Below are 57184 nucleotides of genomic sequence, written 5' to 3' on the forward strand. Positions count from 1 at the left end.
TGACCAGCAGCGAAATCGTCTCTCGGCCAAAGAATTTTGTCCGTGAAACAGCAGCGGCGCACAGCGTGCCGAGTACCAGCGCAATCGCGGTCGAGATGGCGGCGACGCGCACCGACAGCGACAGCGCTTCCCAGACATCCGGCCGGTTCCAGGTGACGGCGAACCATTGCGTGGTCAGCCCGGGCGGCGGCCAGACGAAGCTCTTTTCCTCGGTGGTGAAGGCGTAGACGAAGATCAGCAGGATCGGCAGATGCAAGAACAGCAAGCCGCAGGCGGCGGCAATCTTCAGGCCGAGCGGAGCCGATTGACCACGGTCAGAGCGCATCGAAGGCCCCCATGCGCTTGGCGCCCCAGAGGTAGAAGCCCATAATGACGATGGGCACCACGGTGAAGGCGGCTGCGAGCGGGATATTGCCGGCGGTGCCCTGCTGCGAATAGACGGCCTGGCCGATGAACAGCCGCGAGGTGCCGATGATCTGCGGGATGATGTAGTCGCCCAATGTCAGCGAGAAAGTGAAGATCGAGCCGGCGACAATGCCGGGCAGTGCCAGCGGGAACAGCACGTTGCGGAACGTCTGGCCGGGCGACGCGCCAAGGTCGGACGAAGCTTCCACCAGATTGCCGGGCACTCGCTCGAGTGCTGCCTGGACCGGCAGGATCATGAAGGGCAGCCAGACATAGACGAAGACGATGAAGGTGCCGGTGAACGACACCGACAGCGAATTGCCGCCGACAACCGGCAGCGACAGCCAGGCGTCGAGCAGCCATTGCAGATACAGCTTGCCGAACAGCCAGGTGAGGATGCCTTCCTTGGCGAGGATCAGCTTCCAGGCATAGATCTTGACCAGGTAGCTCGACCACAGCGGCAGCATGACGCCGAGATAGAACAACGCCTTCCAGCGACCGCGCGCATAACGCGCGGCATAGTAGGCGATCGGGAAGGCGACGACGGCCGAGGCCAGCGTGACCAGCGCCGCCATCGTCACCGTGCGCAGGATGATGTCGAGATTGGCGGCCTGCAACAGGTCGCCATAGGTCTTCAGCGTGAGCTCACGGTTGATGAGGCCGGAGAACTCGTCGATGGAGAAAAAGCTCTGCGCCAGGAGCGCGAAGAGCGAGCCGATATAGACGATGCCGAGCCACAGAACCGGCGGCAAAAGCATCAGCAGGAGCAGGAGTTGCGGTCGACGCCAGAACAGGTCTGACAGCGCACCCCGCATGCCGCCGCTGCCGGGCAGGATGGCGGGCGCCGTGGCTCGCGGCATGGTGGCGTCGACGCTCATGCCGGCTCGTCCATCAGATGCAGATGCTCGCGGTTGAAGGTGAGCACGACCGCCTCGCCTTCGACCGGCAAAGCCGTGCCGGCCGGCACAACGGCATGCAGCTTCAATCCGTCGGCATCGAGCGCCAGCCTGGTGGTAGCGCCGAGATAATTCGTCGAGACGAGGCGCGCGGCGACGCCTTCGCCACTTGTGGCGCGGCCGACGCGAATTGATTCCGGCCTGAGACTCCCCCAGCGGTGCTGGCCGGAATAGCGCTGGACGAAGTCCGGCGGCAGCACGTTGGAGGAGCCGACGAAATCGGCGACGAAGCGCGTCTTCGGTCGCTGATAGATGTCCTCGGGCGTGCCGATCTGCATGATCCTGCCGTCGTTGAAGACGGCGACGCGATCCGCCATCGACAGCGCCTCACCCTGGTCGTGGGTAACGAAGACGAAGGTGATGCCGAGCGCTTTCTGCAGCGATTTCAGCTCTTCCTGCATGTTCTCGCGCAGCTTGAGGTCGAGGGCGCCGAGCGGCTCGTCGAGCAGCAGCACCTTGGGCTGGTTGACCAGCGCACGGGCGAGTGCGACGCGCTGGCGCTGGCCGCCGGAGAGCTGGCCGGGGCGGCGGGCGCCATAGCCGGGCAGCCGCACCAGCGACAGCGCCTCCTCGGCCGCCTTGTGCCGTTCGGCCTTGCCGACCCCTTTGACCATCAGCCCGTAGGCGACGTTGTCCAACACATTGAGGTGCGGGAACAGCGCGTAGTCCTGGAAGACGGTGTTGACGTTGCGGCGATAGGGCGGCACGCCCTCGGCGCGCTCGCCGAAGATCGAGATCGAGCCGGCCGTCGGCTGCTCGAAGCCGGCAATCAACCTAAGACACGTCGTCTTGCCAGAACCCGACGGCCCGAGCATGGCGAAGAACTCGCCCGGCGCAATGTCGAGATCGACCGCGTCGACAGCGCGAACGCTGCCGAAATGGCGCGAGACTTGTTTGAAGGAAACGGCTGATGTCATGGGGTTGTCCTGATCTGTCAGGCTCTTCAAAAATTCAGGCGCAAGTGCTGCCCCTCATCCGCCTGCCGGCACCTTCTTTCCGCATAGTGACGGGGAGAAGGGAAGCGCACCGACGCTGGCGATCCCCCTCTCCCCGTTTTTCACGGGGAGAGGGTAAGGGTGAGCGGCAGCGCCAACCTTTGGAGTTTAGCGTCCGCCGATGACGCCGATATAGTCCGACACCCAGCGGTAATAGGGCACGCACTGGTTGTTCTGGCTGGCGCATTTGGTCACCGGCGTCTTCCAGAACTTGATCTTGTCGAAATTGTCGTAACCGTTGGTCTTACAGCCTTCGTCGGTCAAGAGCTCGTTGCCCTTGCAGGCTGCGGGCACCACGGGGAGCGATCCGAACCAGGCCGAGACATCGCCCTGCACCTTCGGCGACAGCGAATGTTCAAGCCACATATAGGCGCAGTTCGGGTTGGCGGCGTCGGCTTCCATCATGGTGGTGTCGGCCCAGCCGGTGACGCCTTCTTCGGGCACCGTCGAGGCGACCGGCTTTTTGGCGGCAACCAGTGTGTTGACCTGATACGGCCACGAACCCGACGCGACGACGCCTTCATTCTGGAAATCGTCGACCTGGATAGCGGCGTCATGCCAGTAGCGACCGACCAGCGTGCGCTGGACGCGCAGCAGGTCGAGCGCGGCCTTGTACTGGGCCTCGTTGAGCTCGTAGGGGTCCTTGATGCCGAGTTCCGGCTTGTGGAACATCAGGTAGTTGGCAGCGTCGGCAATGTGGATCGGGCCGTCATAGGCCTGGACGCGGCCCTTGTTGGACTTACCGTCGGGCAGCTTCATCTCCTCGAAGACGACGTTCCAGCTCTTGGGCGCTTCCTTGAACACCTCGGTGTTGTACATCAGGATGTTAGGCCCCCACTGGTAGGGAACGCCGTAATGCACCTTGTCGACGGTGAACCAGGGCGCGTCCTTGAGCCGGTCGTCGACCGTCTTCCAGCTCGGGATGAGATCGGTGTTGATCGGCTGCACCCGCTTGCCCGCGACCAGGCGCAGCGAGGCGTCGCCCGAAGCCGTGACGAGGTCGAAGCCGCCCTCGTTCATCAGCGAGACCATCTCGTCGGACGTGTTGGCGGTCTTGACGTTGACCTTGCAGCCGCTCTCCTTCTCGAAGGCCGTGACCCAGTCATAGCCCTTGTCGGTCTCGCCGCGCTCGATATAGCCGGGCCAGGCAACGATGTTGACCTGGCCTTCGCCCTTGCCCAGCTCCTTGACCTGGGCGATGGCCTGACCAGAGAAGGTCAGCGCGACCGTTAGCGCAGTGCATGACTTCAGGAATGAATTCATCGTCGATCTCCCATTTTGGCGCCTAGCCCCCGAAAGCCGGTTCCGGTTTTCGCTTGAGGTCACGCGCGGACTGAAAAGCTGTCAGTTCGTCCTATGGACTTGATACCGCTCTGATGGCGAGTTTGGTCCTTGGAACGGAAGGTGCGTGGAAAAATCCGGTTTCGCAAATTCATTTATCAGAAAGTCGATATCGGTTTTTCCGATAGATTTGCACTCTTCAATCAGGGACGCTGGCGGACGGTCCGCTGCGACTGGGCAAGGCCGATGAAATCGCGCGCCGCCTGCGGCAGGCCGGAGCCCCGCCGCCAGACCACGCCGACCTGAACCACCGGCAAGGAACCGGAGACATCGCGCGATTCGATGCGGTCGCCTTCCAGCGACCACGGCCGGTAGACGAGGTCGGGCAGCAACGCCACGCCAGCGCCGGTGGCGACCAGGCTGCGCACCGCTTCCACGGAGCGGGTGCGAAAGGCGACATGCGGCTTGGCGCCGATCGCCGTCAGCAGTTTTCCGGTATTCTCCTCGATCTCGTCGACAGTCAGCATGATCAGCGGCTCGCCGGCAATGTCGCCAATGCCGATGATGTCGGCGCCGGCGAGCGAATGGCCGAGCGGCAACCACAGGCGATAGGCCGAGACTTCGAGGATTTCCGATTGCAGCGCCGTGCGGTCGCGTAAATTGGAGGTGACCATGACGGCAATGTCGAGCTTGCCGCCGATCAGGAGATGTTCGAGGTAGTCGCCATTGTCCTCGATGGCCGAGACCTCGACGCCCGGATAGGCACGGCGATAGCGGGACAGAAGATCCGACAGCACATAGCCGGCGACCAGCGAGGTGACGCCGAGTTGCAGCCGGCCACCCGCCACGGCCTGTTCGCCGGAAAAAGAGCGGCGGGCGTCGGAGACGTCGGCGAGGATCTTCGTCGCGTGGCGCAGGAACTGGTGGCCCTTATGGGTGATGTTGAGGCCACGCGGATGCCGCTCGAACAGTTCGACGCCGAGATCACTTTCGAGCTCCTTGATCGCTTCGGTGACCGACGATTGCGAGATGGAGAGGTTCTGCGCCGCGCCCGACACCGTGCCTTGCTCGGCAACGGCGATGAAGAACTGCAACTGGCGGATGGTGAAAGCCATGGCCGGACTAAACACCGGCGGCCAAGCGAAGGAAAGCCAGCGGAGGAGCTTATCCCATGACTGGCGACTGTTGCCGCACTCAGCCGCGCTCCAGCCTGATGCGGCGCCGCCATGCGGGGCCATAGCGCAACGCCAGCATGAAGGTCGTCTCCAGTGCCACGACGATGATGATGATGCGCAAGCCCACGGTGAAGGAATCCTGGCCGCTGCCATGCAAGAGATAGCCGGTCAGGAGAAAGCCCGCATTCCAGATGGTCGCACCGAGCAGCGTCGCGATCGCGAAGGGCAGAGCCGGCAGACAAAGCGCGCCTGCCGCGATCGGCAGGTAATTGCGCACGGTCGGGATGAACTGCGCCAGCAGGGACACCCGCACATGCTTGCGGCGATAGGCCTGACCAAGTTTGCGATAGGTGGCGGGACGCAGGAAGACATATCTGCCGGCACGTTCGATCAGCCTGTCGGCTCGGTCAAATCCGATCCGACGGCCAACCCCGTACCAGACAAGGCAGCCGGAGAAAGAGGCAAGCGTCGTCACCACCAGCAGGATCGCCAGCGTGAAACCGTCCGGCGCCGCCGTCATGCCGAGAAACAGCAGCAGCACATGCGAGGGCGGAACCGGAAGGATCTTCTCGGTGAAAGCGAGGCAGAAAACGCCGAACAGACCAAAGCCGAGAATGGCCGACAACGGACCGGTCATGCGATGCGCCAGTCATAGGTCCCTGACGTCTTGATCCTGGCGATGCGATAGACCGTGGCAGGTGGTAAGTTGCGAAAGGTATGGCCGACCCGGGTGGCATCAAGATCGAGCCGATCGAGCAGCGACTGGTCGAACGGGCAGCGCCGGCCGAGCGTGAACTGATAGAGCGCTCCGCCCGGCCGAAGGTTCGCGAAAACGCCTTCAAGAATGGCAAGCGTCTTGCGTGGCGAAATCAGCCGGAAGGGCAGCCCGCTGACGGCGGCACCGACCACGGGCCCGGGAAACAGCGACAGATGGCGCAGACCGGCTGCATCCATTTCAAAGATCCGGGCGGAGGGAAAGCGCCGCATGAGCAGAGCCGCAAAATCCGGATCGGACTCGATCAGCGTCAAATCCTCCTCCCGCACTCCGCGCGACAGCAGCGCGCGTGTGAAAGGGCCGGTGCCTGGACCGAGTTCCAGAACAGGGCCTGTCTCGGAACCGATATCGCGCGTCATCAATGCCGCGAGGCTCGAACTGGACGGCGTGACCGAGCCAATCTTGAACGGCGCAACGGTCCACGCCATCAGAAAAGACAGAGCATCATTTGCAGACATAATATCCTCGATCCCGGACAAGAACACGCCACCAGTTGGCGCGGCCACCTGATTTCGTTTCAGCGTCGGACCCGAAGCTGTTGCGTATCCGGGCCCGACGCCTTGACGCCGGCATGGCGATTCGTGCCGACCGGCGCTGTTTGCCGCGACTGGATTGCATAGACATTGCGCAATATAGCGGATGCAAAGAAAGCGTCTGTCGTCCTCGGGTTGTTCGGCTTGCCATGTTTACGCAATGTTGGCGCGGTAGCGCCCGATGAGTGTTCTTTGCCCGGGGATTGTCGATGCGTATCTTGCTGATCGAAGACGAGCCCGAGATGGTCTCGGCGCTGCGTGCCGCGCTCAAGCGCCACGACATGGTGGTCGATCACGCCGGCTCGATCGTCGAGGCAGAAGGCTTCGTTGCCGCCGACAGCTACGACGCCATCCTGCTTGACCGCCAGTTGCCGGATGGCGACGGGCTGTCACTGGTGCCGCAATTGCGTTCGGCGAAGAACACCACGCCGGTGCTGATGCTGACGGCGAAGGGCGACACGTTGGACAAGGTCGACGGGCTGGACATGGGCGCGGACGACTATCTGGCAAAGCCGTTCGCTTTCGAGGAATTGCTGGCCCGCTTGCGCGCGCTGCTCAGGCGCCCGGCACCGTTGCAGTCGCAGTTCATCCGCGCCGGCGATCTGGTGCTTGATGTCGGACATCGCGAGGCCGCGATCCGCGGCGAGCCGCTCAGCCTGCCGCGGCGCGAGCTGCTGGTGCTGGAGGCGCTGATGCGGCGCACCGGCCGCATGGTGCAGCGCGAAGCCTTGATGGAGGCGGTGTTCGGCCTCGACGACGAGATCCAGTCCAACGCGCTCGACACCCATGTCTCGCGCCTGCGCCGCAAGCTTGCGGAAGCGGCAAGTGGCGTGACGATCAACGGCATTCGCGGCGTCGGCTATCTCCTGCGCGAAACGCCATGAGCACCAAGCGATGAGCCTCAAGCGCCCGCGTTCGCTGAAATGGAGCCTGGTGCTGCGCATCGCCTTGCTGCAATGCGCGATGCTGACGCTGATCATCGTCGGCATCATTGGCGGCATGCTTGCCACCGGCCTCATCCCACACGACTACGAGGACGGAACGATGGACGTGCTGGCCGATGCGGTGGCGCGCGATGCAGGCGGCAGGCTCGTCGTCAACGCGACGCCGGACATGGCAATGCTGCGATCGAACGTTCCCGACCTTTGGTTCGTCATCCGTGACAAGCAGGGGCAACGGCTGCAGGAGGGCACGGTACCGGCAGTGTTCCAGCCCTTTGTCAGACTGCTGGACACCATCAGCGACGCCCGTATCGACCATGCAATCGGCGAGGCCGCGCCGCCGGAGGGAAAGATCCGCTGGACCGACACTGCCGCCGGCAATGTCCAGATTTTCACCGGCACCAAGGGCGGGCTTTCGCTAACGCGCCTGCTCGGGCAGGCGCCGCAATTCTTCCTGCAAGGCATCTTGCCGCTCGCCGGGTTGATGGCGCTGGCGACGCTGGTCGCCACGCCTTGGGTGGTGCGCGGTGCTCTCTCCGGTCTTGGCCATGCGGCGGCCGAAGCCGAGCGTATCGACATCGACCAGCGCGGCGTGCAGCTGCCACTGAAGGACGTACCAAGGGAAGTCACGCCGCTGGTGAAGGCGGTGAACGCTGCCCTTGCGCGTCTCGACAAAGGCTACGAGCGTCACAAGCGCTTCCTGACCGATGCCGCCCATGAACTCAGGACACCGGTCGCCATCCTCAACACGCGCCTTGCCTCGCTGCCGGCGACGCCGGAGCGGGCACGGCTGCTGCAGGACGCGGCACGACTTTCAACGCTGACCGACCAGTTGCTCGACCTGCAACGCCTCGACCGGCAAGCTACATCCTTCGCGAAGCTCGACCTGGTGGCGATCGCGCGCGGCGTCATCGTCGATCTCGCGCCGATGGCATTCGCGGCCGGGTACGAGATGTCGTTCGAGCCGGAACGGGAGACGGTCCTCGCCAGCGGCGACCGCACCGCGATCGAACGTGCCGTGACCAATATCGTCCAGAACGCCATCGAGCATGGCGGCCGCGCCGGCAAGATCACCATCAGCGTTGCGGCTCCGGCCGTCATCGAGGTGCGGGACGAAGGCGACGGGGTGCCGCCGGGCGAGCGGGAGCGCATCTTCGAGCCGTTCTACAGGTTGCGCCCGCAAGATCACGGCGCCGGGCTCGGCCTCAACCTCGTGCAGGAAATCATGCGACTGCATGGCGGCCGCATCGAGATCCTCGACGGCAAGCCCAGCGGTGCATGCTTCAGGATGAGTTTTCGCGCCTTGCCCGCATAGCGTCATCGCAAGCGATCGGCCCATGCAGGCGTGCGGTGCGCGCGCCCATCAGTGGCTTGTTTCGGTTAGAATCCGGCTTCGCCGCCGGCAATGCTGAGCCGTGCGCCGGCCTGTGCCAGCGCGGCGGCGATATCGCGTGGCGGCGGTTGGTCGGTAGCGAGTTCGGAGAAGCCGTCGAAGCCGCAGACCTGAACCAGGCCCTGCCGGCCGAATTTGGTGTGGTCGGTAATCACGAGCGACCGCTGGCCACGCGACAGCACCATGCGGGCGAATTCGGCCTCTTCCAGATCATAGTCCATGACACCGGTCACGGCATCGACTGCGCCGGTGGAGATGACGGCATGGCTGACCGAGAAGCGGCTGACGAACTCGATGGCCGAAGTGCCGAACGCGGCGCCTGAATCGCTGCGCAATTCGCCTCCGGCCATATAGACCTTGTTGCCGTTGATGGTGGCCAGCGTGCGGGCGATGTCGGACGAATTGGTGACGACCGTCAGGCGCCGATGGCCGAGCAGTTCGCGGGCCAGGAACGAAGTCGTGGTGCCGGTGTCGAGCATGACCGATTCGCCGTCGCGGATGGTGGCGGCGACCATGCGGGCAATGATGCGCTTGGCATCGGCATTCTCGCGCATGCGTCGTTCGAAGGGCGCTTCGCCAACCATCGACGGCAGGCCGATGGCGCCATGCATCTTCACTACCGAGCCATCACTGGTGAGCGGCTTGACATCCCGGCGCACGGTTTCGAGCGAAACACCCAGCCGGTCGGCAAGGCTGGCGATGGTCACGGTTCCTTCTTCCTGGAGCACCCGCAGGATTTCGCCGTGGCGTTTGGAATGGACCATTTGGTTTCCCGGATTAAGATGCTTGACCGGTTTTAAGGTAATTCGAGTGCTTTTAAAGGGAATCCGACTCGGTTCGGGCAAAACACCCAAAAAAAGTCACATGTTTTTGTTGACAACCGGGCAACCCTGGCGTGAAATCCAGGCATAAACAGGGGTTTCGGAACTGCAACGGGAGGGTGATGGCAGAGCCGCAACTCACCGACCAGACGGTTTTGATCGTGTCTGGCGGAATGAATTCTCAGATCCGCGGGGGCGGATGCCGGGTTCACAAACCTGGCCAAGGGGCTCGTCGGTGCGGTGCGGGATACCAATCCTGGCGTCCCGCACCGACGAGATTATTTGCGTTTCTCCCCAGCATCGTCGCGCTGTCCACGGCGCCTTGTCGAAGCCCGCAAACCAGGCCAGCAAAACAGGGATAATTCCGTGATTGCCGAAGATCGCATCCGCGCCCTGCCCTGCTGGACCGGCGCCATCGAGATCGCCCCGCTGCCCGGCGGCCTGAGCAACGCCAATTATGTCGTCAGTGACGCTGCCGGACGGCATGTCGTGCGCTTCGGCCAGGACTACCCTTTCCACCATGTCTTCCGCGAGCGCGAGGTGATGACCGCGCGGGCGGCCCATGCCGCCGGGTTCGCGCCGGCGGTGCGGTATGCCGAACCGGGAATCCTGGTGACAGCGTTCCTTGGCGCCAAGACCTATCTGGCGGAGGACGTTCGCGCCAATCTCGGCCGCGTCGCCGCCCTGATGCGCGCCTTTCACCGGGAAATGCCCAATCATATCTCCGGCGCCGGCTTCATGTTCTGGGTGTTCCACGTCATCCGCGACTATGCGCGCACGCTCGAGGAAGGCGGCAGCCGCAAGCGCGTCGACTTGCCGCGCCTGCTGACGCTGGCCGACGAGTTGGAGCGGGCACAGAAACTGCTGCCGATCGTGTTTGGCCACAACGATCTTTTGCCGGCCAACATTCTCGACGACGGCAGCAGGCTGTGGCTGATCGATTTTGAATATGCGGGCTTCAACACGGCGATGTTCGACCTTGCAGGCGTCGCCTCGAACGCCGGCATGAGCGATGCGGAATCCTTTGCCTTCCTGACCGCGTATTTCATGAAGGAGCCGGACGAGGCGATCCGCCGTTCGCACGCCGCCATGCAATGCGCCTCGCTGCTGCGCGAGGCGATGTGGAGCATGGTGTCGGAACTCTATCTCGACGCACCCGGCATCGACTACGTCGCCTACACCGAGGAAAACCTGGTGCGGCTCGACGCGGCGCTGGAAAACTACCGGACAAAATACGGGATCCTGAAATCATGACCTTACCCAGCCAGGCCGCCATCGTCGTCATCGGCGGCGGCATCATCGGCTGTTCGACGGCCTATCATCTGGCCCGCGACCACAAGGCCGACGTCGTGCTCATCGAACAGGGCAAGCTGACCTCGGGCTCGACCTGGCACGCGGCCGGCCTGGTCGGGCAATTGCGCTCCTCGGCCTCGATCACCCGCGTGCTCAAATACTCGGTCGATCTCTACAAGGGGCTGGAGGCCGAAACGGGCCTTGCCACGGGCTGGAAGATGACCGGCTGCTTGCGGCTCGCCACCAATGCCGACCGCTGGACCGAATACAAAAGGCTGGCGACGACGGCGAAGAGTTTCGGCATGGACATGCATCTTCTGTCTCCGGCCGAGGTCAAGGCGATGTGGCCGCTGATGGAAACTGGCGATCTCGTCGGCGCCTCGTGGCTGCCTACCGACGGCCAGGCGAGCCCTTCCGACATCACCCAGTCGCTGGCCAAGGGCGCGCGCATGCATGGCGCCAAGCTGTTCGAGAATGTCCGCGTCACCGGCTTCGAGATGAGGGATGGCCGCATCACCGCGGTGAAGACCGATCAAGGCGACATCGCCTGCGACAAGGTGGTGAACTGTGCCGGCCAGTGGGCGCGGCAGGTCGGCGCCATGGCCGGGATCAACGTGCCGCTGCAGCCAGTCAAGCACCAGTACATCGTCACCGAGAAGATCGCGGGGCTGGCGACCGATGCGCCGACGCTGCGCGATCCAGACCGGCGCACCTATTTCAAGGAAGAGGTCGGCGGGCTGGTGATGGGCGGCTATGAGCCAAATCCGCAGGCGTGGACGACTGGTCTCTCCGGGGGGGACGTGCCCAATGACTGGGAGTTCCGGCTGTTCGACGACGACTACGACCATTTCGAACAGCACATGACACAGGCGATCGCGCGCGTGCCGGCGCTGGAGACGGTCGGCGTCAAGCAGATGATCAACGGTCCGGAGAGCTTTACTCCGGACGGCAATTTCATTCTCGGCACGGCACCCGAATGCGCCAACATGTTCGTGGGCGCCGGTTTCAACGCTTTCGGCATCGCCTCGGGCGGCGGCGCCGGCTGGGTGCTTGCGCAATGGGTGGTCGACGGCGAAGCGCCGCTCGACCTGTGGGTGGTCGACATCAGGCGTTTTTCCAACCTGCACCGCGACCGGCAGTGGGTGTGCGAGCGCACGCTGGAAGCCTATGGCAAGCACTACACGATCGGCTTCCCGCACGAGGAGTATGCCTCAGGCCGGCCGAGCATCGTCTCGCCGCTTTTCGACAGGCTGAAGCAGCAGCGCGCCGTGTTCGGCTCGAAGCTCGGCTGGGAGCGGCCGAACTGGTTCGCGCCGGAGGGTGTGGAGCCGCGGGACATCTATTCGATGGGACGCCAGAACTGGTTCGCGGCGGTTGGCGACGAACACCGGCATGTGCGCGAGCATGTCGGCATCTTCGACCAGTCGTCCTTCGCCAAATATGAGCTGAGCGGACCCGACGCGGCCAGGGCACTGGACTGGATCTGCGCCAACGATGTCAGCAAGCCGGTCGGCAGGTTGATCTACACGCAGCTTCTCAACACGCGCGGCGGCATCGAGGCCGACCTCACCGTGGCGCGATTGGCCGAGGAGAAATTCTACATCGTCACCGGCACCGGTTTCCGCACACATGATGCCTCATGGATCAGCGACCACATAGGCGAAGGCCTCAATGCCGGGCTGACCGATGTGACCGAGGATTTCGGCACGCTGTCGCTGATGGGGCCGCGTGCACGCGATGTGCTTTCAGCGGTGACCGATGCCGATGTGTCGAACGCCGGCTTCCCGTTCGGACACGTGCGCGAAATCACCATCGCCGGCCATACAGTTCGGGCGCTGCGCGTCACCTATGTCGGCGAGCTTGGTTGGGAGATGCACGTGCCGATTGCGGCGACAGGCGAAGTCTTCGACGCGCTGATGGCGGCAGGCGGCAGATACGGCATCCGGCCGGTCGGCTACCGGGCGCTGGAATCGCTGCGGCTGGAAAAGGGCTACCGCGCCTGGGGTTCCGATATCACGCCCAACGACACGCCGCAGGAGGCCGGTCTCGGCTGGGCGGTCAAGCTGCGCAAGAACGCCGATTTCGTCGGACGGCGCGCGCTGGAGAAGATCGGCGGCGCTCCTTTGAAGAAACGCTTTGCCGGCTTCACGGTGGACAATCCCGAAATCGTGCTGCTCGGCCGCGAGACCATCCTGCGCGATGGTGAGTCGGTCGGCTACCTGACCAGCGGCGGCTATGGCTACACAGTGGGCAAAAACATCGGCTATGGCTATGTGCGCAACGCCGAAGGGGTGAGCGACGATTTTCTCACCTCGGGCGCCTACGAGCTGGTGGTGGGGATGGAGCAAACGCCGGCGAAAATCCATCTCGAGCCGATGTATGATCCAGCGGCGGAGCGGGTGAAAGCCTAATTCACCCGCAAGGCGAGGCCGCGGCTCGGTACGGTATCGGCTTCTCCCGGCATCGAGACGTAAGGGCGCGTTTCCTCGACGCGGGTGACGAGCCCTTGCGCTTCGAGTTCGGCGATGCGCGAAGCAAAACCCTGCTCCCAGAGCGTGTTCTTCACCGTCAGCACGATGACACCACCCGGCCGGCAGATGCGGATCAGCTCGTCCAGCCCTTCGACCCCGACATGACCTGAGGTGAAGACCCCGGCCGCAACAATCCCGGCATAGGCATCGTCGGCGAAGGGAAGTGTGCCGCCGAGCGCCAGGCAATGCAGCGCCGAATAGACGCCCTTGCGGGCGGCCTGGTCCAGCATGCCGTGCGAGATGTCGAGAGCCTCGACTTGCGGATAGCCTGCAATATCAAGCCATTCGCCGATGAGCCCGGTGCCGGCGCCGGCGTCGAGCAGCGGGGCTGAGCCGCGCGGCACATGACGGGTCAGCAAGGCAAGGCAGATCGTCGGATGGCGATAGCCGGCGGCCGACATATCGGCGTCGTAGGTCTGCGACCAGCGGTCATAAAGGGCTGCCACCTCTTCGGGTCGCTTGGCTGCGTAGGCCTCGCCCAGCGCGCCATGATGTTTGCTGTCCGTCAACCTGTTCCCCAATCCATTGTCTTTGCGGCATGATAGCCAAACGACGAAAATTGTGGAACCGTTGCGGTGAGAAATATCGGCGTGGGGACGCAGGCATGGTGACAGAAGAGGCGCGGGCGCAACTTGACGCCATTCCGGTACTGGCCGGCTATAGCGGCCCATTGGAACGGCTTGGCGGCCTGACCAACCTCGTCTTCAGGGCCGGCGATCTCTGCCTGCGCATTCCAGGCAAGGGCACCGAGGAATACATCAACCGCGCCAACGAAGCGGTGGCCGCGCGCGAGGCGGCAAAGGCCGGCGTCAGCCCGCAAGTGCTGCATGCCGACGCCGGCACCGGGGTGATGGTGACGCGCTTCATCACCGGCGCGGTAACGATGTCACCGGAGAAATTCAGGGAACGGGCGGGCAGCCCGGCCCGCGCCGGGGAGGCCTTTCGCAAGCTGCACGAATCCGGTGCGGTGTTTCCCTTCCGCTTCGAACTGTTTTCGATGGTCGACGACTATCTCAAGGTGCTGTCGACCAAGGACGTCACGCTGCCCGCCGGCTATCACGACGTGGTGCGCGAGGCCGGCAGCGTGCGGTCGGCCCTGGCCGCCCATCCGCGGCCCCTCGTCGCCTGCCATTGCGATCCGCTGTGCGAGAACTTCCTCGACACGGGCGAGCGGATGTGGATCGTCGACTGGGAATATTCGGGGATGAACGACCCGCTCTGGGATCTCGGCGACCTCAGCGTCGAAGGCAAGTTCGACGCGGCGCAGGACGAGGAGATGATGCGCGCCTACTTCGGCGGCGAAGCGCGCCCGGCCGAGCGCGGACGCGTCGTCATCTACAAGGCGATGTGCGACCTTTTGTGGACGCTGTGGGGACTGATCCAACTCGCCAACAACAATCCGGTCGACGATTTCCGCGCCTATGCCGACGGGCGGTTCGCGCGCTGCAAGGAATTGATGGAGACGCCGGAGTTTTCAAGGCACCTGGCTGCCATACGCCTGGGTTAGTTTACGCCCTTTGGAACATTCTCCGGCGGCACCGTGGTGTCGACCACCTTCTGACGGTGGAAAATGAACAGGCCGGCGAGGACGACGATACCCGAGCCGATCAGGATGCGCGGACTGGGAACGTCGCCGAAGAACACCAGCCCGAACACCACCGCCCACAGGAGCAGCGTGTAGTGCAGTGGCGCCAGCGTCGAGGCCGGCGCCAGCTTGAGCGCCCTGGTGATCATGAGATGGGCGCCGCAGGAGACGATACCGAGCAGCAGCATCGCACCGAAATCGAGCGCCGAGGGCGTGCGCCATGCGCCAATGGTCAGCACGGCGCCGACCAGCAGCGTGCCGATGGTCTGCCATGTCACCAGATTGGTATCGCTGGTGCCGCGCAGCCTTCGGCTGAGGATGATGGCGAAGGCAAAGGCAAAGCTGCCGACGAGCGCGAAACCCGACGACAGCGAGAATGCGGCCGTGGAGGGTTTCAGCATGATCACCACGCCGCAGAAGCCGAGCAGGATCGCCACCCAACGGCGCCAGCCGACCTTTTCGCCAAGCAGCAAATGCGACAGCGCCGCGACATAGATCGGCCCCGCCATGTAGAAACTCATCACATCGGCAAGCGGCAGATAGACCACCGCGGCATAGAAGAGCGCGGTGTCGAGCGTGGTCGCCACCACGCGCAGGATCTGCAGTTCGGGCCGTTCCATGCGAAACAGCTTGGCGGTGCCCTGATGGGCGATCATCGGGCCAAGCACGAAGAAAGCGCCGATGGAGCGGATCAGCACCACCTGGCCGACGGAGAAGCTGGCGACCAGCCATTTGCCCATGGCATCGTTCAGCGCAAACAGGAAGTCGCCGGCCAGCATCAGCAGAATGCCGGCCACAAGCACGTTCCTGATTGTGGAATTCTGCGCCACGGGCTGCGTCATGCCGATCCCGATTCCTCCCTCGCGTAGGCTGCGTCGTAGACGCAAGCAGCCGCTTTGACGAGGAGAAAACCCGAAAATCGGCAAGGCCAGTAGCGGAAATCGGGTGGCGCTACGCGGTTTTGTGCCTACGGTTCACCATAACCGGCCTTCCATCGATCGAAAGCTTGGTATCCTGCCTTGTCCGTTCCGCCACCACCTTGCCCTTGGCGATGACGCAGATGCGCTCGGCGCGCAGGCGCAGGGCCTCGATCGGATTGCCGGCGTCGAGGATCACAAGGCTGGCACGCTTGCCTACCGCCAGGCCGAAATGGTCGAGACCCATGATGGCGGCATTGACGTTGGTGACCATGTCGAAACAGCGCGCCATGTCGGCGGGACTCGACATCTGGGCGACGTGCAGGCCCATGAAAGCGACGTCGAGCATGTCGGCGGTGCCCAGCGAATACCAGGGATCGAGCACACAATCCTGGCCCCAGCCGACGCGGATGCCGAGCGCCTGCATCTCCTTGACCCGGGTCATGCCACGCCGCTTCGGGAAGCTGTCGTGACGGCCCTGCAGCATGATGTTGATCAGCGGATTGGGGATGGCGGAAACGCCGGCCTCGGCGATCAACGGCAGAAGCTTCGAGACATAGTAATTGTCCATCGAATGCATCGAGGTGAGGTGCGAGCCGGCCACCTTGCCTTGCAGGCCGAGGCGCTGCGTTTCATAGGCCAGTTGCTCGATGTGGCGCGACAGCGGGTCGTCGGTCTCGTCGCAATGCAGGTCGACCATCAGGCCGCGTTCAGCCGCGATCTCGCAAAGCTCGGTGACCGAGCGCGTGCCGTCGGCCATGGTGCGCTCGAAATGCGGAATGCCGCCGACGATGTCGACGCCCATGTCCAGTGCGCGAATGGTGTTCTGGCGCGCCGTCGGCGAGCGGTAGAAGCCGTCCTGCGGGAAAGCCACGAGTTGCAGGTCGATGTAAGGGGCGATGGTTTTCTTGACGTCGAGCAGGGCCTCGACGGCCAGCAGGCGGTCGTCACAAACGTCGACATGGGTGCGGATCGCTAGCAGGCCCATCGACACCGCCCAGTCGCAATAGGCGAGCGCGCGGTCGCGCACCGCCTCATGCGTCAAGAGCGGCTTCAATTCGCCCCATAGCGCAATGCCTTCGAGCAGCGTGCCCGAGGCGTTGATGCGCGGAATGCCATAGGACAGCGTCGCATCCATGTGGAAATGCGGATCGACGAAGGGCGGCGAGACCAGGTTGCCGCGCGCATCGACCTCGATCCGTGCGGCCCCCTGCAATTTAGGCTCGATCGCCGCGATCGTCTCGCCGACAATGCCGATATCGGCGATCCTGCCGTCAGGCAGCGTGCCGCCACGAACGATAAGGTCGAAATCCATTTGTCGTCATCCCATTCAGAATCAGCGAGCCATGGTGGCGCAAAAGACAGCTTGCCGCAGCCGTTTCTTTCAGCGAGCGCGAAAGGTTCCCTCCGGAGGTAACTCGCTCTATAAGCCGCCTTTCGTCTACGCAGCGATCGGCTCCGAACTCAAGGCCATAGTCGCAAACCATGGAACTCCCGTGTGAACTTGAACTTGCCGTTCCTGAAACGCGACGAACGCTCGGCGGAGAACCAACGCCTTATCGTGCGGCTGGTCAAAGAGTCTTTCCGGCAGCATATGTTCGGATATGCCGCGGCCATCGTGTCGATGCTGGTGGTGGCCGGCATGACGGCCGCGAGCGCCTGGATCCTGCGCGAAATCACCAATGAATTCGTGATCGACAAGCGGATCGAACGCGTCAACATGATTGGCGCGGCGGTCGCCGGGATCTTCATCCTCAAGGGGTTCGCCAATTTCGTCCAGGCCTATTTCATGAGCCGGGTGGGCAATGCCATCATTGCCGACCGGCAGCGCAAGATCTACGACCGCATCCTGGCCCAAGGCATCGAATTTTACCACTCGACCTCGTCATCCGACCTGATCACCCGCATGACCAACAATGCGCAGGCGGCGCGCAACGTGCTCGATCTCATTGTGACATCCTACGTGCGCGATCTGGTGACGCTGCTTGCATTGATCGGTGTCATGGTCTGGCAGCAGCCTGCGCTGTCGCTGATCTGCTTCGCCGTCGGTCCCCTGGCCATCTACGGCGTCAACCGCATCCTGAAGCGTGTGCGCAAGTTCGCCGCGATGGAGTTCCGCTCGGTCGGCCAGATCATTCAGGTGATGCAGGAAACGGCGATCGGCGTGCGCGTCGTCAAATCCTTCAACCTCGAAGGCTTGATGCGCAAACGCATGTACAAGGCGGTGGCGGACGTCGAGGACCGGGCCAACAACATCGCCGCGCTGGAAGCGGTGACCAGCCCGGTGATGGAGACGCTTGCCGGGTTGGCGATCGCCGGCGCCGTGATGATCAGCGGCCTCCTGGTTCTGCAGGGCGGCCAGATGCCAGGCAACATCATGGCCTTCATCGCCGCGCTACTGCTTGCCTATGAACCGGCCAAACGCCTGGCGCGCGTCCGCATCTCGCTCGAAAGCGGCATTGTCGGCGTGCGCATGATGTTCCAGCTCGCCGACGAGCCGCTGACGCTGGCCGAGAAGCCCAACGCGAAACCGCTTCGGGCCGGACCGGGCGAGATCCGGTTGGACGCCGTCAGCTTTGCCTATCAGAACGGTCCGCCGGTGCTCGACGGGTTCGACCTGACCTTCGCGCCGGGCAAGATGACGGCGCTGGTCGGGCCATCCGGCGGCGGCAAGTCGACGATCCTCAACCTGATCATGCGCATGTACGACCCGAAGAGCGGCAAGGTGCTGCTCGACAGCCAGGACATTTCGCAGGCGACGCTTGCCTCGCTCAGGGAAAAGATCGCCTATGTCAGCCAGGACACGTTCCTGTTCGCCGGCACGATCATGCACAACATCCGGCTTGGGCGGGAGGACGCGACCGACCAGGAGGTGATCGCCGCCGCCAAGGCCGCCAACGCGCATGACTTCATCATGGCGCAGGCGAAAGGTTACGAGACCGATGTCGGCGAGAATGGCGGCCTCTTGTCCGGCGGCCAGCGCCAGCGCATCTCGATCGCGCGCGCCATGCTGCGCAACGCCGAAATCCTGCTGCTCGACGAGGCGACCAGCGCGCTCGATGCCGAATCCGAAGCGCTGTTTCGCGACGCTCTGCAGCAGCTGACCGAAGGACGCACGACGATCGTCATCGCTCACCGCCTGTCGACGGTACACCAGGCCGATACGATCCTGGTACTGGAGGGCGGCAAGGTGGTGGAGAGCGGCCCGCACCGGACCCTGCTCAACCAGGGCGGGCTTTACCAGAAGCTCTATGAGTACCAGTTGATGCCGTGAGGCCGGATGAGGGGGCTCCAGCTTGGCACCGACGGTACTCCGTCACCCACCCCTCAACCGTCTCGGCGCTACGCGCCAATCCACCTTCTCCCACAAGGGGAGAAGGAAGAACCAGCTTTACTCCGGAACGTGCCGCACCGCGCCCTTGTCGGCGCTGGTGGCGAAGGCGGCGTAGGCGCGCAACGCCGTCGTCACCTTGCGCTTGCGCTTTTCCTCCGGCTTCCAGGCCAGGGCGCCCTTCGCCTCCATCGCGGCGCGGCGCGCTTCGAGCTCGGCATCGCTGACGGCAAGACGGATCGTACGGCTGGGGATGTCGATCTCGATCGTGTCGCCCTCCTGGACCAGCCCGATCGTGCCGCCCTCGGCGGCTTCAGGTGAGGCATGACCGATCGACAGGCCAGACGTGCCGCCGGAGAAGCGCCCATCGGTGACCAGCGCGCAGGCCTTGCCCAGGCCCTTCGACTTCAGATAGCTGGTGGGGTAGAGCATCTCCTGCATGCCGGGTCCGCCACGCGGGCCCTCGTAGCGGATGACGACGACATCGCCGGCATTGACCTCGTTGGCCAGGATGGCTTTCACCGAAGCGTCCTGGCTTTCGAACACCCGCGCCGGGCCGGTGAACTTCAGGATCGACTCATCGACGCCGGCCGTCTTAACGATGCAGCCGTCGAGCGCCAGATTGCCTTTCAGCACGGCCAGGCCACCGTCCTTCGAGAATGGCGTTTCCGCCGAACGGATGACGCCCTTCTCGCGGTCAAGGTCGAGATCATCCCAGCGGCGGTCCTGGCTGAAGGCGACCTGTGTCGGCACGCCGCCGGGCGCGGCGAGGAAGAAGTCGCGGACATTCTGGCTGGAAGTGCGGGAAATATCCCAATGGTCGAGCGCTTCGCCAAGGCTTGCCGTGTGCACGGTCGGCAGATCGCGGTTGATCAGCCCGGCATTGTCGAGCTGGCCGAGGATGGCCATGATGCCGCCGGCGCGGTGAACGTCTTCCATATGAACGTCCGATTTGGCCGGCGCCACCTTGCACAGCACCGGCACCCGCCGCGACAGCCGGTCGATGTCCTCCATGGTGAAGTCGACCTCACCCTCGTGGGCTGCGGCCAGGATGTGCAGCACCGTGTTGGTCGAGCCGCCCATGGCGATGTCGAGCGTCATGGCGTTTTCGAAAGCGCCCTTGGACGCGATGCTGCGTGGCAGTGCGCTTTCATCGTCCTGCTCGTAATAGCGCTGGGCGAGATCGACAACGAGATGGCCGGCCTCGACGAACAGCCGCTTGCGGTCGGCATGCGTGGCCAGCGTCGAGCCATTGCCCGGCAACGACAGGCCCAGCGCCTCGGTCAGACAGTTCATCGAATTGGCGGTGAACATGCCCGAGCAGGAGCCGCAGGTCGGGCAGGCGGAGCGCTCGATGACCTTGACGTCCTCGTCGGAGATCTTGTCGTCGGCGGCCGCGACCATGGCGTCGACCAGGTCGAGCGCTTGCGTCTTGCCGGCGAGCACCACCTTGCCGGCCTCCATCGGCCCGCCGGAAACGAACACGGTCGGGATGTTGAGGCGCAGCGAGGCCATCAGCATGCCGGGGGTGATCTTGTCGCAATTGGAGATGCAGACCATGGCATCGGCGCAGTGCGCATTGACCATGTATTCGACGGAATCGGCGATCAGCTCGCGCGACGGCAGCGAATAGAGCATCCCGTCATGGCCCATGGCGATGCCGTCATCGACGGCGATGGTGTTGAATTCCTTGGCAACGCCGCCGGCCTTCTCGATCTCGCGCGCGACCAGCTGGCCAAGGTCCTTCAGATGGACGTGACCCGGCACGAACTGGGTGAAGGAGTTGACCACGGCGATGATCGGCTTGCCAAAATCACTATCCTTCATGCCGGTGGCACGCCAAAGGCCGCGGGCGCCGGCCATGTTGCGGCCATGAGTGGTGGTGCGGGAGCGATAGGCAGGCATGAATTTTCCTTAGCTGGCTGGCTGCGCTCGATGCGGAGCGAGGCGGCGCTGAGTTCGGACCGCAGGCGTTATAGACTCGCAAGTATGGTCTGGCCACATTTTTACAATGCGCCACGAAATCCACTGGGCGGTTGACGAGCCAAGCCTCGTATTATATAGCCAATTGGGTATATACCCTATTGGCTATGGATACGTCATGAACCAGCTCGATGCCACCTTCGCGGCGCTTGCCGATCCGACGCGGCGCGCCATCCTTGCCCGGCTCATCGAAGGCGAGGCATCGGTGATGGAACTGGCCGAGCCCTTCGCCATGAGCCAGCCCTCGATTTCCAAGCATCTCAAGGTACTCGAAAGCGCCGGCCTTATCTCTCGCGGCCGCGACGCGCAGCGCCGGCCGTGCCGGCTGGAAGCAAAACCGCTGGCCGAAGCCAATGACTGGCTCGAGCGCTACCGCAAGATCTGGGAAGGCAATTTCCAGCGCCTCGACGCCTTGCTGGGTGCCATGCAGGCCAACAAGACGGCCGGCGACGCGGAACAATAGCCGAAGCCGGCGTCTTCATCCCAAAGGGAAAAATCAAAAGCCGTGTCGGATCGCCGGTTGGCCAAACGTCCTTGGACGAACAGCAGGAGGATTATTATGAGCACCACAACTTTGCCCGGCTCGACCGTCGCCACATTGACCGTGACCACGCCCAGCGATCGCGAGGTCCAGATCACCCGGGTCTTCGACGCGCCCCGCCCGATGGTGTTCGACTGCTGGACGGTGCCGGAACTGTTGAAGAGTTGGCTGCACGGCCCGGACGGCTGGCGTCTGGCGATCTGCGAGATCGACCTCAGGGTCGGCGGCGCCACACGCTACGTCTGGCAGCACCGTGATGGCCGCAGCATGGGCATGAGCGGCGCCTATCGCGAAATCGTGCGCCCAAGCCGCCTCGTCGCCACCGAACTGTTCGACGAGGACTGGACCGGCGGCGAGACGGTTGGAACGGTGATCTTTGCCGAACAGACCGGAAAGACGCTGCTGACGCAGACGGTGCTCTACGCTTCGTCAGCGGCGCGCGACAGCGCGCTCGGCACCGGCATGACCAGCGGCATGGCGCAAAGCTACGCCCAACTCGACGCCTATCTCACTTCGCTACAGGACGCCGCCAAGGGCGCCGCCTGATTTCCCGCAAAGAAACCCGAGGAGAAAACCATGCAAAAGATCACCACCTTCCTGTGGTTCGACGGCCAGGCCGAAGACGCCATGAACCACTACGTCTCCATCTTCAAGAATTCGAAGGTGCTGAGCGTTACGCGCTGGCCCAAGGGCCACGCCGACGAGGGCAAAGTGTTGGTCGCCTCGTTCGAGCTCGACGGCGTGCAGTTCCAGGCGCTCAATGGCGGTCCGCAATACAAGTTCACCGAGGCGATCTCGCTCTCGATCGACTGCAAGACGCAGGCCGAGGTCGATCATTTCTGGACGAAACTGACCGAGGGCGGTGGCGAACCCGGCCCCTGCGGTTGGCTGAAGGACAAGTTCGGCGTTTCCTGGCAGGTCGTGCCGGAGCAGTTGCCGCGCCTGCTTCAGGACCCCGACAAGGCCAAGGCCGGCCGCGTCATGGGAGCGATGATGCAGATGGGCAAGATCGACATCGGGAAACTCGAGGCGGCTGCGAAGGGGTAAGCGACCCCTTTACGTCGGCGCTGCCCCTCATCCGCCCTTCGGGCACCTTCTCCCCGTGAAACGGGGAGAAGGAAGAGGTCAAGCGGCCTTTTCGCGGACCTGGTAGTCCTTGATCGTGGCGAAGCGGATCGCCTTCCAGCGCTCGGCTTCGTAGTTCAGCGAGAAAGCGTGCTGGGCCAGGAATACCGGATCGTTGTCGAGGTCGCGGGCGATGTCGCCGCGATGCGCTTCGATGAAGCGGTGCACTTCGGCCTTGTCGTCGGCCGAAATCCAGCGGCAGACGGAAAAGCGCGACATCTCGAATTCGACCGGCAGCGTGTATTCGAAATTCAGCCGCTCCTTCAGCACGTCGAGTTGCAGGGCGCCGACGACGCCGACGATGGCCGGCGAGCCGTCCTCGGGCGAGAACAGCTGCACGACCCCTTCCTCGGCCATCTGGTGCAGCGCTTCCTTAAGTTTTTTCGCCTTCATCGCGTCGCCAAGCCGGACGCGGCGCAGGATTTCCGGGGCGAAATTCGGTACGCCCCGGAACAGGATCTCCTCGCCCTCGGTCAGCGTGTCGCCAATGCGCAGCGTGCCGTGGTTGGGGATGCCGACAACATCGCCGGCAAAGGCTTCGTCCGCCGTGACGCGGGTGCGGGCGAAGAAGAATTGCGGCGCCGACAGGCTCATCGGTTTGCCGGTGCGCACCAGCTTGGCCTTCATGCCGCGCTCGAGCTTGCCCGAGCAGACGCGCACGAAAGCGATGCGGTCCCGATGGTTGGGGTCCATGTTGGCCTGGATCTTGAAGACGAAGGAGGTCATCTTGTCCTCAGTCGCCTCTACCTTGCGGGTGTCGGCCTCCTGCGCGCGAGGCGGCGGGCCGAAGGCGCCAAGCGCCTCGATCAGGTCGCGCACGCCGTAATTGCGCAGCGCCGAGCCGAAATAGACCGGCGTCAGATGGCCTTCGCGAAAGGCTTCTATATCAAGGGGCCTGCACGCTTCTCGCGCGAGCTCCAGCTCCTCGATGAAGGCCTCGCGCTCGTTTTCCGGCAGCAGGCCGGCGACGCGGTTGGAATCGGGACCGTTGACCGGCGTGCGCTCCTTCTCGTCGTCGCCCTTGCGCACGGCGTTCAAGGCCAGGTGGTAGGTGCCGGAAAACGTCTTGCCACGGCCGATCGGCCAGGTGATGGGGGCCGTATCCAAGGCCAGCTTCTGCTCGATCTCGTCGAGAATTTCGAACGGATCACGGCTTTCGCGGTCCATCTTGTTGACGAAGGTGATGATCGGAATGTCACGCAGCCGGCAAACCTCGAACAGTTTCAGCGTGCGCGGCTCGATGCCCTTGGCGGCGTCGATGACCATGACCGCCGAGTCGACCGCAGACAGCGTGCGGTAGGTGTCGTCGGCGAAGTCCTCGTGGCCGGGCGTGTCGAGCAGGTTGAAGACATTGTCCTCATATTCGAACGTCATCACCGAGGTGACGACCGAAATGCCGCGCTCGCGCTCGATCTTCATCCAGTCGGACCGGGTCTGGATACGATCCTTCTTGGCCTTGACCTCGCCGGCAAGCTGGATGGCGCCGCCAAACAGCAGCAGCTTTTCAGTGAGCGTCGTCTTGCCGGCGTCGGGGTGGGCGATGATCGCGAAAGTGCGGCGGCGCGCTACTTCCTCTGGTATTGTTTCGGGCATTCTTTGGAGTATCCGTGTGACAGGCCGGGCTTCTAGCAGCGCAGTGCCGGGCTGTCGACCGCTCCGGCAACGCAAGCGGACTACGGATGCCGTCTCTCACCATCCTTCAAGCCTGCGTGCATTTCGACATTGGCAAGCGGCCGCAGGAATGCCACTTGGGGAACATCCCTTGCATCATGAGACAGAGGAGGAAGCATGGCTTCGGAAAAACAGGTCATTGTCATCGGCGCCGGCATTATCGGTGCCTCCATCGCCTGGCATCTGACCAAGGCTGGCGCGCGGGTGACGGTCGTTTCCGAGAGCGGTGCCGGTGGCGTCGCGACACCCAATTCCTTTGCCTGGATCAACGCCAGCTGGGGCAATCCCGAGATCTATTTCCGGCTGCGCAGCCGCGCCATGGCCGAATGGAAGCGGCTGGCAAACGAACTCCCTGGGCTGCCGCTCGCCTGGTGCGGCGGACTGCGTTGGGACATGTCGGCAAGCGACATGGAAGCCTACATCGCCGAGCATTCGTCCTGGGGTTATGGCATCGAGCACATCGACCGCGCCCGCGCGGCGCGCATCGAGCCCAATCTCGCCGAGCTGCCGAACTTCGCCCTCTATGTCGCCGAGGAGGGCGTCGCCGAGCCGGTTGCGGCAACCAGGGCGCTGCTGGCCGATGCCGAACGGCATGGCGCCAGGATCATCGCCAGCACAGTCACCGCGCTGGTCAAGACCGGCGACAGGATCAGCGGCGTCGACACCTCGCATGGCCTGATGAGCGCCGACGAGGTGGTGGTCGCCGCCGGTGTCGGCTCGCCGGATCTTGCCGCGAATGTCGGCGTCACCTTGCCGATCGAAACCCCGCCCGGCCTGATCGTCCATTCGCGGCCCTATCCGAAATTGCTCAATGGGCTGGTGCTGGCCGAGCGGCTGCACATGCGCCAGACGGCCGAGGGCCGCATCATCGCCGGCTCGGATTTCGGCGGCGCCGATCCGGGCATGGATGCCGGAGCGACCGCCCGGGAGCTGTTTGCGGTCCTGAAAGCCAGCCTACACGGCAGCGATGAGCTTGAACTGGATTTCCATACGCTCGGCTACCGGCCGACGCCGATCGACGGCTTTCCGATCATTGGGCGCGCCGAGGGCTTGGACGGGCTCTACGTCGCGGTCATGCATTCCGGCATCACGCTGGCGCCGGCCGTAGGCCTGTTCGCCGCGAGGGAAATTCTTGACGGCGAGCGCGATCCGCTGCTGACGCCCTACGGGTTGGGCCGGTTCGCTCAGTAGCCTGTAAGCAGATCGCAGGCAGCTACCCGGCCAGCGCCAGCTTGGCCGCGGCTGGAGCAAAGGGCCCGATGTCGATGCCGTCCTTCGTCATGGTGACGAAGGACGATGGCGGAATCGCTTGCCAGTCGCCACCCTCGCGATCGAAAGGTTCGGAGACGATGCATCGACCGCCACCCTTGCGAAAGCTGGAGGTGTAGAGCGTCGGCGCGTGGGCATCGGTGGCGTAACGCACCGCGTGCAGTGCCTGCCCGTCCGCGAAGGCGGCGGTGAGTTTCAGGGCAGGTTCGAGACCGGCTCGGCGGGAAGCTTCGAGCACCCGGTAGGTGGCGCGCGAGACGGCGCCTTGCGGGTCCCCAGCCAGTCCTTCGTCGATCATCAGGAGAAAGAAGAGTTCGGAATCGGTGGTGCCTTCGCGTTGGTCGAAGACGGCGTCGGACAGCGAATTCTCCAGCGCGCGGCGGATTTTTTCAAAGCCGCCGATCTGGCCGTTGTGCATGAACGACCACGGGCCGGAGATGAAGGGATGGCAGTTCATGCGGCTGGTGGCGCCGCCGGTCGAGGCCCGCACATGGGCAAGGAAGAGGCCGGATTTGATCTGCCGGCACAGGCTCTTCAGATTGGGATCGGACCAGGCCGGCAGGATATCGCGATAGAGGCCGGGCCCCGGCCGGTCGCCATACCAGGCAAGGCCGAAACCGTCGCCATTGGTCGGCGACTTGGCTTCCTGGGCGCAATGACTCTGGGCGATCAGCGAGTGACAGGGCGCCGTGAGGATGTCCTCGAGAAAGACCGCTTCACCGAGATAGGCCGCCCACCGGCACATTGCTTCTGTCGTCCTCTAGGCGCGATCCGCAAGAGCCACCGGCTCCTTGATCGCGTGCGAACCTCTGTTGTGCGTCCGCTCGTAAAGCTCGCGGACGATTCGGCTGGCGGTAGTCTCGAAGAGAAATGGCAAGAAAGCGTGAACGAGCGCGGCACCGGCCGCCATCAGCAGGCGCGAGGAAAACCACGCCGCAAAGGCCATATGGCCAAAGTAGGTTTCACCGACCTTGGCCGGATGAGAGGTGAAAATCCTTGCGACCGACATGCTGGGTCCCCTTCAGCACTTGAGTTCAGATAGTAGGTATCCTGACACGCCTCGTCGGTTCATTGGTCTCAAAATATCCTTGTGTTTCGCTATTCGTTGGGACAAATATCCCAACATGCCGATGGAAATCGACGAGATCGATCGAAAGCTGCTTGCCGAATTGCAACGCGACGGCACGCTGTCGGTCGACCAGCTGTCGGAACGGGTGGCCCTGTCGCGCAATGCCTGCTGGCGGCGCGTCAAGCGGCTGGAGGAGGATGGCGTGATCACCGGCCGCGTGGCGCTGGTCGACCCCGAAAAGCTCGGACTTGGCCTGTCGGTGTTCATCCTGGTCCGGACATCGAATCACGATCCGGGCTGGCTGCAGAAATTCCGGGCGGCGGTGACGGGCTTTCCCGAGATCACCGGGGTCTACCGCATGTCCGGCGACCTCGACTATGTCCTGCGCGCCCGCGTTGCCGACGTGAAGGCCTATGACCGGCTCTACCAGCGGCTAATCGCCAAGGTGGCGTTGTCAGATGTCTCCGCTTCCTTCGTCATGGAGGAGATCAAGGAGACCACGGTCGTACCGATGGAAGTGCGCTGAGGTGTGCTCGGTCACAGTGATGCCCGAAAGAAAGCCGTTGATAGCGGTGCGGGCGAATTGACCGAATCGGCAATCGCGCCGATAGGATCGATTTTATGCGCGCAGCCCTCCAAAACTCCTCCGTCATCGGTCCGACTGTCGGCTTCGTCAGATTGCCGCACGCCGAAGGACTTCCCCTCCCCGCTTACGAAAGCGCCGGAGCCGCCGGCATGGACCTGCGTGCGGCGGTGCCCGATGACAGGCCCCTGCTGATCCTGCCGGGAAAACGCGCTTTGGTGCCGACCGGGCTGATCCTGGAGATTCCCGAAGGCATGGAAGGCCAGGTGCGGCCGCGCTCCGGCCTTGCTTTCAAGCATGGCCTCACCGTCCTCAATTCACCGGGAACGGTCGACAGCGACTACCGTGGCGAGGTGAAGGTGCTGCTGATCAACCATGGTGACGAGGATTTCGCGGTGACGCGCGGCATGCGCATTGCCCAGATCGTTTTCGCCGCTGTGACGCAGGTGGCGGTGGAAGAGCGTTCGCTGGCCGGCGGCACGGCGCGAGGCTCGGGCGGGTTCGGATCGACCGGAACAGCGTGACCAGGATACCAAAGCTTGTCATCTTCGACTGCGACGGGATACTCGTCGACACCGAAAATCTCGCCAATCGGCGCCTCGCCGAATGGCTGAGTGCCGCCGGCTACCCGACAAATTTCGAATATTGCCGCAAGAACTTCTCCGGCCGCAGCATGGCCTCGGTGCAGAAGGAAATCGAAGCCGAGACCGAGCTCCGCCTCGGCGCCGATTTTGTTGATCGCTGGAACGCAGGGCTGCCGGATCTGTTTTCCCATGGCGTCGAGGCGATCCCTTACGTCCGGGAATTCATCGAGGCGGTCCGCGCGGCCTGTATCCCCTATTGCGTCGCCACCTCGGCCAGAATCTCGAAAATGCACATCACGCTTGGCCAGACCGGGCTGTTGCCGCTGTTCGAACATGCGCTGTTTTCCGCCACCATGGTTTCGCGCGGCAAGCCGTTCCCGGACCTGTTCCTGCACGCGGCCAGGACCATGGGCTTCGCGCCCGCCGATTGCATCGTCATCGAGGACAGCGTCGCCGGGACGCAGGCCGGCATTGCCGCCGGCATGCGGGTGTTTTCCTATCATGGCGATCCCTATTCCGACCGCGATGGCCTGATCCAGGCCGGCGGCATCCTGTTCGACGACATGCGCGAGCTGGCCGGCCTGGTGCCGATCCACTGATCCCGTTTCGACACGGCTGCACGATGCTGGAACCCGTGCTAGCGTGAGGCCTGATCTCGGGCGAAACTCATGCCGACGAACCTGCTCCGCTTCACGCTCGCGTTGATGCTGCTGCCGTTCTTTTGGACGGCGGCCGGCGCGCAGGCCGTGAGCTTTCCCGAACTCGACAACCCGCTGCCCGGCCGCAGCGATGTCACTTATCTCGACCTGGCCAAGATGGTCATCCCAGACCTTAGCGCCGACAAGGACGGTTTCTACAAGGGCGGATTGCCGATCGATATGCGCCACATTGCCGGTGGCGATGACGGCGGCTCGCCGCCGGAGACGACGAACCTGCCCAATGCGGCGGTGCTTCCCATCAAGGCTGGCGGCAAGGATCGGCTGGCGATGCTGTTCGATCTCGGCGATTCTCCCGACAGTGCCGAAGGCTATGCGGTGCTGGCGCTCTACGACGTGACGGCCAAGCCGAAACTGCTCGATGCGGCCAATGTCGCGGTCGACCGCAGCACCTATTTCCGCGAGCCGAACAAGCTTTCGATCGGCGCTGGCGACGACGTGCTCATCTCCATGAGCACGCATTTCAATTCCAACCAGGGCTATGTGAGTACGCTGCTGATCCTGCCTCGCGAGGACCGCCTTCAATTGGTCGACACGATCAACACGTTCGATGAGAACGTCTGCGCCTACAAACGCACCCAGGATCTGGCCTTCCTGACGCTGGACGACGGAAAGCCTTATGCGGCGATCAAGGTGACGGCGACCGACGCCACGGTGCCGAGTGGTGAAAGTTGCGATGAGGCTGCGCCCGATGTAGCGTCGCACGACATTTCCGTCACCTACCATTGGGACACGAAGACTTCACACTACGTCAAGGATTCCGATGCGTTCGAGAAGTTGTCAGCAGAGAACGCGAAACGCTTCTGAACCAAGCGCATTCGTTTGCCCAGCCGCGGACACCGCGATAGCATCCGCGCCGACACTCGTGATGGGGAGCATTCATGGACAAGGGCAAGATCTTTCGCGACCTGCATGCCTCGACCTTCGTCATGCCCAATCCCTGGGATCCGGGCACGACCAAGCTACTCGGCTCCTTCGGTTTCAAGGCGCTGGCGACGACCAGCGCCGGCTTTGCCTTTTCGCGCGGCCTGCCAGACGGCGCCGTGAGCTTCGAACAGATGATCCACCATTGCCGCGAGGTGACGGCGGCGACCGACCTGCCGGTCTCGGCGGATCTCGAGAAAGGCAAAGGAGACAGCGCCGAGCAGGCCGCCGAAACCATCTTCGCGGCGGAAGCGGCCGGCCTTGCCGGCTGCTCGATCGAGGACCACACCGGCGATCCCGACAAGCCGATCTATGATTTTGCGCATGCGGTCGAACGCGTCGCGGCGGCGGTCGAGGCGGCGCGGGCACTCAAGCGCGATTTCGTCTTCACGGCGCGGGCCGAGAATTTTCTCTGGGGCAAGTCCGACCTCGACGACACCATTAAGCGGCTGCAGGCCTTCGAGAAGGCCGGTGCCGACGTGCTCTACGCGCCGGGCATCGGCGACGTCGAGATGGTGCGCACCCTCTGCTCAGCGGTCGGCAAGCCGGTCAACGTCATGGCGAAGCCAGGCTTCACCATCGCCGATCTTGCCATGGCCGGCGTCAAACGCATTTCGCTGGGGCCGTGGCTGACCAACTTCGCCTACGGCATGCTGGAGACGGCGGCGCGCGAAATCCAGCAGGACGGCACGTTCGGCTTCACCCGCGCCGCCATGCCGTTCGGCAAATTGCAGGAGCTGTTCGGCAAATCCCTCGGCTAGAAGGGCCGGTAGCTGACGGTTAGCGACGGCTCTCTCGCGCCGAAATCGCCTTGTGCAGATGCACCATCATGGCGGCGGCAAAGAGGGGTGTCAGCAGATTGAGCAGCGGCACCGCAAGAAAGGCCGCGATGACCAGCCCGGCAAGGAAGACCGTGCCAGCGTAGTTCCTGCGCAAGGCCCTGGCCTCGTCTTCGGCGCGAAAGCGCATGGCGGCGAATTCGAAGAATTCGCGGCCGAGCAGATAGCCGTTGACGATGAAGAAGGCGGCGATGTTGATGCCCGGCACAAGCAGAAGCAGGAGCGCGACGATGTTGCCTGCTATGACGACACCGAAGAATTTAACCGCCAGCACCAGCGAACGCAGCGCCGGCATGGCACGGCCGGGCGGGTCGGCGGAATAGTCGGTGCGCTCGACCACCTCGGCGACATCGTCGAGGAAGAGGCCGGCGATCACCGCCGTGACCGGCGCGACAAGCAGCGCCATGCCGAAGGCAAGCACGATCGCCGCGATGATGCCGCCCAGCCAGCCGGCCCAGGACGGTATGCCGGGCAACAGCGTCTCGAGCCATGGCAGGGCCAGCCATTCGACAAGGCTCGTCAGGCCGAACCACAAGGCAACCAGCGCCAGCACGGTCAGGCCCAGCGTCTTGATGAACACTGCGCGAAACGGCGGCGAGAGCAGCTCGAAGGCCGCAGCGCGGGCAGCGTCGAAAATCACCGTGCATCAACCCCAGGTCAGCGGACACCGCCGAAAGGCGGAACGTTCACGAGATAGGCAGCGCGGGTCGCGAGCACAAGCGCGGGTCGCTACCTAGCAAACGCCGGCTTTCTGACCGGGATGGTCATGGCCGCGACGCCGGCAATGACAAAGGCCATGCCGAACCACACGGTCGGCCCGAGGCTTTCGCCGAGGACGGCGGCGCCGATGCCGACGCCGATCGGCACGCGCAGATAGGCCTGCGACGTGGTGCCGACCGAACCCAGCGTGTGGATGAGGCGGAAATAGATGACGAAGGCGAGCGCCGTCGAGAAGACCGACAGGCCGATCAGGGACAGGATCGAGGCCATCGACGGTGCGAGCGTCCAGGGCTGGTCGACCGCCAGGCTGAGCGGCACCAGCATGACGGCACCGCAGAGCATCGAGCCGGCGGCCGGCAGCATCGGATCTAGACCCTTGAAGCCACGGCCGAAGATGGCGGCACCGGCATAGCAGACCGTCGCCACGACGATGGCGATTTGCGCCCACAATTCGTGACCGAGGCCACCCAGCGCCTCGGTGCCGACGATGAGGCAGATACCGGCTATGCCGGCGCCGACACCGACCAGTTTGCGCACCGTGACCGGCTCATGGCGGGTGATGAGCGCGGTGAAAACGAAGGTGAAGATCGGCGAGGTCGCATTGAGGATGGTGGCAAGGCCGGCATCGACCGAGCGCTCGGCCGCAGCGATCAGCGTGAACGGGATGACGCTGTTGAGGCAGGCCTGGAAGGCAAAGCGGCGCCAGCTTGCAGCGTCGCCCGGCATGGTCAGCCCGCGCCAACGGATGATGGCGAACAGGATGCCACCGGCGATCATGGTGCGGGCCGCGATGAAGGTGACCGGCGGGATCGTTTCGACGCCGATCTTAATGAAGGTGTAGGAAGCGCCCCACAGCACAGCCAGAACGCCGAGCAATGCCAGGTCGGTGGTTGTATCGCTCTTTGCAGACATGGGCTCGCCGCTCTCGCATATGATCGGGCTTGTTCTAGGCAACGCCGCGAAGAAATGCTTCGTCCACGGTCGAATTATCGTAGCGCCTGGTTGTCACCGCCGCGCGGGAACGACAGAAAATCGGTTGCCAATTTTCGGGCTCTTGCTGTAGACCCGCCCGGGCGTGGCAAGAAGCCGGCTCTCTCTTTGTACGCAATTCCTGTGGGAAAACCGCTAAGCACTTTTCCTGGAATTGCTCTAGGTTTTTGGTGGAGACATTGATGCCGGATTATGACGTGCTTTGCATCGGCAATGCCATTGTCGACATCATCGCCCAGTGCGAGGAGGAATTCCTCGAGACCAACGGCATCATCAAGGGCGCGATGAACCTCATCGACACGCAGCGCGCCGAGTTGCTCTACAGCCGCATGGGTCCGGCGATCGAGGCCTCCGGCGGCAGCGCCGGCAACACCGCCGCCGGCGTCGCCTCCTTCGGCGGACGCGCCGCCTTCTTCGGCAAGGTTTCCAACGATGCGCTGGGCGAAATCTATGCGCATGACATCCACGCCCAGGGCGTCGCCTTCGACACCAGGCCGCTCACCGGCGAGCCGCCGACGGCGCGCTCGATGATCTTCGTCACCCCCGACGGCGAACGCTCGATGAACACCTATCTCGGCGCCTGCGTCGAGCTCGGGCCGGAGGATGTCGAGGCCGACAAGGCGTCCGGCGCCAAGGTCACCTATTTCGAGGGCTATCTGTGGGACCCGCCGCGCGCCAAGGAAGCGATCCGGCAGACGGCGAAACTGGCGCACGCGGCAGGCCGCGAGGTGTCGATGACGCTGTCGGACTCGTTCTGCGTCGACCGCTACCGCGACGAGTTCCTCGACCTGATGCGCTCCGGCACGGTCGACATCGTCTTTGCCAACAGCCACGAGATCAAGTCACTCTACCAGACATCGTCCTTCGACGAGGCGCTGGCCAGGATCCGCAAGGACTGCAGGATCGCCGCCGTGACGCGGTCGGAAAAGGGCTCGGTCATCGTGCGCGGCGACGAGACGGTGGTCATCCAGGCGACCGCCATCAGGGAACTGGTCGACACGACTGGCGCCGGCGATCTCTACGCCGCCGGCTTCCTGCATGGCTACACGCAAGGCCGCGACCTCAAGACCTGCGGCGACCTTGGCTCGCTGGCGGCCGGCCTGGTGATCCAGCAGATCGGCCCGAGGCCGAGACAGAATCTGCGCAAAGAGGCTGAACTGGCGGGATTGCTGTAGCTGAAAGCCCGGCGCTTCTGTTGTTAACAGCCGGCCGCGCCGCAGCCCTTCGCAGGCTCAGGGCGTTCGAAGCTCGAAAAGCCAAGCAATTGGCTTTTCGTCCGCTGCGCGGACCGCTTCTCACCGTCGCGTTCCTGTCACACATCGCCCCTACACGAAATCGCGAGCGTCCCGCGACTGACATTTCGGGACGCCCTCGGTCAGATGGGGTGTTGAGAAGATGCAAGACAGCAAGCTGTCGGGCGGCGCGGTTCGTCGCCGCCACTATTTCCGTTTACAGCACTAACAATTCAGTAATCGACCGCCGCCGAGGGAGGAAGTGCGCGGCCGGAAGACAGGTGCATGAGCAGATTTCAGACAGGTCTCGGACAAGACGACTTCGCGGAGATGGTCGCGGAGGATGTCGAGCGCGCGCTTGCCCACTATGACGAGGCCATAAACCAGTCCACCGTGGTCTCGGTCGGCAAGATCGCCGGCAGCATAGCGTCGGCCGTCACCTTGCTGTCGCCAAAGCACCAGCGCGCCATCGACGCCATTCATGCCGACCTTCCCGGCCTTGCCTCGAAATTCGTGCGCGCGCTGGCGGCGGAAGCCGCGCGCCGCAGCGAAGCCGGCACCACGGATATGCCGACGGCTTTGCAGGCCGATGAGGCGCTTCCCCCACCGCCCCGGTCCGACGACCTCGAATCGATGCTGATCGAGGACTGGGCCGGCCGTGTCGCCGGCTCGACCTATCTGGAAGAAAATCTACGCATCGCCCGCTCGACCCTGCACCGCTGGCAAAAGCGGGGTGACGTCATCGCCCTGCGCAAGGGCGGCCGCAAACACGTCTTCCCGCTGGCACAGTTCGTCGACGGCAGGCCAGTGGCAGGCATTGCCGACGTCCAGTCCCTGATCGGCAATCCGAGGCTCGCCTGGCTGTGGCTGACGCGGCCGGCGGCGCAACTCGACGGCCGCATTCCGATCGACCTGTTGCGGCAGGACCGGATCGATGAAGTGATCGAAGCGGCGCGGGTGTTCGCGCCGGCCTGAAGCCGGCGCGGCCTCCGAGCGGGGTTAGCCCTTCTTCTCGGCCAGCAGGCCAAAATAGTGCTGCAGCACGGCGGCGCCGGCGATCGACGTGACGTCGGCATGATCATAGGCCGGCGCCACCTCGACGACATCGGCGCCGATGATATCGAGCGAGCCCAACCGCCGCAGGATCATCAGCGCCTCGCGCGACGAAAGGCCGCCGGCGACAGGTGTGCCGGTGCCGGGCGCGAAGGCCGGGTCGAGGCAGTCGATGTCGAAGGTCAGATAGGTGCTGGCGTCGCCGACACGCGCCTTGATGCGCTCGACAACGCCGACCACGCCGAGTTCGGCGACATCTTCGCCGTGCAGGATCTCGAGGCCGCAGTTGTCCGGCGCGTGGGTGCGGATGCCGACCTGGATCGAGCGCTCCGGCACAATCAGGCCTTCGGCAACCGCCCTGGCGACGAACGAGCCATGGTCGATGCGCTTCTCCTCGTCGAGCCAGGTGTCCTGGTGGGCGTCGAACTGGACCAGCGCCAGCGGCCCGTATCTCTTCGCGTGCGCCCTGAGCAGCGGCCAGGTGACGTAATGGTCGCCACCGATCGACAGCAGCGTGACGCCGGCATCGACGACCTGGCTGGCCTGCGCCTCGATCTGCCAGGGCGTTTCGTCATGCCGGCCGAAATCGAGGCCGCAATCGCCATAGTCGATGACCGCCAGTCTTTCGAACGGATCGGCGCGGAAGGGATATTGCGGGTCGCCTTCCAGGATAGCCGAGGCGCGCCGCACGCCTTGCGGGCCGAAGCGGGCGCCCGGCCGGTTCGACACGGCGGCGTCGAACGGAATGCCCCAGACGGCGACATCGACGCCGTCGAGGTTGCGGGTCAGCCGGCGGCGCATGAAGGACAGCACGCCGCCATAGACCGGCTCGTGCGAGCCGCCATAGATGGTCTTGCCGAAAACGGCATCGTCGGTCTGGCGCGAACGCCGCAGGGAATTGAGCATGTCGATCACATCTTTTTTCTGGAGAGAGGTGCGGGATTTTCTGGAAACAAGTGCAGGGCCAAAGCAGGCCCGGAATCAGTTGGTTCCGGTGGTGAAGCCGGTCCATAGCCGGGTGACCAGGCGCAGCGATTTCTGGTCGCGCGGCTGCGCGGCGAACAGATGCTTCATCGTCTCTTGCGAGAGATAGATGTCGGGATTGTCGCGAACGGTCTCGTCGATCATCGGCGCCGCCGCCTCGACCGCGTTCGGGTAGAGCGTCGCATTGGTGAAGCGGGCGGCAATTTGCGGCTTCATCAGGAAATCAAGGAACGCTTCGGCGTTTTCGCGGTGCGGCGCATCGACCGGGATGGTGATGACGTCGAAGAAGATTTCCGTGCCTTCCTTGGGAATGGAATAACCGACATCGGCGCCGCTTTTGGCGTCGACCGCCTTGGTCGCCGCGCCGATCGCATCGCCGCTCCAGCCAAGCGCCAGGCAGAGATCGCCGGCCGCCATCTCACTCATGATCGAGCCCGATTTGAAATGCCTGACATAGGGCTTGATCGCGGTCAGCAGATCGGCCGCCTTCCTGATCTCGCTCTCATCAGTGGAGAACGGATCGAAGCCGAGATAGTTGAGCGCGATCGACATCACGCCCTCGGGCGAATCGACCATGGCGATGCCGCAATCCTGGAATTCTTTCGCCACTTCCGGCTTGAAGATCATGTCGAGGCTGTTGAGCGGGGCGTCCTTCATCCGCTCGGCAATCCTGGCCTTGTTGTAGATGATGCCTGTGGTGCCATAGGCATAGGGCACCGCATAGGCGTTGCCCGGATCCTGCCTGGCCAGGAAGGCCATGATGTCGGGATTGAGACCCCCGGCGTTGGGAATCCCTGCCTTGTCGAGTTTCTGGATGGCGCCCGCCTTGATGTACTGGCCGACGATCGACGCGCCCGGCATGATCAAATCATAGCCGGAGCCCCCGGTCAGCGCCTTGGTCGTCAGCATCTCGACGGCATCGAACGTGTCGTAGACGACCTTGATGCCGGTCTGTTTCTCGAACTCGGCGATCGTGTCAGCGGGCACGTAATCATACCAGAAGTAGATGTTGACGGTCTTGTCCTCGGCGGCCAAGGCACCGCCCGTCAAGGCGCTGAGGGCGAACATCGATACGGCAAGGCTGGCAAGATGGCGCATGGCGCGGTCTCCCAAGGGGGTCGGATCGCGCGAGAATTGCCCGTTCCGCACAGCCGGACAAACGGCATTTTTGTTCGCCATACTTGACAAAAACTCATCTCAAGTTTTGTCTCTGCCGATGAAGCTGCCTTCGTTGAATGCGATCCGGGCTTTCGAAGCGGCGGCGCGCCTGCACAGCTTCAAGGATGCCGCCGACGAGTTGCGGCTGACGCCCTCGGCGGTGAGCCGGCATATCCGTTCGCTGGAACAGGCGCTGGGCATGGAGCTGTTCGAGCGCGGCATCCGCCAGGTGACACTGGTGCCGAAAGCCAGCCACTTTGCCCGCCGGCTCTCAACCGCCTTCAGGTCGATCGAGGCCGCCACCGAAGAGATGGGCAGCCACGGCCGACCCGTTGCCGCCGGGCGCGCCTCGCTGTCGATCAACGCGACTTTCATGAACCTGTGGCTCGCCGACCGGCTGCCGCGTTTTCGCCAGGCCAACCCGGATTTCGAACTCGACGTGTCGATCCATGACGATCAGAACCGGGGTGGCAATCCGAGTGCCGATCTGCGCGTGCTGTTCACCGCCGAGACCGCCAATGCGGACACCATCCAACTCGTGTCACTGGTGATCTTTCCCGTCTGCGCGCCGGCCCTGCTTGCCGGCCCGCATGCGCCGAGAACGTCAGCCGATCTCGCCGGACTGAGGCTGCTGCATGAAAACACCACCGCCTGGTGGGAGGAATGGTTCGAACTGGAAGGCCTCAGGGTCGACGCGAAATCCGGTCCGATCTTCCACGACCCGGCGCTGGCCGTGCGCGAGGCGGTCAATGGCGGCGGCGTGGCGCTGGTCGACAACATCATGGCGCAGGACCTGCTGGTCAGCGGTCAGCTGGTGGCGCCATTCCCGGAGCGCCACACCATTGCGGAAAGCTACTGCCTGCAGCAGAAGCCGGGCCATCGCGGCTCGGCCGGAATCAGGCGGTTCCGGGAATGGCTACTGTTGGAGATTGCCGGCCACAAGCAGGCGATGGGGCTGGCCTGAGGGCTGTTGTGCCACCTCTAATATGGTTGGGCTGTCTTGCTAAGGCGAGGCCCGGAGGATGACCGTTGCGGCGTCGTTTCGCTGGCGGCGACCGCCGGTTGCGGCCGCTCTTCTTTGCCGATGTACATCAACCGGTCGGCGCCATGCTTGTCCGGAACCTGGCATGTGTGGATCTATTCAAGTCCCCGCCGAATAGGCCGCGATTGCCGCCATGTTGACGATATCGCTATCCTTGGCGTTCAGCGAGACGATCTGCACTGGCTTGTTCAGGCCGACCAGCAGCGGGCCGATCACCGTCGAGCCGCCGAGCTCCTGCAGCATCTTGGTCGAGATCGAGGCCGAGTGGAAGGCCGGCATGATCAGCACATTGGCCGGGCCGGTAAGCCTTATGAACGGGTACTGCGCCATGGCGCGGGCGTTGAGCGCGACGTCGGCCGCCATTTCGCCGTCATATTCGAAATCGACGCGCCGCTTGTCGAGGATGCGCACGGCCTCCTGGACGCGCTCCGAGCGTTCGCCCTGCGGATGGCCGAACGTGGAGTACGCAAGCATGGCGAGCCTCGGCTCGTAGCCCATGCGGCGGGCGAAGCCGGCCGCCTCCTCGGCGATGTCGGCGATCTGTTCGGCATTCGGCATGTCGTGCACCGCGGTGTCGGCGACCAGCACCGTCTTGCCCCTCGCCAGCACGATCGAGACGCCGATGACGCGGTGGCCGGGCTTGGCATCGATGACGCGCCTGATGTCGTCGAGCGCTGTCGAATAGTTGCGGGTGACGCCGGTGACGATGCCGTCTGCGTCGCCCAGCGCCACCATGCAGGCGGCGAAGTGGTTTCGGTCGTTGTTGATCAGGCGCTGGCAGTCGCGAAACAGGAAGCCTTTGCGCTGCATGCGCTCATAGAGATAGTCGGTGTAGATGCCGTTGCGGCGTGACAGCCTTGCATTGATGATCTCGATGCCTTGCTTGTTGAGATCGATGCCGGCGTGCTTAGCGTTTTCCTTGATGACGTCGTCGCGGCCGAGCAGGATGGCGGTGCCGAGCCGCTGGTTCACATACGAGACTGCGGCGCGCATCACCTGCTCCTCCTCGCCCTCGGCGAAGACGATGCGCTTGGGCTGGCGGCGCACGCGGTCGTAGATGCGCTGGAGCGTCGAAGCGATCGGATCGCGGCGGGCGGACAATTCCTGCGCGTAGCGGTCGAGATCGAGGATCGGCTTGCGGGCGACGCCGGACTCCATCGCCGCCTTTGCCACGGCAAGAGGAATTGCCGAGATCAGGCGCGGGTCGAACGGCACCGGGATGATGTAGTTGGGGCCGAATTTCGGCCGGTTGCCCTGATAGGCGGCGGCGACGTCGTCGGGCACGTCCTGGCGCGCCAGTTCGGCGAGCGCGCGGGCCGCGGCGATCTTCATGTCGTCGTTGATGGTGGTCGCCCGCACATCCAGCGCGCCGCGAAAGATATAGGGGAAGCCGAGCACGTTGTTGACCTGATTGGCGTAATCAGAACGCCCCGTGGCCATGATGGCGTCGGTGCGGATCTCGGCCACTTCCTCCGGCGTTATCTCGGGATCCGGATTGGCCATGGCGAAGATGATCGGGTTCTTTGCCATCGACTGCACCATGGCGGTGGTCAGCGCGCCCTTGGCCGAGAGACCGAGGAAGACGTCGGCGCCGTCGAGCGCCTCGGCGAGGCTGCGCGTGTCGGTCTTGACCGCATGCGCCGACTTCCACTGGTTCATGCCTTCGGTGCGGCCCTGGAAGACGACGCCCTTGGTGTCGCACAGGATGATGTTTTCGGGCGCGAAACCCATCGCCTTCATCAGTTCGATGCAGGCGATGCCGGCGGCGCCGGCGCCGTTGCAGACCATCTTGGTGGTCTTCATGTCGCGGCCGGTGATTTCCAACGCGTTGATCAGCCCAGCGGCCGAGATGATGGCGGTGCCGTGCTGGTCGTCGTGGAAGACGGGGATATCCATCAGTTCGCGCAGGCGCTGCTCGATGATGAAGCACTCCGGCGCCTTGATGTCCTCGAGGTTGATGCCTCCGAAGGAGGGGCCGAGGAAGCGCACGCAATTGATGAACTCGTCGGCATCCTCGGTGTCGACCTCGAGGTCGATGGAATCGACATCGGCGAAGCGCTTGAACAGCACCGCCTTGCCTTCCATCACCGGCTTCGACGCAAGCGCGCCGAGATTGCCGAGGCCGAGGATGGCGGTGCCGTTGGAGATGACGGCGACCATGTTGCCGCGCGTCGTATAGTCGAAGGCGCGGCTGGGGTCTTCGGCGATGGCGCGCACCGGCACGGCGACACCCGGCGAATAGGCGAGGCTCAGATCGCGCTGCGTCGTCATCGGCTTGGTGGCGACGATCTCCAGCTTGCCGGGCCGGCCCATCGCGTGGAATTCCAGTGCCTCCTGCGCGCTGACGGACGGACCGTTGTTCTCGGTTTTCCTGGCCATGATGCTTTTGATTTCCTCGCCAATGCCGCGCCTCCTTGAAGGGGGCGCCTTTTAGATGATGAATTAAGACCACGCGCCGCTGCATGTAAACCGCCAAGCGCGGCAAAGCTGCTTCAATGCGGAGACGGCCGTTCAGGAGCCATACGGCGTAGGCTTCAATGCCGCGATTTCGCGCGCATGCTCGCGCAGCGCGGTCCAGCGCCGCAAGGTGCGGGTGCCGGGAAAGGGCCATTGCGAAAGCGGTGGCTGGTCGCTTCCCATGCGCTCGAACAGCGCCGACAGAAAGTCCATGAGCGCGCGCCGCTGCGGCCACACCTTCGCCATCGTGCGGTTGCGGATTTCCTCGCGCGCAATCGCGCGGTCGCGCAGCGTTTCGACCGCACGCCGGATCGCCGCCGGATCGGGCTCGGCGATGATGCAGTAATCCGGATCGAAAAAGACGTCGCGGCCGCCAAGACTTGGCGTGCTCACGACAGGCAACCCGGCCATGAGGTACTCCATGCTGGAGCACATCGCTCCTTCGGCTGGAGACAGACAGAGCCCTACCGCCGCGCGAGCGTAGGCCCGATTGACCTCCGGCGGCGACAGCCATCCAGGCTGGCCCTCATCGAGCGGATTGGCTATGGAATGCCTTGGCGACTGCGCCTGCAGGCGACGGATGAAGGCGCGATCCCCGGCCAGCGGCAATTCGCCGATCGAAAAGGTGACATGGAGCAGGCGCTCGATGCCAAAGGCGAGATAGTGCCGCTTGGTGTGCGACATGCGGCCATTGTAGACGGCGTCGAATTCGACCGGAACATCCGGCAAAGGCCGGAAGATATCCTCGGAAACCATCAGATTGTGATTTGAGAAGATCGCCATGCCGCCGACTGCCGCGATCAGGCGACGCTCCTCCTCGGTGTTGCAGAGGAAGACCAGCTCGTGCAGCGGAAAGCGGGCGCGGTACCAGGCGAGGTCCCGGCCAATCTTGGCGACGATGTGCGGTCGCTCCAGCGTCCAGCTCGGCATCAGCAGGAATGTGGCGCGGCGCTTGGCAAGCCGCCGGCCGATTGCCGCGACGGAGCTCAGGGGACGCTGCCCGCCGATCGGCGTGTAGAGGACAAGCGGATCGTGGCTGAGCACGTAAATCGCAACCTGCATGCCGCCGTCGAGATCGGACAAGGGACCGGTGGCAGGAAGCGCGAAAGGAAGCCGCTTGGCCGCCAATTGCCTCAGCGCGCCCAACCTCTGGCCGGTCTGCTGCGCCGCCTTCAGCCAGAGCCGCTCGACCGCGGAGTCGATCGGCCCGACCATTTCCTCGAAAGTTTCCTGACCGTCTCTATCCATAAGATATTGCTAATATATTGGGGCGGGTACATTGACAAATGACACTCTCCCGGCAGCCGAGGCAATGCAGCGGTTCACAGCTATCGCTCTGGCTTGCTGTTTCCCCTGCTTTTCGAGCCGCCGGCATTAAACCCCATGGTCACATCTGCTAGCGTGCCGGCATGAATATGCACAGCCCGAACGAGCCCGACGCCCCCGAGGTGATGACGCCGCCACAGCCCGGCGCCGCCGTGACGCCGATGATGGAGCAGTTCATCGAGATCAAGGCGGCGAACCCGGATTCGCTGCTGTTCTACCGCATGGGCGATTTCTACGAGCTGTTCTTCGACGATGCCGAAAAAGCAAGCCGGGCGCTGGGCATCGTCTTGACCAAGCGCGGCAAGCACCGGGGCCACGACATCCCGATGTGCGGCGTGCCGGTGCATGCGGCCGACGACTATCTGCAGAAACTGATCGGCCAGGGATTCCGCGTCGCCGTCTGCGAGCAGATCGAGGATCCGGCCGAGGCCAAGAAGCGCGGCTCCAAATCGGTGGTGCGCCGTGACGTGGTGCGGCTGGTGACACCGGGCACCATTACCGAGGACAAATTGCTGGCGCCGTCGGAATCGAGCTTCCTGATGGCGCTGGGGCGGGTCAAGGGCGGCAGCGACCACAGCTTCGCGATTGCCTGGATCGATATCTCGACCGGCGCCTTCCGCGTCGCGGAGACCACCGCCGACCGGCTGCTCGCCGACATTTTCCGCGTCGATCCGCGCGAGCTGATCGTCGCCGAGCCGGTGTTTCACGATCCGGAGCTCAGGCCGGTGTTCGACGTGCTCGGCCGCGTCGCCAATCCGCAGCCGCCGTCGCTTTTCGATTCGGCATCGGCCACGGGGCGCATCGCGCGCTTCTTCGAGGTGGCGACGCCGGACAGCTTCGGTACGTTTTCGCGAGCCGAGCTGTCGGCGATCTCTGGCGCCATCGCCTATGTCGAGAAGACGCAGAAGGCCGAGCGGCCGCCGCTGTCGCGGCCCGAACGCGAGGAGCAGGGCTCGACGCTGTTCATCGATCCGGCGACGCGCGGCAATCTCGAACTCTTGCGCACGCTGTCTGGCAGCCGCGAGGGCTCACTGTTCAAGGCGATCGACCGCACGGTCACCGGCGGCGGCGCCAGGCTGCTCGCCGACCGGCTGATGGCGCCGCTGACCGATCCGGCGGCGATCGGTGCGCGTCTCGACTCGGTGTCGTTCTTCCGATCCGAGACGCGGCTTTGCCAGGAGGTGCGGACGAGCCTCAAGAGCGTCGCCGACATGCCGCGCGCCTTGTCGCGGCTGGCGCTCAACCGCGGCGGCCCGCGCGACCTCGGCGCGCTGCGCGCCGGCTTCGAAGCGGCCGGCGCCATCGCCGAAATCTTCGCAGCAACCGCCCTGCCCCAGGAATTGGCTGGCGCAATGGCCGCTATCCAGGCGCTGCCCCAGGCGCTCGCCCGGCATCTGATGCAGGCGCTCGGCGAGGAACTGCCGCTGCTCAAACGCGACGGCGGCTTCGTGCGCGGCGGCTACCACCCCGAACTCGACGAGATGCGGGCGTTGCGTGACGAGTCGCGAAAAGTGATCGCCGGGCTGGAGCGGTCGCTGATCGAGGAGACCGGCATACGCTCGCTGAAAATCCGGCACAACAATGTGCTGGGTTACTACATCGAAGTGACCGCCAACCACCATGCGGTGATGACCGGCAGCGATGGCGCCAAGGCGCGCTTCATCCACCGCCAGACCATGGCCAATGCCATGCGTTTCACCACGACCGAGCTTGCCGAACTCGAGACCAAGATCGCCAATGCCGCCGACCGGGCGCTGAGCATCGAACTGGCGGCCTTCGATGCGCTGACGGCGGAAGCGGTCGGCGAGGCCGACGCGATCCGCGCCGGCGCGGGTGCGCTGGCGGTAATCGATGTGTCGGCCGCGCTCGCCCTGCTCTCTGAAAGCGAAGCCTGGTGCCGGCCGCTGGTAGATTCAAGCCTTGCCTTCGAGATATCAGGCGGCCGCCATCCAGTTGTCGAACAGGCGTTGCGCCGTTCGGGCGAAGGCCCCTTCGTCGCCAATGATTGCGACCTCTCGCCGGAGGGCAGTGCCAAGAATGGCGCCATCTGGCTGCTGACCGGCCCCAACATGGGCGGTAAATCTACCTTCCTCAGGCAAAACGCCCTTATTGCCATCCTTGCCCAGACCGGCTCTTTCGTGCCGGCCGCATCGGCCCATGTCGGCGTCGTCGACCGGCTGTTTTCGCGCGTCGGTGCCTCGGACGATCTGGCGCGCGGCCGCTCGACCTTCATGGTCGAGATGGTCGAAACGGCTGCCATTCTCAACCAGGCCGGCGAGCGGGCACTGGTGATCCTCGACGAGATCGGCCGCGGCACCGCCACTTTCGACGGTCTGTCGATCGCCTGGGCGGCCGTGGAATATCTACATGAGAAGAATCGCTGCCGGGCGATCTTCGCCACCCATTTCCACGAGATGACCTCGCTTGCCGGCAAGCTGGCGCGGCTCTCCAACGTCACCATGCGGGTCAAGGAATGGGAAGGCGACGTCGTCTTCCTGCACGAAGTCGGCAAAGGTGCCGCCGACCGCTCCTACGGCGTCCAGGTGGCGCGGCTGGCTGGCCTGCCGGAAGCGGTGGTCGACCGCGCCAAGCAGGTGCTGCACCAGTTGGAGGAAGGTGAGGTTTCCGGCAAGGCCAACCGGCTGGTCGATGACCTGCCGCTGTTTTCCGTGGCGATGAAGCGCGAAGCGCCCAAGCCGGTGAAGAACGACGCGCTTGGTGCCGCGCTCGGCGACATCAACCCCGACGAGATGACGCCTCGCGAGGCGCTGGAGGCGCTTTACCGGCTGAAAGGGCTGGCGGGGAAGTAGCTTTGCAATCCGGGCGGCGGCGCCGGAACCGCCAATCTCCTCGCCTCGTGGGGAGATTGGTAGCGTCACCGCGGGTCAGATCATCTCCAGCCCGCGTTTGCGCGTGGGCGGCGGGAATGCACGGTCGAGTTCGGCGAGATCCTGCGACGTAAGCTTTATGTCCAGCGCGGCAAAATTCTGGCGGACATGCTCCTGGCTGCTGGCCTTGGGGATGGCGATGACGCCCTCCTGGTGCATCACCCAGGCCAGGGCGATTTGTGCCGCCGTGGCATTGTGGCGGGCGGCGACGGCATCGAGCCTGGCATTGCGCGCCAATGCGCCCTGCTCGACCGGCGAATAGGCCATCAAGGGGATGCCGCGCTTCCGGCTCCAGGGCGCCAGATCGAATTCGAGGCCGCGCCGGACCAGATTGTAGAGCACCTGGTTGGTCTGGACGTGGCCGCCATCGGGCAAGCCGGCCAGGCCTTCCATTTCCTCGGTGTCGAAATTGCTGACGCCCCAATGGCGGATCTTGCCGGCCCTCTTCAAGGCCTCGAAGCCCTCGACCGTCTCCGACAGCGGCACGCTGCCCGGCCAATGCAGCAGGTAAAGATCGATGCGGTCGGTGGCGAGGCGCTTCAGGCTGTTTTCGCAGGCACGCTGCACGCCCGCGCGCGACGCGTTGGACGGCAGCACTTTCGAAACCAGGAAGGTCTCGGCGCGGCGCCCGGCAATGGCTTGCGCCACCACCTCCTCGGCGCCGCCGCTGGCATACATTTCGGCGGTATCGATCAGCTTGATGCCGAGGTCGAGGCCGAGCTTCAGGGCGTTGACCTCATCGGTACGACGACTGACATTCTCGCCCATCTTCCAGGTGCCTTGGCCGAGCACCTGGACGGCTTCGCCAGAAGGCAGTCTGGTGGTTCTTATCGTTGATGGCATGAGAGAATCCCGGCGCGGTCGAAAAGCATCGCAACACAATCGCCGGGAGAAATCCAGATCGAAGCCGTCGGTGGCGATCACTTCACCGGATGAGCGGCAAGCCAGTCCTGCATCTGCTTGATCTCGGCTTCCTGGGCGGCGATGACGCCTTCGGCGAGCTTGCGGATTTCCGGGTCCTTGCCATTGGCAAGCTCGACCTTGGCCATGTCGATGGCGCCCTGATGGTGCGGGATCATGCCGCGAACGAAATCGACATCGGCATTGCCGGTGTATTGCGACGCCATCATGTCGGCATGCATCTTGTCCATCGCTGCCTTGTAGCCTTCGGTCGAAGGACTGGTCGCGTCCATCGACATGCCAGCCATGTCGTGTTTCATCTCTTCGCTTTGCGCCGGAACGCTTTCGAGGAAGACGGCGAGCAGCATTCCGGCCGCCATCAGCAACAGCACGAGTTTCTTGGCCAAGGTCATTCATGGTCTCCTGTTGCTTGGGTGTCGTATTTGGGGGTTTGGATCAGAGTTTCAACGTCCGCAGCCGCAATGCGTTGGCGATGACCGAGACCGAGGACAGGCTCATCGCCGCCGCCGCCAGCATCGGCGACAGAAGCATGCCGGTGAGCGGATAGAGCACACCGGCGGCGACCGGCACGCCGAGCATGTTGTAGAGGAAGGCGAAGAACAGGTTCTGGCGGATGTTGCCTATCGTCGCCCGGGCCAATGTGCGTGCCCTCACGATGCCATTGAGATCGCCTTTGACCAGGGTGATGCCGGCGCTTTCGACCGCCACATCGGCGCCGGTGCCCATGGCGATGCCGACATCTGCGCTGGCCAGGGCCGGCGCATCGTTGACGCCGTCTCCGGCCATGGCGACCCCGGCGCGTTTTGCGCGCAGTTCCTCGACAAGGGCTGCCTTCTGTTCCGGCAACAGTCCGGCGCGAACCTCGTCGATGCCGAGGCTTTTGGCGATTGCGTTCGCCGTGCGCTCGTTGTCACCGGTCGCCATGATGATCCTCAGGCCGCTGTCATGCAGCGCCTTGATCGCTTCGGCAGCGGTCGCCTTGACAGGATCGGCGACGGCGACGATGCCGGCCAGCTTGCCGTCGGCAGCCACGAACATCGCCGTCTTGCCATCGCCCTGCAGCGTTTCCGCATTGGGCGAAAGGGTGGAGACGTCGATGCCGAGATCGCGCATCATCGCGGCATTGCCGAGCGCGACAGTCTTGCCCGAAACCGTGCCGGAAACGCCCTTGCCGGTGACCGCCTCGAAACCGCTGGCATCGGTGATGGCTACACCCCGCGCGGCAGCGCCCTTGACGATGGCCTCGGCCAGCGGATGCTCCGACCCCTTCTCCAGGCTCGCGGCGAGCCCCAGCAATTCGTCTTCGGGAAAGCCGCTTGCCGCGATAACATCCGTCAGCTTCGGCCGGCCCTCGGTCAGCGTGCCGGTCTTGTCGACGATCAACGTATCGACCGAGGCGAAGCGTTCGAGCGCGGCGGCTTCCTTGATCAGCACGCCGGCATGCGCCCCGCGCCCGGTGGCGGTCATGATCGACATCGGCGTGGCGAGGCCGAGCGCGCAGGGACAGGCGATGATCAGCACCGAGACCGCCGAGACGATGGCGAAAATCAGGCTGGGCTCCGGGCCGAAAATCGCCCAGACGACGAACGCCGCGATCGCGACGAGGACGACGGCCGGAACAAAGTAGAAGGAAACGCGATCGGCCAGACCTTGAATCGGTGCGCGCGAGCGCTGCGCCTTTGCGACAAGTTCGACGATGCGCGCCAGCGTGGTCTCGGCGCCGATCCGTTCGGCGCGCATGATCAGCGAGCCGTTCTTGTTGAGCGTGCCGCCGGTGAGGGTGTCGCCCTCGACCTTTTCGACCGGAAGCGGCTCACCCGTGATCATCGATTCGTCGATGGAAGAGCGGCCTTCGAGCACCGTGCCGTCAACCGGCACCGCATTGCCGGGCCGGATGCGCAGGCGATCCCCGGCCTTGACGCTGTCCAGCGGCACATCGGTTTCCGAACCGTCCTCGGCGATACGCCGCGCGGTCTTCGGCGCCAGATCGAGCAGGGCGCGGATCGCCGATCCGGTCTTTTCCCGGGCGCGTAGTTCCAGCACCTGGCCAAGGAACACCAGCGCGACAATGACGGCGGCAGCCTCGAAGTAGACCGGCACCGCGCCGCCATGGCCGCGGAACTGATGCGGGAAGATGTCGGGGAAGAGTGTGGCGACGATGCTGTAGAGATAGGCAGCGCCAACCCCCAGCGAAATCAGCGTCCACATGTTGGGGCTGCGGTTGAGGACCGAGTCCCAGCCGCGGTGGAAGAAGGGAAAGGCGGCCCAGAGCACCACCGGGCTTGCCAACGCCAACTCCGCCCAGGTTTTCGTCCGATCGCTGACCAGGTTTTCGAAGCTCAGGCCGACCATCGGCGCCATGGCGATGATCAGAAGCGGGATCGACAAAGCCGCGCTGACCCAGAACCGCCTGGTGAAGTCGACCAGCTCGGGATTTGGCCCTTCATCGCCGGATGGTACGCCCATCGGCTCCAGCGCCATGCCGCAGATCGGGCATGAGCCGGGCTTGTCGCGGATGATCTCCGGGTGCATCGGGCAGGTGTATTGGGTTCCCTTGGGCATCGGCTGGGGCGCGGGCCGGTCCCCCAGATATTTCAGCGGGTCCGCCTCGAACTTCGCCTTGCAGCCGGCTGAGCAGAAATAGAAGCCCTGGCCTTCATGGCGGACAAAATGCTCCGCCGTCGAGCGGTCAACACTCATGCCGCAGACGGGGTCGGTGGCGGTCACGTATTGTTGCGGCTCGGCCTGGAATTTCGTGCGGCAACCTTCACTGCAGAAATGGAAGAGGCGCCCGCCATACTCCGATGTCGGCTTGGCAGCGGCCGAATCCACCGTCATGCCGCAGACCGGATCGCGCAAAACAGCACCCGCGTCAACGGCCGCGCCTTTCGGCGCGCAACAGCCGCCATGTGCGCCGTGTGTGTGATGATCGCCGTGGTGATCATGGTTTGAATGCGTCATTCCAAAATTGCCTCTATGCCTCTGTATCGGACGGAGGTAGTGCTTCCAGTAACTGGAAGGTCAAGAGCTGTTTTGATTTTTCGCATTTCGGCAGCCAGCGGATTGCCCGATTTGCAACTATACACGCTCGCGCGCCCGCACTAATGTTAAGCTCTCTAATATTACTCTGATCTCCTTGCCGCTGGACTCTGTCCGACAATGAAGTGCCTGGTCATAAACCTCGATCGCTCTCCGGATCGGCTTGTCCATATGATTGCCGAGTTCGCCCGTATCGGCACCGCGTTCGAACGGATCGCGGCGGTCGACGCTCGCAGCCACCCTGAACTCGCACAACAACCGCAGCATCCGATATATGGGGTCCGGCGTTTGCTGGGCAGCGAGATCGCTTGCCTGCACAGCCACCGGGCCTGCTGGTCGATCCTGGCTTGCGACGAGGCCCGCTATGGCGCCATCTTCGAGGACGACGTGGTTTTTTCAGCAAATGCCGGCCCGTTGCTTGCCGATGATGGCTGGATCCCGGCCGATGCCGATATCATCAAGCTCGAAACCTACTTCAGAAGGACACTGATCCACCGCAGAAGCATCTCCGCCGGCCACGGGTTTTCAACGTCCAGGCTCTATAAGAACCATCCGGGAACCGGAGGCTACATCATCTCCAGACAAGCAGCCCTTGATCTCCTCGAAGCGACCGAAAAGATCAATGTCACCGCCGATGATCTGATTTTCACCCCGGCATTGCGGAGTTCATCGAGCAAAAAAATCTACCAGCTCGTCCCTGCGCTGTGCGTACAGGACCAGTTCGTCGGCAACCGCTTGCCGAGCCTTCTCGGCCGGGAACGGGATGCCCTATGTGCCGTGGACGAGCTTGCGGTAAAACGCAAAAGGCCGGCCACCGCGAGGATCTTGAAAGAGGCTGGGCGAATCCAGCGGTGGATCGTCGATTTCTGCAGATTCCGGCGACATATTGTCGTCCCCTTCGATTCGACCGGGCAAACGAGCAGACCGCTTGACGGATCGCTGGCGGCTCCATTACCAAGCGTCGCACTGTAGAATACGTGCCAGCTCCCGCGTTAGCCGGAGGACGCTGAAACCCCCACAAAATAGTGATTTCGTTGGCCGATGAAGCGCCTGGTTATCAATCTCGATCGATCTCCCGATCGCCTTGCTCATATAACGGCGGAGTTCGCCCGCATCGGCATCGGATTCGAGCGGGTTGCGGCAGTCGATGCAAGGCAACATCCGGACCTGATGCTGCAGCCGCAGCATGCGATGTACGCCATCCGGCGCCTGTCCCACAGCGAGATCGCCTGCATGCACAGCCATCGCGCCTGTTGGTCGATCATCGCGCAGGACGACGCTGCTTATGGCGCCGTCTTCGAGGACGACATCGTGTTCTCGGCGAAAGCCGGTGCCCTGCTTGCCGACGTGAGCTGGATTCCGGCCGATGCGGATGCCGTCAAGCTCGAAACATTCTTCGTTAAGACCATGACCCAGAGGAAAAGCACCGCCGTCGGTCACGGCTTTTCCTTGGTCAGGCTGCGCGGGAACCACGTCGGAACTGCCGGCTATATCCTGTCGAGGCAAATGGCGCGCGACCTCCTCGACGTTACGGCACAGGTCAGCGCGGCGGCCGATGATCTCGTCTTCAATCCGGCGTTCCCCACGTCAGGCGAAAAGACGATCTACCAGCTTGCTCCCGCGCTTTGCGCACAGGATCAGTTCGTCGGCGGCAGACTGCCAAGTTTGCTTGTCGAGGGACGGAACGCCGAATGGGTCGCGAGCGGGCTGACCATCAAACGCAGAAGGCCCGTCACCGAGAAAATAAGGAGGGAGACCAGACGCGTCGTCGAATGGATCATCGACTATGGCAGGGGGCGGCGCTACACAGTCGTCCCTCTCGATCCGCCCGCGGCGAAAGAATAGATTTCTCGCCGGGCCATCCCCGGCAGCGAGAACGCGTTTTAGGCCGTCCGAAAGCAAGGCCAACCAGCCCCCACCGCAGAAAATCTCCGGAAACTTCGCCAGTATAAGTACAGATTTTGGTTCTGCTTCACCATTCCCTTTGTGGTTGATTAGGCAGAGATAGAAATCTTTTGCATTTCCAGACAATTGAATTTATTCTGATTTACTTATTGTCAAAATTCGTATTGGCTCTTCTCATTTCATTGCCGCACAAATTCTCCCCAAAAAAAGTCGGCAAACGCTGCCTATACCTGTGCTAGAGCCCAGCCATTATCCTTGTGAAATAGTGATTTGTTAAATAATGAAGCGTCTGGTCATCAATCTCGATCGGTCCCCCGAGCGGCTTGCCCACATGACAGCGGAGTTTGCCCGCATCGGCATCGGGTTTCGATCGGGTGGCGGCAATCGATGCAAGGCAGCATCCAGACCTGATGCTGCAACGCCAGCATCCACTATACGCCATACAGCGTCTGTCCGGCAGTGAGATCGCGTGCCTGCACAGCCATCGCGCCTGCTGGACCATCATTGCGCAAGACGAGGCACCCTATGGCGCCGTCTTCGAGGACGACATGGTGTTTTCGGCCAGAGCCGGTGCGCTGCTTGCCGATACCAACTGGATCCCGGCCGATGCCGACGTCGTCAAGCTCGAGACATTCTTCCACACCACAGTAATCCAGAGGGAAAGGGTTTGCATCGGCAACGGGTTTTCCATGTTCAGGCTGCGCAAGAACCATATAGGAGCCGGAGGTTACCTGCTCTCCAGGCAAGCTGCCCGCGACCTTCTCCTGGCAACCGAGGGGGTCAACGTGGCAGTGGACAATCTCATTTTCGATCCCGCGTTCGCAACATCGACCGACAAGACGATATACCAGCTGGTTCCAGCCCTGTGCGCGCAGGAACACTTCGTCGGCGCCAAGTTGCCCAGTTTGCTTGCGCAGGAACGGGACGCCGAGTGGGTTGCCAGCGGGCTTGCGAATAAGCGCAGGAAGCCGGTCACGGCGCGAGTCAGGAGAGAGGTCCGGCGGACTGCGCGGTGGATTGCCGACTTCTGCAGGTTCCGGCGACAGATCGTCGTCCCCCTCAGCCCGATCGAGGCAAGCGACCAATGAAGCGTCTGGTCATCAATCTCGATCGGTCCCCCGAGCGGCTTGCCCACATGACAGCGGAGTTTGCCCGTATCAACATCGGGTTCCAGCGAGTCGCGGGGATCGATTCAAAGCAATATCCCGACCTGGCACTGCAGCCACAGCACGCGATTCACGCCATACGACCGCTTTCCGGCAGCGAGATCGCCTGCCTGCACAGCCATCGTGCCTGCTGGGCGATCATTGCCCAGGACGATGCCCCGTACGGCGCTGTATTCGAAGACGATATGGTCTTCTCCGGCAAGGCGGGGGCTTTGCTGGGCAATACCAGTTGGGTGCCGGCAGACGCGGATGTCGTGAAGCTCGAGACGTTCTTCTCCAGAACCGTAATCCAGAGGAGGAGGAGGAGCGCTGCCGGCAACGGTTTTTCCGTGGTCCGGCTCCGCAAGGGCCATCCGGGGGCCGGGGGTTATCTCCTTTCGCGGCAAACGGCACGCGACTTTCTGGAGGCGACCGCGCAGATCAACATAGCTGTCGATGATCTCATCTTCGACCCCATCATGTCAGCCAGCAAGACTGTCTACCAACTTGTTCCCGCCTTGTGCGCGCAGGACCAGTTCGTTGCCGACAGGCTGCCAAGCCTGCTTGATCAGGAACGGGATGCCGCGCGAACCGCGAGTGGGCTTATGACACGACGCAGGAAGCCGACAACCGTGAGAATCACGAGAGAGGCCGGACGAACCATACGGTGGATCGCCGACTTCTGTAGATTCCGGCGACAGATCGTCGTGCCTCTCGATCCGATCGAGGCAACTGACTAGCGGTTCATCTTTCAAGGAGTCGCCGAACCGCCCGATCTCTTGCTCTTGACGCAATTCCAAGGGAAAGCGTAACTCGCCTTTCCCGGGAAAGGCGTTTTCACACCTTTCCTGGAATTGCTTCAGGCCGCTTGCCGGGCTGTCGGCCGGCCCCATACACAGCGCCGCGAAAACGCGCTATAGACGCCGCCGAAATGGCAAGGCCAACCGGTACCTATGGCGAAAATATCCCTGAAGCTCGATGAACTGATCGACGGCGACGCCTTGCGCCGCGAGATGACCGCGCTGACGACGGCCACCGCCGGCGACGGTTCCGGACCGGCCGCCCGCGCCGGCGTTCTGCAGCTTCTCAAGGGCCGGCTTGCCGAAGGCCGGAAGATCGCCGAGGCCATGCTGAGGCAAGATGGCGGCGGCAATGCCTGTGCCGAGCGGCTGTCACATCTGATGGATGAGCTGATCCGGACGCTTTACGATTTCGCGGCGACGCATGTCTACCAGGTGAAGAACCGTTCGTCGGCCGAACGCATGGCCGTTGTCGCGGTCGGCGGCTATGGCCGCGGCACGCTGGCGCCGGGCTCCGACATCGACCTCCTCTTCCTCTTGCCCTACAAGCAGACGCCGTGGGGTGAGCAGACCGTCGAATACATGCTCTACATGCTGTGGGATCTTGGCTTGAAGGTCGGCCACGCCACCCGCAACATCGACGAGTGCCTACGGCTGTCACGCACCGACATCACCATCCGCACCTCGATCCTGGAAGCGCGCTTCCTGTGGGGCGAACGCAAGCTCTATGACGAGCTGATGTTGCGCTTCGACCATGAGGTGGTGCGCACAACCGGCCCGGAATATGTCCAGGCCAAGCTCGCCGAACGCGACGAGCGCCATGCCAAGGCCGGCGAAAGCCGCTATCTGGTCGAACCCAACGTCAAGGACGGCAAGGGCGGCCTGCGCGACCTGCAGACCCTGTTCTGGATCGGCAAGTACTTCTACCGGGTGCGCACCGGCGAGGAACTGGTCGAGAAGGGCGTCTTCACCGAGGCCGAGTACCGTGAATTCCAGAAGGCCGAGGATTTTCTGTGGGCGGTACGCTGCCACATGCATTTCCTCACCGGCAAGGCCGAGGAGCGGCTGCATTTCGACATCCAGCGCGAGATCGCCGAGCGGCTGGGTTACACGACCCATCCCGGCCTGTCGGCCGTCGAACGCTTCATGAAGCACTACTTCCTCGTCGCCAAGGATGTCGGCGACCTGACCCGCATCTTCTGCGCCGCGCTGGAGGAGGAGCAGGCCAAGCACGTGCCGGGCTTCAACCGCATCTTCCTCACCTTCCAGCGCCGCAAGCGCAAGCTTGCCGGCACGTCCGATTTCATTGTCGACAATCACCGCATCAACATCGCCGACGACCAGGTGTTCGAACGCGATCCGGTCAATCTGCTCCGGCTGTTCTGGTTCGCCGACAAGCACGGGCTGGAATTCCACCCGGACGCGCTGAAGCTGCTCACCCGCTCGCTCGGCCTGGTCAACAAGTCGCTGCGGCGCGACGAGGAAGCCAACCGGCTGTTTCTCGATATCCTGACCTCGGACCGCAATGCCGAGCTCAATCTGCGGCGCATGAACGAGGCTGGGCTACTGGGCAAACTGATCCCCGACTTCGGCAAGATCGTCGCCATGATGCAGTTCTCGATGTACCACCACTATACGGTGGACGAGCACCTGATCCGCTGTATCGGAGTGCTGGCCGAGATCGAACGCGGCGACGGCGAGAAAGTGCATCCGCTGTCGCATTCGCTGATGCCGGGCCTGAGGAAGAGCCGCGAGGCGCTCTATGTCGCCGTGCTGCTGCACGACATCGCCAAGGGCAGGCTGGAGGATCACTCCGAGGCCGGCGCGCGGATCGCACGCCGCATCTGTCCGCATATGGGGCTTTCCCCGGCCGATACCGAGACGGTCGCCTGGCTGGTCGAGAACCACCTGGTAATGTCGATGACGGCGCAGACCCGCGATCTCAACGACCGCAAGACGATCGAGGATTTCGCGGCGATCGTGCAGTCGGTCGAGCGGCTGAAGCTGCTCTTGATCCTCACCGTCTGCGACATCAGGGGCGTCGGCCCGGGTGTGTGGAATGGCTGGAAGGGCCAACTGCTGCGCACGCTCTACTACGAGACCGAACTGCTTTTGACCGGCGGCTTTTCGGAAGTGTCACGCGCCCAGCGCACAGCGGCGGCACGCGAACGCCTGGCCGAAGCGCTCGCCGACTGGCCCGACAAGGCACGCAAGCGCTATGTCGGCCTGCATTACGAGAACTATTTGCTGACCGTCGACCTGCCGGACCAGCTTCGCCACGCCGAGTTCATCCGCGAGGCGGACGCGGCCGGCAACAGGCTCGCCACGATGGTCAAGACACACCAGTTCGAGGGCGTTACCGAGATCACCGTGCTGGCGCAGGACCATCCCCGCCTTCTCTCGGTCATTGCCGGGGCATGCGCCGGGGCCGGCGGCAACATCGTCGACGCGCAGATCTTCACCACGTCGGATGGCCGCGCCCTGGACACCATCCTGATCTCGCGGGAATTCGACCGCGACGAGGATGAGCGCAGGCGCGCCGAGCGCGTCGGCCGGCTGATCGAGGACGTGCTGTCGGGCAAGAGCTGGCTGCCGGAGATGATCGAGAAGCGCACCAAGCCCAAGCGCGGCGCCAAGGTGTTCAAGATTCCGCCGCGCGCCGAAATCCGCAACACGCTGTCGAACCGGTTTTCGGTCATCGAGGTCGAAGGGCTGGACCGGCCCGGCCTGCTGTCGGAGATCACCGGGACGCTGTCCGACCTGTCGCTCGACATCGCCTCCGCCCATATCACCACCTTCGGCGAAAAGGTCATCGACACCTTCTACGTCAACGATCTCACCGGCCAGAAGATCGACAGCCCTTCGCGCATCACCACCATCCGCAACCGGCTGACAGCAACGCTCGACGGCACGGCGCCCGAACGCGGCGGCAGGAGCAAGGCGGCCGCCGAGTGAGATCCATCACCCCTTCGTCCCAATCGTGCAGGCAGTCCCCAAACGCATGAGCCTCGTCAAAAAATTCGCCACTGTCGCTTCCGGCACGCTGATGAGCCGCGCGCTCGGTTTTGGCCGCGAGATGCTGATGGCGGCAGCGCTCGGCACCGGACCGGTGGCCGACGCCTTCAACGCCGCCTTCCAGTTCCCTAACACCTTTCGCCGGCTGTTCGCCGAAGGCGCGTTCAACGCCGCCTTCGTGCCGCTGTTTGCCAAGGAGATCGAGACGCATGGCACCGACGGCGCCAAGCGCTTTTCCGAAGAAGTGTTCGGCGTGCTGTTCACGGCGCTGCTGGCGCTGACCATCGCCATGGAACTGGCGATGCCGCTCATCGTGCGCTACCTGGTGGCGCCGGGCTTTGCCGACACGCCGGGCAAATTCGAGACGACCGTCGCACTGGCGACGATCATGTTTCCCTATCTCATCTGCATGTCGCTTGCCGCCATGATGGCCGGCATGCTGAATTCGCTGCGCCGCTATTTCGCGGCGGCGATCGCCCCGGCTTTCCTGAACATCATCCTGATCAGCGTGCTCGGCTACGCCTGGTATCATGGGCTGGATGCCCATGCTGTCGGCTTCAGCCTGTCCTGGGGCGTGCTGGCGGCAGGCCTCGTGCAACTCGCCATCGTCTGGGTGGCGGTGCGCAACGCCGGCATCGCGATCGGCTTTCGCCGGCCGAGGATGACGCCGAACGTGAAGCGGCTGCTGATCCTGGCGCTGCCCGCGGCGATCACCGGCGGCATCACCCAGATCAACCAGCTGATCGGTACCGCGATCGCGTCGGCGCAGGACAGTGCCGTGTCCTCGCTCGCCTATGCCGACCGCGTCTATCAGCTGCCGCTCGGGGTCGTCGGCGTGGCGGTCGCGATCGTGCTGCTGCCCGAACTGTCGCGGGCGCTGAAATCGGGCAATCTCATCGAGGCCGCCAATCTGCAGAACCGCTCGGTCGAGTTCACCTTGTTCATGACTTTGCCGGCGGCGGCGGCGCTCTGGGTGATGGCGGAGCCGATCGTGCGGCTGGTCTATGAGCGCGGCGCGTTTGCCGCCAATCATTCGACCCCGACCGTAGCGGCGATCCTGGCGATCTTCGGCCTGGGCTTGCCGGCCTTCGTTCTGATCAAGGCCTTTACCCCGGGTTATTTCGCCCGCGAGGATACACGCACTCCAATGACCTTCGCCGCCATCTCGGTGGCGGTAAACGTCGCCACCGCGCTGACCCTGTTTCCCAGGATGGGTGCTCCCGGCATTGCGGTCGCCTCGGCCGTGGCCGGCTGGGTCAACGCGCTGATGCTGCTTGCCGTGCTCATCCGGCGCGGCCATTGGGGCCGCGACGTGCCGCTGCTGAAGCGCATTCCCCGGCTGGTGCTGTCGGCGGCGGTTATGGGCGTCGCACTCTACTTCGCCGAACACTGGCTGGCCGCCAGGATCGGCCCCGGCTCGCCGCTGGTCGTCAAGGCGACGACGGTACTGGCGCTGGTGGTCGGCGGAGCGCTGCTCTATTTCGTCACCGCGTTTGCGACCGGAGGCGCCGATTTCGGCATGATCCGGCGCAATGTCGGGCGCAAGGGGGCGAACGCCGCTTCACCCGTGGTAAAATCAGAACTCGACGAATAAATCGCCTAACGAGCGGACTTCGCCGGTCTTGATCCCTCAGCCTCCTTCGTCCATAAGCGCGCGTCGAAAGACTTCGCCGCGCGCGGTTTCCAGCCGCGTGATTGGCTCCGGAAAGTCTGCAACTCTTCGGAATCACGTTTATACGGCCCTCCACCAGCCATGAGGACATCATGACCGCCTTCAAGCCACTCGTCTTCTCCGGCGTCCAGCCGACCGGCAATCTGCATCTCGGCAACTATCTCGGCGCCATCAAGAAATTCGTCGCCCTGCAGGACACCTCCGACTGCATCTATTGCGTCGTCGACCTGCATTCGCTGACCGCGCAGCTCGTCTATGACGACCTTGCCGACCAGACACGTTCGATCACCGCGGCGTTCCTCGCTTCCGGCATCGACCCGAAGAAGCACATCGTCTTCAACCAATCGCGGGTGATGCAGCACGCCGAGCTTGCCTGGATCTTCAATTGCGTGGCGCGCATCGGCTGGATGAACAAGATGACGCAGTTCAAGGACAAGGCCGGCAAGGACCGCGAAAACGCTTCGCTGGGCCTGCTCGCCTATCCCTCGCTGATGGCTGCCGACATCCTGCTCTACCGCGCCACCCATGTGCCGGTGGGCGAGGACCAGAAGCAGCATCTGGAGCTGACCCGCGACATCGCGCAGAAATTCAACAATGATTT

Annotated in this window: 50 protein-coding genes (2 of these 50 running past the window's edge); 26 read left to right on the forward strand and 24 right to left on the reverse strand. The window is 63.7% G+C overall.

Annotated elements, in window-relative coordinates:
- The 7 genes from A3AU_RS0109585 to A3AU_RS0109615 form a co-directional block, all read right to left on the reverse strand.
- On the reverse strand, nt 1–325 hold the start of the coding sequence (locus A3AU_RS0109585) for an ABC transporter permease (protein WP_027052609.1). The gene continues 491 nt to the left of window position 1, outside the view; the window shows 325 of its 816 coding nt (coding positions 1–325); the start codon lies at nt 323–325; its stop codon lies beyond the left edge, outside the window.
- Entirely contained in the window at nt 315–1283 is a 969-nt protein-coding gene (locus A3AU_RS0109590; protein ID WP_027052610.1) for an ABC transporter permease, read from the reverse strand. Before A3AU_RS0109590 ends, A3AU_RS0109585 begins: the two co-directional genes overlap by 11 nt.
- Entirely contained in the window at nt 1280–2278 is a 999-nt protein-coding gene (locus A3AU_RS0109595) for an ABC transporter ATP-binding protein (protein WP_027052611.1), read from the reverse strand. Before A3AU_RS0109595 ends, A3AU_RS0109590 begins: the two co-directional genes overlap by 4 nt.
- A 186-nt stretch (nt 2279–2464) precedes the next feature.
- The gene (locus A3AU_RS0109600) at nt 2465–3619 is read right to left on the reverse strand and encodes an ABC transporter substrate-binding protein (protein WP_027052612.1); all 1155 of its coding nucleotides are present in this window, start codon (nt 3617–3619) and stop codon (nt 2465–2467) included.
- Between the two features lie 221 nt (nt 3620–3840).
- Entirely contained in the window at nt 3841–4752 is a 912-nt protein-coding gene (locus A3AU_RS0109605; RefSeq protein ID WP_027052613.1) for a LysR family transcriptional regulator, read from the reverse strand.
- 79 nt (nt 4753–4831) lie between these two features.
- A complete protein-coding gene (locus A3AU_RS0109610) occupies nt 4832–5449 on the reverse strand; it encodes a DedA family protein (RefSeq protein ID WP_027052614.1) in 618 nt (205 codons plus the stop codon).
- Nucleotides 5446–6093 (reverse strand): class I SAM-dependent methyltransferase, encoded by a 648-nt coding sequence (locus A3AU_RS0109615; protein WP_245235448.1) that lies wholly within the window; start codon nt 6091–6093, stop codon nt 5446–5448. Before A3AU_RS0109615 ends, A3AU_RS0109610 begins: the two co-directional genes overlap by 4 nt.
- 236 nt (nt 6094–6329) lie before the next feature.
- On the opposite strand from A3AU_RS0109615, the gene A3AU_RS0109620 reads away from it, so the two are divergent.
- Complete coding sequence (locus tag A3AU_RS0109620) at nt 6330–7004, forward strand: response regulator transcription factor (RefSeq protein WP_027052616.1); 675 nt, start codon at nt 6330–6332, stop codon at nt 7002–7004.
- Between the two features lie 10 nt (nt 7005–7014).
- Nucleotides 7015–8376 carry a sensor histidine kinase gene (locus tag A3AU_RS0109625; protein WP_027052617.1) on the forward strand — a complete coding sequence of 454 codons (1362 nt, stop codon included), beginning with the start codon at nt 7015–7017 and terminating at the stop codon, nt 8374–8376.
- 65 nt (nt 8377–8441) lie between these two features.
- On the opposite strand, the gene A3AU_RS0109630 is transcribed toward A3AU_RS0109625, so the two are convergent.
- Nucleotides 8442–9218 (reverse strand): DeoR/GlpR family DNA-binding transcription regulator, encoded by a 777-nt coding sequence (locus tag A3AU_RS0109630; protein ID WP_027052618.1) that lies wholly within the window; start codon nt 9216–9218, stop codon nt 8442–8444.
- A 423-nt stretch (nt 9219–9641) separates the two neighbouring features.
- On the opposite strand from A3AU_RS0109630, the gene A3AU_RS0109635 reads away from it, so the two are divergent.
- Nucleotides 9642–10529, forward strand: coding sequence for a phosphotransferase family protein (locus A3AU_RS0109635; protein ID WP_027052619.1), 888 nt, complete (start codon nt 9642–9644; stop codon nt 10527–10529).
- Nucleotides 10526–12979 carry a GcvT family protein gene (locus tag A3AU_RS0109640; protein ID WP_027052620.1) on the forward strand — a complete coding sequence of 818 codons (2454 nt, stop codon included), beginning with the start codon at nt 10526–10528 and terminating at the stop codon, nt 12977–12979. Before A3AU_RS0109635 ends, A3AU_RS0109640 begins: the two co-directional genes overlap by 4 nt.
- Here the strand turns inward: A3AU_RS0109640 and A3AU_RS0109645 are convergent.
- Nucleotides 12976–13608, reverse strand: a complete 633-nt coding sequence (locus A3AU_RS0109645; RefSeq protein ID WP_027052621.1) for a class I SAM-dependent DNA methyltransferase — start codon at nt 13606–13608, stop codon at nt 12976–12978. The genes A3AU_RS0109640 and A3AU_RS0109645 overlap by 4 nt on opposite strands.
- A gap of 95 nt (nt 13609–13703) precedes the next feature.
- Here A3AU_RS0109645 and A3AU_RS0109650 point away from each other — a divergent pair, with 95 nt between their 5' ends.
- Nucleotides 13704–14606 carry a phosphotransferase family protein gene (locus tag A3AU_RS0109650; RefSeq protein ID WP_027052622.1) on the forward strand — a complete coding sequence of 301 codons (903 nt, stop codon included), beginning with the start codon at nt 13704–13706 and terminating at the stop codon, nt 14604–14606.
- On the opposite strand, the gene A3AU_RS0109655 is transcribed toward A3AU_RS0109650, so the two are convergent.
- Both A3AU_RS0109655 and A3AU_RS0109660 read right to left on the reverse strand, forming a co-directional pair.
- Complete coding sequence (locus A3AU_RS0109655; protein ID WP_027052623.1) at nt 14603–15526, reverse strand: DMT family transporter; 924 nt, start codon at nt 15524–15526, stop codon at nt 14603–14605. The two genes, A3AU_RS0109650 and A3AU_RS0109655, sit on opposite strands and share 4 nt — an antisense overlap.
- A 109-nt stretch (nt 15527–15635) precedes the next feature.
- The gene (locus A3AU_RS0109660; protein WP_027052624.1) at nt 15636–16916 is read right to left on the reverse strand and encodes an amidohydrolase family protein; all 1281 of its coding nucleotides are present in this window, start codon (nt 16914–16916) and stop codon (nt 15636–15638) included.
- A 204-nt stretch (nt 16917–17120) separates the two neighbouring features.
- Here A3AU_RS0109660 and A3AU_RS0109665 point away from each other — a divergent pair, with 204 nt between their 5' ends.
- On the forward strand, nt 17121–18875 hold the full coding sequence (locus tag A3AU_RS0109665) for an ABC transporter ATP-binding protein (RefSeq protein ID WP_027052625.1): 1755 nt from the start codon (nt 17121–17123) through the stop codon (nt 18873–18875).
- Between the two features lie 117 nt (nt 18876–18992).
- On the opposite strand, the gene ilvD is transcribed toward A3AU_RS0109665, so the two are convergent.
- Nucleotides 18993–20837 (reverse strand): dihydroxy-acid dehydratase, encoded by a 1845-nt coding sequence (gene ilvD, locus A3AU_RS0109670; protein ID WP_027052626.1) that lies wholly within the window; start codon nt 20835–20837, stop codon nt 18993–18995.
- 196 nt (nt 20838–21033) lie between these two features.
- Here ilvD and A3AU_RS0109675 point away from each other — a divergent pair, with 196 nt between their 5' ends.
- From A3AU_RS0109675 to A3AU_RS0109685, 3 genes are all read left to right on the forward strand, one after another.
- On the forward strand, nt 21034–21378 hold the full coding sequence (locus A3AU_RS0109675; RefSeq protein WP_027052627.1) for an ArsR/SmtB family transcription factor: 345 nt from the start codon (nt 21034–21036) through the stop codon (nt 21376–21378).
- A 96-nt stretch (nt 21379–21474) separates the two neighbouring features.
- Nucleotides 21475–22002 carry an SRPBCC family protein gene (locus A3AU_RS0109680; protein WP_032917109.1) on the forward strand — a complete coding sequence of 176 codons (528 nt, stop codon included), beginning with the start codon at nt 21475–21477 and terminating at the stop codon, nt 22000–22002.
- A gap of 30 nt (nt 22003–22032) precedes the next feature.
- On the forward strand, nt 22033–22503 hold the full coding sequence (locus A3AU_RS0109685) for a VOC family protein (RefSeq protein ID WP_027052629.1): 471 nt from the start codon (nt 22033–22035) through the stop codon (nt 22501–22503).
- A 78-nt stretch (nt 22504–22581) separates the two neighbouring features.
- On the opposite strand, the gene A3AU_RS0109690 is transcribed toward A3AU_RS0109685, so the two are convergent.
- On the reverse strand, nt 22582–24174 hold the full coding sequence (locus A3AU_RS0109690; RefSeq protein ID WP_027052630.1) for a peptide chain release factor 3: 1593 nt from the start codon (nt 24172–24174) through the stop codon (nt 22582–22584).
- Nucleotides 24175–24369: 195 nt separating this feature from the next.
- Here A3AU_RS0109690 and A3AU_RS0109695 point away from each other — a divergent pair, with 195 nt between their 5' ends.
- Nucleotides 24370–25443 carry an NAD(P)/FAD-dependent oxidoreductase gene (locus tag A3AU_RS0109695; RefSeq protein WP_027052631.1) on the forward strand — a complete coding sequence of 358 codons (1074 nt, stop codon included), beginning with the start codon at nt 24370–24372 and terminating at the stop codon, nt 25441–25443.
- A gap of 22 nt (nt 25444–25465) precedes the next feature.
- Here A3AU_RS0109695 and A3AU_RS0109700 read toward each other — a convergent pair whose 3' ends face one another.
- A complete protein-coding gene (locus A3AU_RS0109700; RefSeq protein ID WP_027052632.1) occupies nt 25466–26266 on the reverse strand; it encodes a class II glutamine amidotransferase in 801 nt (266 codons plus the stop codon).
- Nucleotides 26267–26281: 15 nt separating this feature from the next.
- Nucleotides 26282–26530, reverse strand: a complete 249-nt coding sequence (locus tag A3AU_RS0109705) for a DUF6356 family protein (protein WP_027052633.1) — start codon at nt 26528–26530, stop codon at nt 26282–26284.
- A 115-nt stretch (nt 26531–26645) separates the two neighbouring features.
- Here A3AU_RS0109705 and A3AU_RS0109710 point away from each other — a divergent pair, with 115 nt between their 5' ends.
- The 5 genes from A3AU_RS0109710 (at nt 26646) to A3AU_RS0109730 (ending at nt 30158) form a co-directional block, all read left to right on the forward strand.
- Nucleotides 26646–27116, forward strand: coding sequence for an Lrp/AsnC family transcriptional regulator (locus tag A3AU_RS0109710; RefSeq protein ID WP_027052634.1), 471 nt, complete (start codon nt 26646–26648; stop codon nt 27114–27116).
- 95 nt (nt 27117–27211) lie between these two features.
- A complete protein-coding gene (dut, locus tag A3AU_RS0109715) occupies nt 27212–27697 on the forward strand; it encodes a dUTP diphosphatase (protein WP_027052635.1) in 486 nt (161 codons plus the stop codon).
- Nucleotides 27694–28356, forward strand: a complete 663-nt coding sequence (locus tag A3AU_RS0109720; protein ID WP_032917110.1) for an HAD family hydrolase — start codon at nt 27694–27696, stop codon at nt 28354–28356. Before dut ends, A3AU_RS0109720 begins: the two co-directional genes overlap by 4 nt.
- Nucleotides 28357–28425: 69 nt before the next feature.
- Entirely contained in the window at nt 28426–29280 is an 855-nt protein-coding gene (locus tag A3AU_RS0109725) for a hypothetical protein (protein WP_027052637.1), read from the forward strand.
- Between the two features lie 74 nt (nt 29281–29354).
- The gene (locus A3AU_RS0109730; RefSeq protein ID WP_027052638.1) at nt 29355–30158 is read left to right on the forward strand and encodes an isocitrate lyase/PEP mutase family protein; all 804 of its coding nucleotides are present in this window, start codon (nt 29355–29357) and stop codon (nt 30156–30158) included.
- Between the two features lie 19 nt (nt 30159–30177).
- Here the strand turns inward: A3AU_RS0109730 and A3AU_RS0109735 are convergent, their stop codons facing one another.
- Both A3AU_RS0109735 and A3AU_RS0109740 read right to left on the reverse strand, forming a co-directional pair.
- On the reverse strand, nt 30178–30876 hold the full coding sequence (locus A3AU_RS0109735) for a sulfate transporter family protein (protein ID WP_027052639.1): 699 nt from the start codon (nt 30874–30876) through the stop codon (nt 30178–30180).
- A gap of 89 nt (nt 30877–30965) precedes the next feature.
- Nucleotides 30966–31868 carry a DMT family transporter gene (locus A3AU_RS0109740; protein ID WP_027052640.1) on the reverse strand — a complete coding sequence of 301 codons (903 nt, stop codon included), beginning with the start codon at nt 31866–31868 and terminating at the stop codon, nt 30966–30968.
- Between the two features lie 260 nt (nt 31869–32128).
- On the opposite strand from A3AU_RS0109740, the gene A3AU_RS0109745 reads away from it, so the two are divergent.
- Together A3AU_RS0109745 and A3AU_RS0109750 are read left to right on the forward strand one after the other, a co-directional pair.
- Entirely contained in the window at nt 32129–33121 is a 993-nt protein-coding gene (locus A3AU_RS0109745; RefSeq protein WP_027052641.1) for an adenosine kinase, read from the forward strand.
- Nucleotides 33122–33463: 342 nt separating this feature from the next.
- Nucleotides 33464–34153 (forward strand): antitoxin Xre/MbcA/ParS-like domain-containing protein, encoded by a 690-nt coding sequence (locus A3AU_RS0109750; protein WP_027052642.1) that lies wholly within the window; start codon nt 33464–33466, stop codon nt 34151–34153.
- Nucleotides 34154–34177: 24 nt separating this feature from the next.
- Here the strand turns inward: A3AU_RS0109750 and speB are convergent, their stop codons facing one another.
- On the reverse strand, nt 34178–35137 hold the full coding sequence (speB, locus tag A3AU_RS0109755) for an agmatinase (RefSeq protein WP_027052643.1): 960 nt from the start codon (nt 35135–35137) through the stop codon (nt 34178–34180).
- 75 nt (nt 35138–35212) lie between these two features.
- Complete coding sequence (locus tag A3AU_RS0109760; protein ID WP_027052644.1) at nt 35213–36313, reverse strand: polyamine ABC transporter substrate-binding protein; 1101 nt, start codon at nt 36311–36313, stop codon at nt 35213–35215.
- Nucleotides 36314–36431: 118 nt separating this feature from the next.
- Here A3AU_RS0109760 and A3AU_RS0109765 point away from each other — a divergent pair, with 118 nt between their 5' ends.
- Nucleotides 36432–37337 carry a LysR substrate-binding domain-containing protein gene (locus A3AU_RS0109765; RefSeq protein WP_027052645.1) on the forward strand — a complete coding sequence of 302 codons (906 nt, stop codon included), beginning with the start codon at nt 36432–36434 and terminating at the stop codon, nt 37335–37337.
- 177 nt (nt 37338–37514) lie between these two features.
- Here the strand turns inward: A3AU_RS0109765 and A3AU_RS0109770 are convergent, their stop codons facing one another.
- Nucleotides 37515–39794, reverse strand: a complete 2280-nt coding sequence (locus A3AU_RS0109770; RefSeq protein ID WP_027052646.1) for an NADP-dependent malic enzyme — start codon at nt 39792–39794, stop codon at nt 37515–37517.
- A gap of 132 nt (nt 39795–39926) precedes the next feature.
- Nucleotides 39927–41087 carry a glycosyltransferase gene (locus tag A3AU_RS0109775; protein WP_245235449.1) on the reverse strand — a complete coding sequence of 387 codons (1161 nt, stop codon included), beginning with the start codon at nt 41085–41087 and terminating at the stop codon, nt 39927–39929.
- Nucleotides 41088–41281: 194 nt separating this feature from the next.
- Here A3AU_RS0109775 and mutS point away from each other — a divergent pair, with 194 nt between their 5' ends.
- A complete protein-coding gene (mutS, locus tag A3AU_RS0109780; protein WP_027052648.1) occupies nt 41282–44008 on the forward strand; it encodes a DNA mismatch repair protein MutS in 2727 nt (908 codons plus the stop codon).
- Nucleotides 44009–44083: 75 nt separating this feature from the next.
- Here mutS and A3AU_RS0109785 read toward each other — a convergent pair whose 3' ends face one another.
- The 3 genes from A3AU_RS0109785 to A3AU_RS0109795 form a co-directional block, all read right to left on the reverse strand.
- Nucleotides 44084–44929, reverse strand: coding sequence for an aldo/keto reductase (locus A3AU_RS0109785; protein ID WP_027052649.1), 846 nt, complete (start codon nt 44927–44929; stop codon nt 44084–44086).
- Between the two features lie 77 nt (nt 44930–45006).
- The gene (gene copM, locus A3AU_RS0109790; protein WP_027052650.1) at nt 45007–45399 is read right to left on the reverse strand and encodes a CopM family metallochaperone; all 393 of its coding nucleotides are present in this window, start codon (nt 45397–45399) and stop codon (nt 45007–45009) included.
- 43 nt (nt 45400–45442) lie between these two features.
- Nucleotides 45443–47968 carry a heavy metal translocating P-type ATPase gene (locus A3AU_RS0109795; protein WP_027052651.1) on the reverse strand — a complete coding sequence of 842 codons (2526 nt, stop codon included), beginning with the start codon at nt 47966–47968 and terminating at the stop codon, nt 45443–45445.
- Nucleotides 47969–48166: 198 nt separating this feature from the next.
- Here A3AU_RS0109795 and A3AU_RS01000000135230 point away from each other — a divergent pair, with 198 nt between their 5' ends.
- The 7 genes from A3AU_RS01000000135230 to trpS all read left to right on the forward strand — a co-directional run.
- On the forward strand, nt 48167–49018 hold the full coding sequence (locus A3AU_RS01000000135230) for a glycosyltransferase family 25 protein (RefSeq protein WP_051355327.1): 852 nt from the start codon (nt 48167–48169) through the stop codon (nt 49016–49018).
- Nucleotides 49019–49087: 69 nt separating this feature from the next.
- Nucleotides 49088–49891, forward strand: a complete 804-nt coding sequence (locus A3AU_RS0109805) for a glycosyltransferase family 25 protein (protein WP_027052652.1) — start codon at nt 49088–49090, stop codon at nt 49889–49891.
- A gap of 404 nt (nt 49892–50295) precedes the next feature.
- Complete coding sequence (locus tag A3AU_RS1000000136815; protein WP_335334239.1) at nt 50296–51039, forward strand: glycosyltransferase family 25 protein; 744 nt, start codon at nt 50296–50298, stop codon at nt 51037–51039.
- The gene (locus tag A3AU_RS0109815; RefSeq protein WP_027052653.1) at nt 51036–51836 is read left to right on the forward strand and encodes a glycosyltransferase family 25 protein; all 801 of its coding nucleotides are present in this window, start codon (nt 51036–51038) and stop codon (nt 51834–51836) included. Before A3AU_RS1000000136815 ends, A3AU_RS0109815 begins: the two co-directional genes overlap by 4 nt.
- Before the next feature lie 213 nt (nt 51837–52049).
- Nucleotides 52050–54851 carry a [protein-PII] uridylyltransferase gene (locus A3AU_RS0109820; RefSeq protein WP_027052654.1) on the forward strand — a complete coding sequence of 934 codons (2802 nt, stop codon included), beginning with the start codon at nt 52050–52052 and terminating at the stop codon, nt 54849–54851.
- A 46-nt stretch (nt 54852–54897) separates the two neighbouring features.
- The gene (gene murJ, locus A3AU_RS0109825) at nt 54898–56505 is read left to right on the forward strand and encodes a murein biosynthesis integral membrane protein MurJ (protein ID WP_027052655.1); all 1608 of its coding nucleotides are present in this window, start codon (nt 54898–54900) and stop codon (nt 56503–56505) included.
- Between the two features lie 170 nt (nt 56506–56675).
- On the forward strand, nt 56676–57184 hold the 5' end (the start) of the coding sequence (gene trpS, locus A3AU_RS0109830) for a tryptophan--tRNA ligase (protein ID WP_027052656.1). The gene runs 559 nt beyond the window's last position; the window shows 509 of its 1068 coding nt (coding positions 1–509); it begins with the start codon at nt 56676–56678; its stop codon lies beyond the right edge, outside the window.

This window comes from Mesorhizobium erdmanii USDA 3471 (assembly GCF_000472705.1).
GTDB classification, from domain to species: Bacteria; Pseudomonadota; Alphaproteobacteria; order Rhizobiales; family Rhizobiaceae; genus Mesorhizobium; species Mesorhizobium erdmanii.

What these genes read in the sequence shown, in the direction of transcription:
- A3AU_RS0109590 (WP_027052610.1), bottom strand. Translation starts at nt 1,283, where the DNA reads ATGAGCGTCGACGCCACCATGCCGCGAGCCACGGCGCCCGCCATCCTG.
- A3AU_RS0109595 (WP_027052611.1), bottom strand. Translation starts at nt 2,278, where the DNA reads ATGACATCAGCCGTTTCCTTCAAACAAGTCTCGCGCCATTTCGGCAGC.
- A3AU_RS0109600 (WP_027052612.1), bottom strand. Translation starts at nt 3,619, where the DNA reads ATGAATTCATTCCTGAAGTCATGCACTGCGCTAACGGTCGCGCTGACC.
- A3AU_RS0109605 (WP_027052613.1), bottom strand. Translation starts at nt 4,752, where the DNA reads ATGGCTTTCACCATCCGCCAGTTGCAGTTCTTCATCGCCGTTGCCGAG.
- A3AU_RS0109610 (WP_027052614.1), bottom strand. Translation starts at nt 5,449, where the DNA reads ATGACCGGTCCGTTGTCGGCCATTCTCGGCTTTGGTCTGTTCGGCGTT.
- A3AU_RS0109620 (WP_027052616.1), top strand. Translation starts at nt 6,330, where the DNA reads ATGCGTATCTTGCTGATCGAAGACGAGCCCGAGATGGTCTCGGCGCTG.
- A3AU_RS0109625 (WP_027052617.1), top strand. Translation starts at nt 7,015, where the DNA reads ATGAGCCTCAAGCGCCCGCGTTCGCTGAAATGGAGCCTGGTGCTGCGC.
- A3AU_RS0109630 (WP_027052618.1), bottom strand. Translation starts at nt 9,218, where the DNA reads ATGGTCCATTCCAAACGCCACGGCGAAATCCTGCGGGTGCTCCAGGAA.
- A3AU_RS0109640 (WP_027052620.1), top strand. Translation starts at nt 10,526, where the DNA reads ATGACCTTACCCAGCCAGGCCGCCATCGTCGTCATCGGCGGCGGCATC.
- A3AU_RS0109650 (WP_027052622.1), top strand. Translation starts at nt 13,704, where the DNA reads ATGGTGACAGAAGAGGCGCGGGCGCAACTTGACGCCATTCCGGTACTG.
- A3AU_RS0109655 (WP_027052623.1), bottom strand. Translation starts at nt 15,526, where the DNA reads ATGACGCAGCCCGTGGCGCAGAATTCCACAATCAGGAACGTGCTTGTG.
- A3AU_RS0109660 (WP_027052624.1), bottom strand. Translation starts at nt 16,916, where the DNA reads ATGGATTTCGACCTTATCGTTCGTGGCGGCACGCTGCCTGACGGCAGG.
- ilvD (WP_027052626.1), bottom strand. Translation starts at nt 20,837, where the DNA reads ATGCCTGCCTATCGCTCCCGCACCACCACTCATGGCCGCAACATGGCC.
- A3AU_RS0109675 (WP_027052627.1), top strand. Translation starts at nt 21,034, where the DNA reads ATGAACCAGCTCGATGCCACCTTCGCGGCGCTTGCCGATCCGACGCGG.
- A3AU_RS0109680 (WP_032917109.1), top strand. Translation starts at nt 21,475, where the DNA reads ATGAGCACCACAACTTTGCCCGGCTCGACCGTCGCCACATTGACCGTG.
- A3AU_RS0109685 (WP_027052629.1), top strand. Translation starts at nt 22,033, where the DNA reads ATGCAAAAGATCACCACCTTCCTGTGGTTCGACGGCCAGGCCGAAGAC.
- A3AU_RS0109690 (WP_027052630.1), bottom strand. Translation starts at nt 24,174, where the DNA reads ATGCCCGAAACAATACCAGAGGAAGTAGCGCGCCGCCGCACTTTCGCG.
- A3AU_RS0109695 (WP_027052631.1), top strand. Translation starts at nt 24,370, where the DNA reads ATGGCTTCGGAAAAACAGGTCATTGTCATCGGCGCCGGCATTATCGGT.
- A3AU_RS0109700 (WP_027052632.1), bottom strand. Translation starts at nt 26,266, where the DNA reads ATGTGCCGGTGGGCGGCCTATCTCGGTGAAGCGGTCTTTCTCGAGGAC.
- A3AU_RS0109705 (WP_027052633.1), bottom strand. Translation starts at nt 26,530, where the DNA reads ATGTCGGTCGCAAGGATTTTCACCTCTCATCCGGCCAAGGTCGGTGAA.
- A3AU_RS0109710 (WP_027052634.1), top strand. Translation starts at nt 26,646, where the DNA reads ATGCCGATGGAAATCGACGAGATCGATCGAAAGCTGCTTGCCGAATTG.
- dut (WP_027052635.1), top strand. Translation starts at nt 27,212, where the DNA reads ATGCGCGCAGCCCTCCAAAACTCCTCCGTCATCGGTCCGACTGTCGGC.
- A3AU_RS0109725 (WP_027052637.1), top strand. Translation starts at nt 28,426, where the DNA reads ATGCCGACGAACCTGCTCCGCTTCACGCTCGCGTTGATGCTGCTGCCG.
- A3AU_RS0109730 (WP_027052638.1), top strand. Translation starts at nt 29,355, where the DNA reads ATGGACAAGGGCAAGATCTTTCGCGACCTGCATGCCTCGACCTTCGTC.
- A3AU_RS0109740 (WP_027052640.1), bottom strand. Translation starts at nt 31,868, where the DNA reads ATGTCTGCAAAGAGCGATACAACCACCGACCTGGCATTGCTCGGCGTT.
- A3AU_RS0109745 (WP_027052641.1), top strand. Translation starts at nt 32,129, where the DNA reads ATGCCGGATTATGACGTGCTTTGCATCGGCAATGCCATTGTCGACATC.
- A3AU_RS0109750 (WP_027052642.1), top strand. Translation starts at nt 33,464, where the DNA reads ATGAGCAGATTTCAGACAGGTCTCGGACAAGACGACTTCGCGGAGATG.
- speB (WP_027052643.1), bottom strand. Translation starts at nt 35,137, where the DNA reads ATGCTCAATTCCCTGCGGCGTTCGCGCCAGACCGACGATGCCGTTTTC.
- A3AU_RS0109760 (WP_027052644.1), bottom strand. Translation starts at nt 36,313, where the DNA reads ATGCGCCATCTTGCCAGCCTTGCCGTATCGATGTTCGCCCTCAGCGCC.
- A3AU_RS0109765 (WP_027052645.1), top strand. Translation starts at nt 36,432, where the DNA reads ATGAAGCTGCCTTCGTTGAATGCGATCCGGGCTTTCGAAGCGGCGGCG.
- A3AU_RS0109770 (WP_027052646.1), bottom strand. Translation starts at nt 39,794, where the DNA reads ATGGCCAGGAAAACCGAGAACAACGGTCCGTCCGTCAGCGCGCAGGAG.
- A3AU_RS0109775 (WP_245235449.1), bottom strand. Translation starts at nt 41,087, where the DNA reads ATGGTCGGGCCGATCGACTCCGCGGTCGAGCGGCTCTGGCTGAAGGCG.
- mutS (WP_027052648.1), top strand. Translation starts at nt 41,282, where the DNA reads ATGAATATGCACAGCCCGAACGAGCCCGACGCCCCCGAGGTGATGACG.
- A3AU_RS0109785 (WP_027052649.1), bottom strand. Translation starts at nt 44,929, where the DNA reads ATGCCATCAACGATAAGAACCACCAGACTGCCTTCTGGCGAAGCCGTC.
- copM (WP_027052650.1), bottom strand. Translation starts at nt 45,399, where the DNA reads ATGACCTTGGCCAAGAAACTCGTGCTGTTGCTGATGGCGGCCGGAATG.
- A3AU_RS0109795 (WP_027052651.1), bottom strand. Translation starts at nt 47,968, where the DNA reads ATGACGCATTCAAACCATGATCACCACGGCGATCATCACACACACGGC.
- A3AU_RS01000000135230 (WP_051355327.1), top strand. Translation starts at nt 48,167, where the DNA reads ATGAAGTGCCTGGTCATAAACCTCGATCGCTCTCCGGATCGGCTTGTC.
- A3AU_RS0109805 (WP_027052652.1), top strand. Translation starts at nt 49,088, where the DNA reads ATGAAGCGCCTGGTTATCAATCTCGATCGATCTCCCGATCGCCTTGCT.
- A3AU_RS0109815 (WP_027052653.1), top strand. Translation starts at nt 51,036, where the DNA reads ATGAAGCGTCTGGTCATCAATCTCGATCGGTCCCCCGAGCGGCTTGCC.
- A3AU_RS0109820 (WP_027052654.1), top strand. Translation starts at nt 52,050, where the DNA reads ATGGCGAAAATATCCCTGAAGCTCGATGAACTGATCGACGGCGACGCC.
- murJ (WP_027052655.1), top strand. Translation starts at nt 54,898, where the DNA reads ATGAGCCTCGTCAAAAAATTCGCCACTGTCGCTTCCGGCACGCTGATG.